The 56,526-nt window shown below is 57.4% G+C and carries 55 protein-coding genes, 2 tRNA genes and 1 rRNA gene (1 of these 58 only partly in view); 36 read left to right on the plus strand and 22 right to left on the minus strand.

Translation table 11 applies throughout. The features are described from left to right. From rrf to MHM86_RS16250, 4 genes are all read left to right on the plus strand, one after another. Positions 1-91 (plus strand): 5S ribosomal RNA (gene rrf, locus MHM86_RS16235); the annotation flags it as partial. Positions 92-158: 67 nt separating this feature from the next. After that, positions 159-235: transfer RNA gene (locus tag MHM86_RS16240), tRNA-Met, on the plus strand. A gap of 402 nt (positions 236-637) precedes the next feature. After that, entirely contained in the window at positions 638-1,066 is a 429-nt protein-coding gene (locus tag MHM86_RS16245; RefSeq protein ID WP_239201422.1) for a universal stress protein, read from the plus strand. A 22-nt stretch (positions 1,067-1,088) separates the two neighbouring features. Continuing rightward, positions 1,089-2,633, plus strand: coding sequence for a sodium:alanine symporter family protein (locus MHM86_RS16250; RefSeq protein WP_239201424.1), 1,545 nt, complete (start codon positions 1,089-1,091; stop codon positions 2,631-2,633). 100 nt (positions 2,634-2,733) lie between these two features. Here MHM86_RS16250 and MHM86_RS16255 read toward each other — a convergent pair whose 3' ends face one another. Continuing rightward, the gene (locus MHM86_RS16255; protein ID WP_239201425.1) at positions 2,734-4,095 is read right to left on the minus strand and encodes a DUF3179 domain-containing (seleno)protein; all 1,362 of its coding nucleotides are present in this window, start codon (positions 4,093-4,095) and stop codon (positions 2,734-2,736) included. A 436-nt stretch (positions 4,096-4,531) separates the two neighbouring features. Between MHM86_RS16255 and MHM86_RS16260 the strand changes: the two genes are divergently transcribed. After that, a complete protein-coding gene (locus MHM86_RS16260; RefSeq protein ID WP_239201426.1) occupies positions 4,532-5,098 on the plus strand; it encodes a hypothetical protein in 567 nt (188 codons plus the stop codon). Between the two features lie 154 nt (positions 5,099-5,252). Beyond that, positions 5,253-5,723, plus strand: a complete 471-nt coding sequence (locus tag MHM86_RS16265) for a hypothetical protein (RefSeq protein ID WP_239201436.1) — start codon at positions 5,253-5,255, stop codon at positions 5,721-5,723. Here MHM86_RS16265 and speB read toward each other — a convergent pair. Both speB and MHM86_RS16275 read right to left on the minus strand, forming a co-directional pair. After that, on the minus strand, positions 5,720-6,667 hold the full coding sequence (gene speB, locus MHM86_RS16270) for an agmatinase (protein WP_239201439.1): 948 nt from the start codon (positions 6,665-6,667) through the stop codon (positions 5,720-5,722). The two genes, MHM86_RS16265 and speB, sit on opposite strands and share 4 nt — an antisense overlap. A 160-nt stretch (positions 6,668-6,827) precedes the next feature. After that, positions 6,828-6,914 (minus strand) — tRNA-Leu (locus MHM86_RS16275). A 148-nt stretch (positions 6,915-7,062) separates the two neighbouring features. Here MHM86_RS16275 and MHM86_RS16280 point away from each other — a divergent pair. After that, positions 7,063-8,040, plus strand: a complete 978-nt coding sequence (locus MHM86_RS16280; protein WP_239201442.1) for a complex I NDUFA9 subunit family protein — start codon at positions 7,063-7,065, stop codon at positions 8,038-8,040. A 72-nt stretch (positions 8,041-8,112) separates the two neighbouring features. On the opposite strand, the gene MHM86_RS16285 is transcribed toward MHM86_RS16280, so the two are convergent. Next, positions 8,113-8,919 (minus strand): undecaprenyl-diphosphate phosphatase, encoded by an 807-nt coding sequence (locus MHM86_RS16285; protein ID WP_239201445.1) that lies wholly within the window; start codon positions 8,917-8,919, stop codon positions 8,113-8,115. A gap of 224 nt (positions 8,920-9,143) precedes the next feature. Here MHM86_RS16285 and MHM86_RS16290 point away from each other — a divergent pair, with 224 nt between their 5' ends. From MHM86_RS16290 to msrA, 10 genes are all read left to right on the plus strand, one after another. Then, positions 9,144-10,583: an NAD(P)-dependent oxidoreductase gene (locus tag MHM86_RS16290; RefSeq protein ID WP_239201448.1), complete on the plus strand. Its 1,440-nt coding sequence runs from the start codon at positions 9,144-9,146 to the stop codon at positions 10,581-10,583. An 85-nt stretch (positions 10,584-10,668) separates the two neighbouring features. Next, positions 10,669-11,439: an alpha/beta hydrolase gene (locus tag MHM86_RS16295; RefSeq protein ID WP_239201451.1), complete on the plus strand. Its 771-nt coding sequence runs from the start codon at positions 10,669-10,671 to the stop codon at positions 11,437-11,439. Continuing rightward, positions 11,436-15,971 (plus strand): glutamate synthase large subunit, encoded by a 4,536-nt coding sequence (gene gltB, locus MHM86_RS16300; RefSeq protein ID WP_239201453.1) that lies wholly within the window; start codon positions 11,436-11,438, stop codon positions 15,969-15,971. Before MHM86_RS16295 ends, gltB begins: the two co-directional genes overlap by 4 nt. A 228-nt stretch (positions 15,972-16,199) precedes the next feature. Next, positions 16,200-16,940 carry a monofunctional biosynthetic peptidoglycan transglycosylase gene (gene mtgA / locus MHM86_RS16305; protein ID WP_239201455.1) on the plus strand — a complete coding sequence of 247 codons (741 nt, stop codon included), beginning with the start codon at positions 16,200-16,202 and terminating at the stop codon, positions 16,938-16,940. Between the two features lie 69 nt (positions 16,941-17,009). Then, on the plus strand, positions 17,010-17,675 hold the full coding sequence (locus MHM86_RS16310) for a glutathione S-transferase family protein (protein WP_239201457.1): 666 nt from the start codon (positions 17,010-17,012) through the stop codon (positions 17,673-17,675). Positions 17,676-17,749: 74 nt separating this feature from the next. Beyond that, on the plus strand, positions 17,750-18,787 hold the full coding sequence (gene queG / locus MHM86_RS16315) for a tRNA epoxyqueuosine(34) reductase QueG (protein ID WP_239201460.1): 1,038 nt from the start codon (positions 17,750-17,752) through the stop codon (positions 18,785-18,787). 63 nt (positions 18,788-18,850) lie between these two features. Next, complete coding sequence (locus tag MHM86_RS16320) at positions 18,851-19,222, plus strand: hypothetical protein (RefSeq protein WP_239201463.1); 372 nt, start codon at positions 18,851-18,853, stop codon at positions 19,220-19,222. Further along, positions 19,219-19,422: a helix-turn-helix transcriptional regulator gene (locus MHM86_RS16325; protein WP_239201465.1), complete on the plus strand. Its 204-nt coding sequence runs from the start codon at positions 19,219-19,221 to the stop codon at positions 19,420-19,422. The genes MHM86_RS16320 and MHM86_RS16325 overlap by 4 nt, the downstream gene beginning before the upstream one ends. Positions 19,423-19,534: 112 nt before the next feature. Continuing rightward, positions 19,535-19,981, plus strand: coding sequence for a peptide-methionine (R)-S-oxide reductase MsrB (gene msrB, locus MHM86_RS16330; RefSeq protein ID WP_239201466.1), 447 nt, complete (start codon positions 19,535-19,537; stop codon positions 19,979-19,981). Continuing rightward, positions 19,978-20,478 (plus strand): peptide-methionine (S)-S-oxide reductase MsrA, encoded by a 501-nt coding sequence (gene msrA, locus MHM86_RS16335; RefSeq protein ID WP_370644208.1) that lies wholly within the window; start codon positions 19,978-19,980, stop codon positions 20,476-20,478. The genes msrB and msrA overlap by 4 nt, the downstream gene beginning before the upstream one ends. 117 nt (positions 20,479-20,595) lie before the next feature. Here the strand turns inward: msrA and MHM86_RS16340 are convergent, their stop codons facing one another. After that, positions 20,596-21,174: an outer membrane protein gene (locus MHM86_RS16340; protein ID WP_239201470.1), complete on the minus strand. Its 579-nt coding sequence runs from the start codon at positions 21,172-21,174 to the stop codon at positions 20,596-20,598. Positions 21,175-21,429: 255 nt separating this feature from the next. Further along, positions 21,430-22,935 (minus strand): malonyl-CoA synthase, encoded by a 1,506-nt coding sequence (locus MHM86_RS16345; RefSeq protein WP_239201474.1) that lies wholly within the window; start codon positions 22,933-22,935, stop codon positions 21,430-21,432. Positions 22,936-23,046: 111 nt separating this feature from the next. Between MHM86_RS16345 and MHM86_RS16350 the strand changes: the two genes are divergently transcribed. Then, positions 23,047-23,970, plus strand: a complete 924-nt coding sequence (locus MHM86_RS16350) for a DMT family transporter (RefSeq protein WP_239201476.1) — start codon at positions 23,047-23,049, stop codon at positions 23,968-23,970. A 217-nt stretch (positions 23,971-24,187) separates the two neighbouring features. Here the strand turns inward: MHM86_RS16350 and MHM86_RS16355 are convergent, their stop codons facing one another. The 4 genes from MHM86_RS16355 to MHM86_RS16370 form a co-directional block, all read right to left on the minus strand. Beyond that, positions 24,188-25,000: an ABC transporter permease gene (locus MHM86_RS16355; RefSeq protein ID WP_239201478.1), complete on the minus strand. Its 813-nt coding sequence runs from the start codon at positions 24,998-25,000 to the stop codon at positions 24,188-24,190. After that, positions 25,000-25,887 (minus strand): ABC transporter permease subunit, encoded by an 888-nt coding sequence (locus MHM86_RS16360; RefSeq protein ID WP_239201599.1) that lies wholly within the window; start codon positions 25,885-25,887, stop codon positions 25,000-25,002. Before MHM86_RS16360 ends, MHM86_RS16355 begins: the two co-directional genes overlap by 1 nt. A gap of 2 nt (positions 25,888-25,889) precedes the next feature. Continuing rightward, positions 25,890-27,017: an ABC transporter ATP-binding protein gene (locus MHM86_RS16365; RefSeq protein WP_239201480.1), complete on the minus strand. Its 1,128-nt coding sequence runs from the start codon at positions 27,015-27,017 to the stop codon at positions 25,890-25,892. A gap of 66 nt (positions 27,018-27,083) precedes the next feature. Next, positions 27,084-28,169, minus strand: a complete 1,086-nt coding sequence (locus MHM86_RS16370) for a polyamine ABC transporter substrate-binding protein (RefSeq protein WP_239201482.1) — start codon at positions 28,167-28,169, stop codon at positions 27,084-27,086. A gap of 148 nt (positions 28,170-28,317) precedes the next feature. Here MHM86_RS16370 and MHM86_RS16375 point away from each other — a divergent pair, with 148 nt between their 5' ends. From MHM86_RS16375 to MHM86_RS16405, 7 genes are all read left to right on the plus strand, one after another. Beyond that, on the plus strand, positions 28,318-28,995 hold the full coding sequence (locus MHM86_RS16375; RefSeq protein ID WP_239201483.1) for a GntR family transcriptional regulator: 678 nt from the start codon (positions 28,318-28,320) through the stop codon (positions 28,993-28,995). Between the two features lie 128 nt (positions 28,996-29,123). Next, positions 29,124-30,521 (plus strand): aspartate aminotransferase family protein, encoded by a 1,398-nt coding sequence (locus tag MHM86_RS16380; RefSeq protein WP_239201484.1) that lies wholly within the window; start codon positions 29,124-29,126, stop codon positions 30,519-30,521. A gap of 121 nt (positions 30,522-30,642) precedes the next feature. Beyond that, positions 30,643-30,912: a hypothetical protein gene (locus MHM86_RS16385; protein ID WP_239201485.1), complete on the plus strand. Its 270-nt coding sequence runs from the start codon at positions 30,643-30,645 to the stop codon at positions 30,910-30,912. A 45-nt stretch (positions 30,913-30,957) separates the two neighbouring features. Beyond that, on the plus strand, positions 30,958-32,058 hold the full coding sequence (locus MHM86_RS16390) for an ABC transporter ATP-binding protein (protein ID WP_239201488.1): 1,101 nt from the start codon (positions 30,958-30,960) through the stop codon (positions 32,056-32,058). 123 nt (positions 32,059-32,181) lie between these two features. Continuing rightward, positions 32,182-33,273, plus strand: a complete 1,092-nt coding sequence (locus MHM86_RS16395; RefSeq protein ID WP_239201491.1) for an extracellular solute-binding protein — start codon at positions 32,182-32,184, stop codon at positions 33,271-33,273. A gap of 80 nt (positions 33,274-33,353) precedes the next feature. Next, positions 33,354-34,625: an ABC transporter permease gene (locus MHM86_RS16400; RefSeq protein ID WP_239201501.1), complete on the plus strand. Its 1,272-nt coding sequence runs from the start codon at positions 33,354-33,356 to the stop codon at positions 34,623-34,625. A 5-nt stretch (positions 34,626-34,630) separates the two neighbouring features. Further along, positions 34,631-35,842 (plus strand): ABC transporter permease, encoded by a 1,212-nt coding sequence (locus MHM86_RS16405; RefSeq protein ID WP_239201503.1) that lies wholly within the window; start codon positions 34,631-34,633, stop codon positions 35,840-35,842. Between the two features lie 144 nt (positions 35,843-35,986). On the opposite strand, the gene MHM86_RS16410 is transcribed toward MHM86_RS16405, so the two are convergent. Then, positions 35,987-36,853 (minus strand): branched-chain amino acid aminotransferase, encoded by an 867-nt coding sequence (locus tag MHM86_RS16410; RefSeq protein WP_239201504.1) that lies wholly within the window; start codon positions 36,851-36,853, stop codon positions 35,987-35,989. Between the two features lie 208 nt (positions 36,854-37,061). Here MHM86_RS16410 and MHM86_RS16415 point away from each other — a divergent pair, with 208 nt between their 5' ends. The 5 genes from MHM86_RS16415 (at position 37,062) to MHM86_RS16435 (ending at position 41,282) form a co-directional block, all read left to right on the plus strand. Further along, the gene (locus tag MHM86_RS16415) at positions 37,062-37,559 is read left to right on the plus strand and encodes a MarR family winged helix-turn-helix transcriptional regulator (protein WP_239201505.1); all 498 of its coding nucleotides are present in this window, start codon (positions 37,062-37,064) and stop codon (positions 37,557-37,559) included. After that, entirely contained in the window at positions 37,556-38,257 is a 702-nt protein-coding gene (locus MHM86_RS16420; protein ID WP_239201511.1) for a response regulator, read from the plus strand. Before MHM86_RS16415 ends, MHM86_RS16420 begins: the two co-directional genes overlap by 4 nt. A 98-nt stretch (positions 38,258-38,355) precedes the next feature. Beyond that, positions 38,356-38,598 carry an exodeoxyribonuclease VII small subunit gene (locus MHM86_RS16425; RefSeq protein ID WP_239201514.1) on the plus strand — a complete coding sequence of 81 codons (243 nt, stop codon included), beginning with the start codon at positions 38,356-38,358 and terminating at the stop codon, positions 38,596-38,598. Positions 38,599-38,601: 3 nt separating this feature from the next. After that, positions 38,602-39,471 carry a polyprenyl synthetase family protein gene (locus MHM86_RS16430; protein ID WP_239201516.1) on the plus strand — a complete coding sequence of 290 codons (870 nt, stop codon included), beginning with the start codon at positions 38,602-38,604 and terminating at the stop codon, positions 39,469-39,471. A 20-nt stretch (positions 39,472-39,491) separates the two neighbouring features. Next, the gene (locus MHM86_RS16435; protein ID WP_239201518.1) at positions 39,492-41,282 is read left to right on the plus strand and encodes a 1-deoxy-D-xylulose-5-phosphate synthase; all 1,791 of its coding nucleotides are present in this window, start codon (positions 39,492-39,494) and stop codon (positions 41,280-41,282) included. Here MHM86_RS16435 and MHM86_RS16440 read toward each other — a convergent pair. Then, positions 41,279-42,139, minus strand: coding sequence for an SDR family oxidoreductase (locus tag MHM86_RS16440; RefSeq protein ID WP_239201520.1), 861 nt, complete (start codon positions 42,137-42,139; stop codon positions 41,279-41,281). The genes MHM86_RS16435 and MHM86_RS16440 overlap by 4 nt on opposite strands. Before the next feature lie 32 nt (positions 42,140-42,171). Then, a complete protein-coding gene (locus tag MHM86_RS16445) occupies positions 42,172-42,603 on the minus strand; it encodes a DUF1810 domain-containing protein (protein WP_239201525.1) in 432 nt (143 codons plus the stop codon). A 168-nt stretch (positions 42,604-42,771) separates the two neighbouring features. On the opposite strand from MHM86_RS16445, the gene MHM86_RS16450 reads away from it, so the two are divergent. From MHM86_RS16450 to MHM86_RS16460, 3 genes are all read left to right on the plus strand, one after another. Continuing rightward, positions 42,772-44,256, plus strand: a complete 1,485-nt coding sequence (locus MHM86_RS16450) for an AMP nucleosidase (RefSeq protein ID WP_239201528.1) — start codon at positions 42,772-42,774, stop codon at positions 44,254-44,256. A 132-nt stretch (positions 44,257-44,388) separates the two neighbouring features. Then, positions 44,389-44,676 (plus strand): HU family DNA-binding protein, encoded by a 288-nt coding sequence (locus MHM86_RS16455; protein ID WP_058243622.1) that lies wholly within the window; start codon positions 44,389-44,391, stop codon positions 44,674-44,676. Between the two features lie 178 nt (positions 44,677-44,854). Continuing rightward, positions 44,855-45,724, plus strand: coding sequence for a DMT family transporter (locus MHM86_RS16460; protein ID WP_239201601.1), 870 nt, complete (start codon positions 44,855-44,857; stop codon positions 45,722-45,724). Here MHM86_RS16460 and MHM86_RS16465 read toward each other — a convergent pair. The 7 genes from MHM86_RS16465 to MHM86_RS16495 all read right to left on the minus strand — a co-directional run bounded on the left by MHM86_RS16465 (position 45,721) and on the right by MHM86_RS16495 (position 51,915). After that, positions 45,721-46,377, minus strand: coding sequence for an HD domain-containing protein (locus MHM86_RS16465; protein ID WP_239201530.1), 657 nt, complete (start codon positions 46,375-46,377; stop codon positions 45,721-45,723). The two genes, MHM86_RS16460 and MHM86_RS16465, sit on opposite strands and share 4 nt — an antisense overlap. Further along, positions 46,377-47,483 carry a chorismate synthase gene (gene aroC / locus MHM86_RS16470; RefSeq protein ID WP_239201534.1) on the minus strand — a complete coding sequence of 369 codons (1,107 nt, stop codon included), beginning with the start codon at positions 47,481-47,483 and terminating at the stop codon, positions 46,377-46,379. The genes MHM86_RS16465 and aroC overlap by 1 nt, the downstream gene beginning before the upstream one ends. A gap of 110 nt (positions 47,484-47,593) precedes the next feature. Then, the gene (locus tag MHM86_RS16475) at positions 47,594-47,779 is read right to left on the minus strand and encodes a Trm112 family protein (protein WP_239201537.1); all 186 of its coding nucleotides are present in this window, start codon (positions 47,777-47,779) and stop codon (positions 47,594-47,596) included. Between the two features lie 8 nt (positions 47,780-47,787). Continuing rightward, positions 47,788-48,447 carry an LON peptidase substrate-binding domain-containing protein gene (locus MHM86_RS16480; protein ID WP_239201539.1) on the minus strand — a complete coding sequence of 220 codons (660 nt, stop codon included), beginning with the start codon at positions 48,445-48,447 and terminating at the stop codon, positions 47,788-47,790. A gap of 27 nt (positions 48,448-48,474) precedes the next feature. Further along, positions 48,475-49,401, minus strand: coding sequence for a co-chaperone YbbN (locus MHM86_RS16485; protein ID WP_239201542.1), 927 nt, complete (start codon positions 49,399-49,401; stop codon positions 48,475-48,477). Between the two features lie 68 nt (positions 49,402-49,469). After that, positions 49,470-51,059 carry a leucine-rich repeat domain-containing protein gene (locus MHM86_RS16490; RefSeq protein ID WP_239201545.1) on the minus strand — a complete coding sequence of 530 codons (1,590 nt, stop codon included), beginning with the start codon at positions 51,057-51,059 and terminating at the stop codon, positions 49,470-49,472. 67 nt (positions 51,060-51,126) lie between these two features. Further along, positions 51,127-51,915, minus strand: a complete 789-nt coding sequence (locus tag MHM86_RS16495) for an exodeoxyribonuclease III (RefSeq protein ID WP_239201548.1) — start codon at positions 51,913-51,915, stop codon at positions 51,127-51,129. 299 nt (positions 51,916-52,214) lie between these two features. Between MHM86_RS16495 and MHM86_RS16500 the strand changes: the two genes are divergently transcribed. Continuing rightward, on the plus strand, positions 52,215-53,321 hold the full coding sequence (locus MHM86_RS16500; RefSeq protein ID WP_239201551.1) for a TauD/TfdA family dioxygenase: 1,107 nt from the start codon (positions 52,215-52,217) through the stop codon (positions 53,319-53,321). A gap of 62 nt (positions 53,322-53,383) precedes the next feature. Here the strand turns inward: MHM86_RS16500 and MHM86_RS16505 are convergent, their stop codons facing one another. Further along, positions 53,384-54,088, minus strand: coding sequence for a sugar transferase (locus MHM86_RS16505; RefSeq protein ID WP_239201553.1), 705 nt, complete (start codon positions 54,086-54,088; stop codon positions 53,384-53,386). 319 nt (positions 54,089-54,407) lie between these two features. Beyond that, positions 54,408-55,094 carry a response regulator transcription factor gene (locus MHM86_RS16510; RefSeq protein ID WP_239201555.1) on the minus strand — a complete coding sequence of 229 codons (687 nt, stop codon included), beginning with the start codon at positions 55,092-55,094 and terminating at the stop codon, positions 54,408-54,410. A 169-nt stretch (positions 55,095-55,263) separates the two neighbouring features. Between MHM86_RS16510 and ribA the strand changes: the two genes are divergently transcribed. Both ribA and MHM86_RS16520 read left to right on the plus strand, forming a co-directional pair. Continuing rightward, positions 55,264-56,355 carry a GTP cyclohydrolase II gene (gene ribA / locus MHM86_RS16515; RefSeq protein WP_239201557.1) on the plus strand — a complete coding sequence of 364 codons (1,092 nt, stop codon included), beginning with the start codon at positions 55,264-55,266 and terminating at the stop codon, positions 56,353-56,355. Beyond that, positions 56,352-56,526: the start of a L,D-transpeptidase family protein gene (locus MHM86_RS16520; RefSeq protein WP_239201559.1), read on the plus strand. It continues 320 nt past the right edge of the window; 175 of the gene's 495 nt are visible here — the first part of the coding sequence; the start codon lies at positions 56,352-56,354; its stop codon lies beyond the right edge, outside the window. The genes ribA and MHM86_RS16520 overlap by 4 nt, the downstream gene beginning before the upstream one ends.

The following is a 56,526-nucleotide window of genomic DNA, read 5'->3' on the forward strand; positions in this document are numbered from 1 at the left end:
ACACCCGATACCATCCCGAACTCGGAAGTTAAGCACCGAAGCGCCAATGGTACTGCGTCTTAAGACGTGGGAGAGTAGGTCACCGCCAAACCTAATAAACAACAACAAAATCTCTAAGCGATAAAAATATAGCGCATTCGTCACCACGGTGACACTGGCGCGGGGTGGAGCAGCCCGGTAGCTCGTCAGGCTCATAACCTGAAGGTCGCAGGTTCAAATCCTGCCCCCGCAACCAAAAATATCACAAAATCAGAAATGATAGGGCTGATCGTACTGCTAGAGGCAGCCAGTCTAGTGTCACGATCTGCCGTCCTGTGCGCCGCATATGGCTGCTTTGAGGTTCCGTGGCACCCCTTATTGAATTGAAATGCTTCATTGCCGTAGGTGTCAGTGTTATACTGACACTGACAAAGTAACGCGTTGTCAGGTTTGGCCCGTGAATTCCTTTGATATTTGCTTCCTTGATAAAAATCTCGGCGCATCAATTAAGCGTCTTGCAGATACAGTTCAGTCAGTGCAAATGGGCGAAATCTGCAGTGTCTTTTATGAACGATCTCAATGGCGCGGACGGTTTTTGGAAAACTAGTCTTATCGGTGTGGAGACGGGGGCATCGCAACCCATTTTGGAGGGAATTGGATGAAAATAATTGTAGCATATGACGGCAGTGAAGCCTCGCAACGCGCACTTGAGTTTGCAGTTAATCAAGCAAAATCATGTGAAGCGGCATTGATCATCGCCTATGTACTGGAGTGGTCGCCATACACATTTCTGACCGCAACCGAACTTGAAGAGCGTCACAAACGCCGTCAGGAAGAGCTGGAACGTGCAGAGACTGCGGTGATCAAACCGGTTCTGGATGATCTTGGTGACATCGGTGTGCCGGTAGAAACCGTCATCCGGTATGGCCACATCGCCGACACCCTGAATGACGTAGCCTCTAGCGCAGGTGCCTCACTGATTGTGGTGGGTCGTAACGGGCAGAGAGGCCTCAGCGGTCGTTTGTTCGGGTCAGTTGCCGGTACGCTGGCGCAATCCGCACCCGTCCCATGCACCATCGTGCCATAAGTCGAGAGAACAGGGATACACCATGAAAACGATGTATAAACGCGCAGCCATTGCGGCCACAGTACTGTCGACGGCGGGTTTGCCAGCTGCGGCGCAAGGTATTGATCAGAAAATCAACGAGGTTTTCGCAGCCTCCACGGGCTGGTTCGTCAGCTTCATCTTCTCGCCCTTTCCTGGCACCAATTTCCCATGGATCGTGGCGTGGCTTGTTCTGGCAGCAACTGTCTTTACGCTCTATTTCCTCTTTATCCAGCTGCGCGGCTTCCGCCACGCGATTTCGCTGGTCAAAGGGGACTATTCTGACCCCAATGATGCAGGTGAGGTCAGCCATTTCCAGGCGCTGGCGACCGCGTTGTCGGGCACAGTAGGACTGGGGAATATCGCTGGTGTGGCCGTTGCGGTCAGCATTGGTGGCCCGGGTGCTACTTTCTGGATGATCCTTGCCGGTCTGATGGGCATGGCATCGAAGTTTACTGAATGTACTCTGGGCGTGAAATATCGCAACGAGTATCCTGATGGTAGCGTGTCAGGTGGTCCGATGTACTACCTGACCAAGGGCTTTGCGGAACGGGGCCTGCCGGGGGGCAAGATCCTGGCGGTTCTGTTCTCTGTCTTCTGTATCCTTGGTGCACTGGGTGGCGGCAACATGTTCCAGGCCAACCAAGCGCATGCGCAGATCACCAACGTTGTGGGTGATTTCCCCGGGGTTATCACCGGCCTTGTCTTTGCCGCGGTTGTGTTTGCGGTGATCGTGGGCGGTCTGAAATCCATCGCACGGGTGACTGAAAAGGTCGTGCCGTTTATGGGGATCATGTATGTGATCACTGCGCTGATCATTCTGGTGATCAACTTCGACAAGATCGGTTGGGCTTTCGGTCAGATTTTTGAAGGTGCGTTTACAGGCCTTGGTGTTGCTGGCGGTATGGTCGGTGCGCTGATTCAGGGCTTTAAGCGGGCGGCGTTCTCTAACGAAGCGGGCGTTGGATCGGCGGCGATCGCTCACTCTGCTGTGCGTACCAAAGAGCCGATCACCGAAGGGTATGTGTCTCTGCTGGAGCCGTTCATCGACACCGTGGTGATCTGCACCATGACCGCGCTAGTGATCATCATCACTGGTCAGCTGGTGATTGACCCTGTGACCGGCAACTATCTGTTGAATGATGCGGGGACTGCGATTCAGACCGTTGGTGGTAACGGCGGTGTGGCGCTGACGTCGGCGGCCTTTGCCTCTGCTGTGCCGTTCTTCCAGTATATTCTGGCGCTGGCAGTGATCCTGTTCGCCTTCTCGACCATGATCTCTTGGTCCTACTACGGGCTGAAGGCTTGGACCTTCCTATTCGGGGAAAGCAACGGCGCGCAGCTGTTTTTCAAGGTGATGTTCTGCGTCTTTGTGGTCATCGGGGCCTCTGCTTCGCTGGGACCGGTTATCGACTTCTCCGATGCGGCGATCTTTGCGATGGCGGTGGTGAATGTCTTTGGTCTTTACTTCCTGATGCCGATCGTGAAGCGAGAACTGACTGGCTATCTGGCCCGTTTGAAATCGGGTGAGATCAAGAAGTTCAATTAATGGACGTCATAGAAAATACAAAGCCGGGGCAAATCACTGCCCCGGCTTTTTTGTGTGATCTTTGAACGGCCAACAGACTTAACGGCCCGCCATGGGTCGCTTACGGTGTCCACAGCTTGGTTTCAGGATAGAACTGCGACCATGCGAACCAGAAGGCCTCGTGGCTGGACACGGCCTTGCCTGCTGTGTCTGTTGCGCGCAGGCCACCTGCGACCCGCGATAGGGTCACGCCTTTATATGCCACCTGCTCACCCTGTTGCAGCGCAGCCATTGCAGTGGCGCGGGGGAAGGCGACGGGGCCTGATTTGGTCAGCACACCGATCACATCCTCCTGCACTGGTAGGCGCGGATCTACGTCGCCGACAGGGAAGATCGGGCCGTTGGCATCGCGGTTGTTGCGGAAGTCAGGATCACGGCCCAAAGCCAGACGTTCGGCCAGTACTGTGGTTTCTGGATAGGCGGCTTTCCAGCTGGCCCAGTCGGAGGTAACCACTGTGGCTTGATCCAGAACCAGACCGCGTTTTGCATGCGGGCCAGTCAGGGCGTTGCCACGGAAGGTGTCGAAGATTGAATAGGTCGTTAGGTCATACATCACCTTGTTCGAGCGGCTCAGCAGGCCAGAGGTCCGCATCACAGGGCGCTTCACACCGGCGGGCAGCTGATCGGTGAAATAGGCCTGCGCTGCACCGCAAAGCGTACAGTAAGGCAGCGCCAGATCACGGCCACCCAGCGTGTCGTTGACCATTTCGCGCACTTCCATGATCTGGCGGGGATAGGCGCGCGCCTCGCCGTTGATCACCACACCAAAAATAACGTCGTTATCGTCAAGCCAGTCCGCCTCCGCCGCAGATGTTACGGGCGGATTGTCAGCGGCGGGAATGCAGTTGCAGGCATCATCAGTGGTATCAAACGGGCGATCGTCGATCAGCACACCACCCCAAGAGACCAGTCGCCAGTCGATGTCGCCTTCGATGAAAATGCGGTCCCAACCGGGGATGATACTGGTGTAGATGCCGCGCTTGATCTCCAGATACCCGGGAGGTTCGGGGATATCCCACGCGATCAGCGGATCGGTGATGTGCCCCCACGGGTTCACAGTAATCTCTGGCAGGTTCAGAAGGTGTACACCGGTTTCTGCCAAGGAGCGGCTCAACTGGCGGTTGGTGACAAAGCGCAGTAGATCAGAGATGACCCATGCCAGACGTGGATCGCCGGATGTGCGGATCACCTCCAGCGCGGCGCTGTGGTCAGGGCCCCACTGTCCTTCGGTGATGCTGTCAACAAAGGCCAGCTGCACGGCAGCCGCCAGTTCGGCCGACAGCGCGCCTTGAGGCACCTCTGGTGCGGCGCCGAACTGTTCGATGACATGTGCTGGCATTGCGGTTTCGGCCCAAACGGCCGAGGCGGTAAAGGGCGTCGCAGTAAGCGCTGCGATCAGGGCGAGGTGGGACAGTGTGCGCATGGGGGGCCTCTTGGCTATCAATGGGGCCAGTCTGTCCGCAGGGGCGAATTGGTGCCAATCACAACGCCTCATCTCTATGTGATAAGAGAGATCAGCGATAGCTCCTGCGTCTAAGTAGGATTGGCCCCTGCGCGGGTGACTTAGAGGGCAGCGGCTGTGTTCACGGTTGCGAGTATGGCCTGCAACTGCGCGGGCAGCCAGCCGTCTCCCATCGCAATCACGCTGTCGAACGCCGCAAGCGATGTTTGGGCTTCGCCCGCACCTATTTAAGGCATTGTAGCGTTGCGTCTTTGGGGCCTGCCTCCTACTAAGGAGGAGCAAGCATATATCCCATCGAGAAAATTTTTCGGATGTCCCCTCTAAAAAGTAGAGCAGTCCCGGCGTTCTTTTGTAGGACGACGGAGACAAAACAGACACCAAACGGAGGGATGCAGACGTGGGATTGTTTCAAGATATCGCTGATCAGACTGCATACAACGTCTCTAACCCGCGTCGCCGCGGGTTCGGTCAGAAGGGTTCTTCGGACCAGAATGGTGTTGCGTCGGAGGGTGATGTGAAACGCGATTCCCTGTCCCGCTCTATTTACCGTCAACGTCAAAGCATCGGTCCTGCGCCCTTGATGGGTAAAAAGGTGCTGTGTGTCAGCGCAAAGCCGAACTGCGACGTGGAACAGATGTCGATTAGTCTGGGCGCTAATGTAATGCCAGTCTCCACGCTGGGCGAGGCAGAGCGTAGGCTGCGCGAAGCGCCACGCGAATGGGATCTGCTATTCATCATGCGTGATGGTTTGATGCCGCTGGATCATTTGGTGACTGATCTGTTGAGCCTGCGCTTTGCCTTTTCGCGGTTGCCGGTTGTGATGTTCTCTACTGCGTTTATGGCTGACGACATGACCAAGGACCGTAGCCCGATTTCAGACGCCTCTATGTGCCTGCCGATGACGCAGGGTCGCCTGAAGATGTGTGTTGAGGCTGCGATCACTAACAGCCGCACCAAAGAGTGACTGCTGTTTCACCGTGACAGGTATGTACCCGAGCTGTTGTTCGTTTTGACTTTTTTCTGGTTCGATACAGACTTGTCAGTGCTTGAGTATTTTACTAGGAAATATACAGCCAAGCGATGCCGCCAGGTTTGATCCCCTAAAACCGGAGCGTGACATGGCAGGACCAGCAGACAATCGGCATTCAAAAAATGCGGCGCGTGATATTCAGGCCTATGGTTTTGACCGTGAGGATCTGGCGTTGCTGTCGACCAGCAGACATATCTTTGATGGGCTAACTCATCCTGATCGTGGTGGGTGGAAACGGGCGCAGGTGGTTTGCGCCCAGCATTATGGTGCTGAAGCGGCCGAGCAGGTGCTGAGTGCCACCGTCGATGTGATCGAGGCGATGCGCTGTCTGCGCACCAGCGCCTTTACCTATGGCCGCGAAGACTGCGCCTGCTGCCGGTATAAACTGACCCAAGAGGAACGGCTGTTGATCGCCGCCTTTCACAACCTGCGCCGTCGCAAGAGGTCACGCAGCTTTGTGCAGGCGTTGTTGTTGGTCGAGGGCACAGATCCCGCCCGCCTGTTGGTCGCACTGGAAATGCTGGATTATTTGTTGTTTGAACTGCGCGGCGCCTGCTAGAGGACGCTGTCCTGCACCCCCGGCAAGACGCACAGCATTTCATAGAGCAGGTTCGCCGCAATCATCGCGGTGTTTCCGGCGGGATCATAGGGCGGTGACACCTCCACCAGATCGCAGCCTACCAGATTTAGGCCGCGGCAGCCCCGCACAATTTCCAGTGCTTGAATCGTGGTGAGGCCGCCCATTTCAACCGTGCCGGTGCCGGGGGCAAATGCGGGATCCAGGCTGTCTATGTCGAAACTCAGATATGCAGGGCGATCACCGATCTGTGCCCGGACCTGTTCCATCAGTGGCGCAGCGGATTTGTGCCACAGCTCTTCGGCCTGCACGACGGTAAACCCCCAATCCCGCGCGGTGTCGAAATCATCTGGCCCGTAACCGGTGCCGCGCAGCCCGATCTGAAAGGTGTTTCGTGCGTCAAGCAGCCCTTCCTCATAGGCGCGACGGAAAGGTGTGCCGTGTGCGATCGCCTCGCCAAACATGTGATCATTGATATCAGCGTGAGCATCAACGTGGATCAATGCCACTGGACCGTGTTTCTTCGCAATGGCCCGCAGCACCGGCAGGGAAAGCGTATGATCGCCTCCCATGGTCAGCGGGACAACCGGATGCTTTAGCAGACCGTCGTAAAACTCGGTGATCCGGCGCACGGCGTCCTTCAGGTCGAAGGTGTTGATCGCAACATCCCCAATATCTGCAACATTTAGTGCGTCAAACGGCGCGGCGCGGGTCCACATATTGTAGGGGCGGATCATCGCGCTTTCGCTGCGAATTTGACGCGGTCCAAACCGGGTGCCGGGGCGGTTGCTGGCACCGATATCCATCGGAATCCCCACAAAGGCCGCATCAAGCCCTGCTGCCGTGTCCTGCGTGGGCAGACGCATGAAGGTTGTCGGCCCGCCAAAGCGCGGCATCTCGTTTCCGCCAAGGGGTTGATTGAACATCTGAAACCTCATCTGCACTGACCATTTCAGTCATTAAGCACGAAGTATCCATATGAAAGATAGGAGTTTTCTAATTCGGTCGGCGATTTCAACGAAAATTTCCACACAAAAAAACCGGCTGTCGGATCCTTGAGCTCAAGGGCGATCAGCCGGTTTATCATGGTGCCCAGAAGAGGACTCGAACCTCCACGTCCATACGGACACTAGCACCTGAAGCTAGCGCGTCTACCAATTCCGCCATCTGGGCACGGGTTGGTGAGGGGCGTTCTAAGGTTACCGTAGGGGGGTGTCAACGCGATTTTTGAAGTTTTTTTTGCCGCAGGCAATCTCCTTGTGAAAAACCCCTGTAAGCGCTAGAAAAATGCAGCAAAATTTTCTTAGCCGGAGTCTGTGATATGTCGAAACTTGTGACCATTTTTGGCGGATCTGGATTTGTTGGCCGCTACATTGCCCGTCGTCTTGCGAAAGAGGGCTGGCGCGTGCGCGTGGCGGTGCGCCGCCCAAATGAGGCAATGCACGTAAAACCTTACGGTACCCCCGGTCAGGTTGAGCCTGTGCTGTGCAACATCCGCGACGAAGCCTCGGTCGCCTCTGTGATGACGGGATCGGATGCGGTTGTGAACTGTGTGGGCATTCTGGCAGAGGCGGGCAAAAACGGCTTTGATTCCGTTCAGGCCGAAGGCGCAGGCCGCGTCGCCCGTATCGCTGCCGAGCAGGATGTAAAAACCTTCGTTCATCTGTCGGCGATTGGCGCAGATGCCACTCGCAGCAGTGCCTATGCGCGCACCAAAGGTGCTGGCGAAGCGGCGGTTCAGGCGGCCTTCCCGTCTGCGGTGATTCTGCGTCCTTCGATCATCTTCGGGGCTGAAGATGACTTCTTTAACCGTTTTGCAGGCATGTTTGGTCCAGTGTTGCCGCTGGTGGGTGGTAACACTGTGTTCCAGCCGGTTTATGTTGATGACGTCGCCCGCGCCGCCGTGCTGGGTGTGGAGGGCAAGGCGCCTGCAGGTATCTATGAACTGGGTGGCCCTGATGCGAAAAGCATGAAAGGCCTGATGAAGGATATGCTGACTGTGATCCGTCGTCGTAAGCTGGTGATCAACCTGCCCTTCTTTGCGGGGTCTTTGATGGGTTGGTCGTTTGATTTGGTCAAAAAGTTGAGCTTTGGGCTGATTAAGGGGCCGATCACTGCCGATCAGGTGAAACTGCTGCGTCAGGACAATGTGGTGTCTGAGGGTGCAAAAGGGTTTGCTGATCTGGATATCACACCCGTGGCGATGGAGGCTGTGCTGCCTGATTACCTGTGGCGCTTTCGTCCGTCGGGTCAGTATCTGGCGATCAAGGAATCTGCGAAGAACCTGCGCCACGGCTAAACCTGCAATCAGCCAGAAACGACAAAGGGCGTGCCGTAGCGCGCCCTTTGTCGTTTCCCCGGTGCTGTTGGATTACTGTGTATACCCGATCCACAGCAGTATCGCGCCAAGGATGACGCGATAGATCACATAGGGTGTAAAACTGACAGAGCGTAAGAGTCGCATCATCAGCACCAGCGCCAACAGAGCGGCGACAAAGGACAGACCTGCCACAATAGCGCCGTCACGCAGGGCCTGCATATCGGCCTGGCCGGCCACTTTGGCACCCATCAAACAACCAGAGGCCACAATGGTCGGGATCGACATCAGCATCGCCAGCTTTGCCGCATCCTGTCGGTCATAACCCAACCAGCGGCCAGCGGTGATGGTGATGCCGGATCGTGACGTGCCAGGGATCAGGGCCAGCATCTGCGCCAGACCCATCCAAAGCGCGTCACGCAGGTTCCAGTCTTCGCTGAGCTTTGTCTCGCCGCCGCGCTGGTCCGCACCATAAAGGACGACGCCAAACCCCAGCATGGTCCAGCCAATGACCGTTATGGACCGCAGTTGTTCATCCAGACCGGTCAGGGCAAGAAAGAGCCCAAAGAGGATCACCGGAATTGTTGCGATCAGCAGCAGGAACGCCATGCGGCTGCCTTCGGTGTCCAGACGCCCCGTCAGCATTCGTGGCGTGCCGGCCAGGCCGATCCTGACGTCGCGCCAGAAATACAGCACCACTGCACCCAGCGTGCCCACATGTGCCGCAACGTCGATGATAGGACCCTGATCCTGCATGCCGGACAGATTCGGCAGTAGAATCAGGTGGCCAGAGGAGGAAATCGGCAAAAACTCGGTAATGCCCTGAATTAAGGCCAAAATTGCTAGATGTAGAATAGACATGTCGGGCTTTCTCGGGCTCTCAATGCCCCTTGTATAACCTATTGAGTTTGCGTCAGAAGAAGAAATATAGGTCCGGATCGGTTATAAGTAGAGTGCCTTTGGCTCAACTTTTCTGCCTTGCGGCATAAAAATCCTAAGTTTAGGTCAGCTCTTCTGACTTTTATTTCCATCAGTGCTGCCTTAAAAGGCATTTTTATACATACTCGTTCAGAAAGGCAGCGCCCGTGGCCAAGCAACCGATGCTGAAGTTTGTATCCGTCGATCGTGACATGCCGGTGAAGCGGCTGGCCGAGGAGCGGAATAAGGACTTCCAAGAAATTTACGCCGAATACGCGGATGAAAAAGCGAAAGAACAGTCGAGCCGCTGCAGTCAATGTGGTGTGCCCTATTGTCAGGCGCATTGCCCGCTACACAATAACATCCCCGACTGGCTGAACATGACTGCCACCGGTCGTCTGGAGGAGGCGTACCAGATCTCTCAGGCTACCAACTCGTTCCCGGAAATCTGTGGCCGTATCTGTCCTCAGGACCGCCTGTGCGAAGGCAACTGCGTGATCGAACAGTCGGGCCACGGTACCGTTACGATCGGGTCTGTTGAAAAATATATTACTGACACTGCGTGGGAAAACGGTTGGGTCAAGCCGATCGTTCCGGTCATGGAACGCGATCAATCTGTTGGAATCATCGGTGCGGGGCCGGGTGGTATGGCTGCTGCAGATATCCTGCGTCGCCAGGGTATTCAGGTCACCATCTATGACCGCTACGACCGCGCTGGCGGCCTGCTGACCTACGGCATCCCTGGTTTCAAGTTGGAAAAAGACGTGGTGATGCGCCGTGTTGAACAGCTTGAGAAATCCGGTGTTGAGTTCGTGCTTAATTGCAACGTGGGCGAAGACATCTCTTTTGATGCGATCCGTGGCAAACATGACGCAGTGATGATCGCCACTGGCGTTTACAAAACCCGCGATCTGTCTGGCCCGGGTTCGACCGCAACCGGCATTGAACGTGCGATCGATTACTTGACCGTGTCGAACAAGCTCAGCTTCGGTGACGACGTGGCCGAATATGAGGACGGCTCTCTGAACGCGGCGGGCAAAAAGGTTGTGGTCATTGGCGGTGGTGACACTGCAATGGACTGCGTGCGTACCGCTGTGCGTCAGGGCGCGACCTCGGTCAAATGTCTTTACCGTCGTGACCGTGCCAATATGCCCGGTTCCCAGCGCGAGGTTCAGAACGCCGAAGAAGAAGGCGTGGAGTTTGTCTGGCTGGCCGCACCGCAAGGGTTCACCGAAACTGACGGCAACGTCAGCGGCGTGATGGTGCAAAAAATGCGCCTGGGCGCACCGGATGCGTCGGGCCGCCAAGCACCTGAGGTGATCGAAGGCGCAGACTACGTCGAAGACGCCGATCTGGTGATCAAGGCGCTGGGCTTTGAGCCTGAAGATCTGCCCAAACTTTGGGGCACGGACGGTCTGGAAGTGACCCGTTGGGGCACCATCAAGGCCGAGTTCAAGACCGGCAAGACCGCTCTGGACGGTGTTTACGCTGTTGGCGACATCGTGCGCGGTGCCTCGCTGGTGGTTTGGGCGATCAAAGACGGTCGCGACAGCGCCGAGGCGATCCTGGACTATCTGAACGACGCTCAAAGCGTCGCGGCAGAGTAACCGAAACTGGATGTTGGTGCGGGACGCCCTTCGGGGCCCTCGGACCAGCACGTCTGAAACCACCCGATAGGAACGGCACAGCTTGATGAATGCTCCGGCTCAGGAACTGGTGATTACACCTTATGTGACGCAGGATGATCTGATCATCCATGCGCATCGTGGCGTGTCAGATCGTCTGGTGCTGTGCTTCACCGGCATCGGCACCGATCCAGCCAAAGTGCCGGGTGTGGAATTCGCTCGCACTGCTACGGCAGATGGGCGTGACAACGTTTTGTTCATCATTGACCCCAACCGCACATGGTTGAACGGGGACGGGTTGATCGAACAGATTGTTGAACACGCACAACGGTTCGCACAGCAGGTTGGCGCCAAAGAGATGGTCACGCTGGGTCATTCGATGGGCGGGTATTCCGCCCTGTTGATGGCCAAGTTCCTGCCGGTGAAATCTGCCGTTGGTCTGGCGCCGCAATATTCGGTTCATCCGGATGTGGCCGCCGATGATCCGCGCTGGATGGATTACCGTGAACAGATCGAAACCCACCACATCCGTGGTCTGGGTGACTATCTGACCGAGGAAACGACCTATCACGTCTTCCACGGCACCCACGGGCGGGAACGGGCGCAGCGCGATCGCTTTCCCAAGTTTCCGACGCTCTATCACATGATCATGCCACAGACGGTGCACAACGTACCGCAGCGCATGAAACGCTTTGGCATCATGGATCAGATCATCCAGCTGAGCTTTGAGAATAAGGTCCGGCAGGTGCGCCTGCTGATGGCCGATAAAATGGGCGCCTTTCGGCGCGATATGAAAAAATACCCGGCGCTTGCGCCCTCATCTGAGGTATCATCATGAAAAACCTTGAAAACTACGCCCCCCAGCAAGAGGCGCTGCGCGCCTATATGCAAGAGAACGGCATGTATCGCGATGAGTTTGAACACTCATCTTGCGGTGTAGGTCTGGTGGTATCGCTGAACGGCAAACCCAGCCGTAAAGTTGTCGAATCCGGCATCACCGCACTGAAGGCGATCTGGCACCGTGGTGCTGTCGACGCTGACGGTAAAACTGGTGACGGCGCGGGTATCCACGTGCAAATTCCTGTGCCTTTCTTTTATGACCAGATTAAACGCACTGGCCATATTCCGCATGAAAATCGCTTGGTCGCAGTGGGTCAGGTGTTCCTACCGCGTACCGATTTCGGGGCGCAGGAAAAATGCCGGACCATCGTCGAAACCGAAGTGCTGCGCATGGGGCATTACATCTACGGCTGGCGCCACGTGCCAGTGGATGTGTCCTGCCTTGGTGAAAAGGCAAACGCCACCCGCCCTGAGATCGAGCAGATCCTGATTTCCAACGCCAAGGACATCACCGAAGAAGAGTTTGAGCGCGAGCTGTACGTGATCCGCCGCCGGATCGAAAAGGCAGCAACCGCTGCAGGCATCAACGGAATGTACCTGTGTTCGCTGTCCTGCCGGTCGATCATCTACAAGGGCATGATGCTGGCCGAACAGGTCGCGGATTTCTATCCTGATCTGCAGGATGACCGCTTCGAGAGTGCCTTTGCGATCTATCATCAGCGTTATTCCACCAACACTTTCCCTGAATGGTGGTTGGCCCAGCCGTTCCGTATGTTGGCCCACAACGGTGAAATCAACACGCTGAAAGGCAACGTCAACTGGATGAAGAGCCATGAGATCCGCATGGCCTCTGGCGCCTTTGGTGATTTGGCCGAAGACATCAAACCGATCATCCCCGCAGGCTCGTCCGACTCAGCCGCACTGGATTCGGTGTTTGAGGTTCTGGTGCGCGCGGGCCGCAACGCACCGATGGCGAAAACCATGTTGGTGCCTGAATCGTGGTCGAAACAGGCCAAGGAACTGCCGCAGGCGTGGCGTGACATGTATTCCTACTGCAACTCAGTCATGGAGCCATGGGACGGTCCCGCCGCATTGGCGATGACCGATGGTCGCTGGGTGTGCGCAGGTCTTGACCGCAATGGTTTGCGCCCGATGCGTTATGTCGTGACCGGTGACGATTTGCTGATTGCAGGGTCCGAGGCGGGCATGGTTCCGACCGACGAATCCAGCGTTAAAGAGAAAGGCGCACTGGGTCCGGGCCAACTGCTGGCTGTGGATATGGAAGAGGGCAAACTCTACCACGACACCGAAATGAAGGACAAACTGGCCGCTGCACAGCCGTTCGGTGAATGGGTCGGCAAGATTACGGACCTTGAGGCTGCGCTCTCTGGTCTGACCGAAAAGCCGATGTTCGCTGGTGCAGAACTGCGCAAGCGTCAGATCGCAGCCGGTTACAGCATCGAAGAGCTGGAACAGATCCTTGCGCCGATGGCCGAAGATGGCAAAGAGGCGCTGGCCTCGATGGGCGACGATACCCCATCGGCGGTTCTGTCGAACAAGTATCGCCCACTGAGCCATTTCTTCCGTCAGAACTTCTCTCAGGTGACCAACCCGCCGATCGATAGTTTGCGCGAATATCGCGTGATGTCGCTGAAAACGCGGTTTGGCAACCTGAAGAACGTGCTGGATGAAAGCAGTGCCCAAACCGAAATTTTGGTTTTGGACAGCCCGTTTGTCGGCAACGCCCAATGGGATGAGCTGTTGCGCCAGTTCAAGGCCGAACTGGTTGAGATTGATTGCACCTTCCCTGCCGGCGCCGGCGACAGCGCCCTGCGTGTTGAGTTGGAGCGTATCCGTGGCGAGGCAGAGGATGCCGTGCGCTCAGGCGCAGGTCACATCGTGCTGACCGATCAGCATCAGGGGGAGAAGCGCGTGGCTATGCCGATGATTCTGGCCACCAGCGCCGTGCACAGTCACCTGACCCGCAAGGGCCTGCGCACCTTCTGTTCGCTGAACGTGCGTTCCGCCGAATGCGTGGATCCGCATTACTTTGCCGTGCTGATCGGCTGTGGCGCGACCGTTGTGAATGCCTATCTAGCCGAAGATTCGCTGGCCGATCGTATCGAACGCGATCTCTTGGACTGTTCCCTGACCGAAGCGGTTGCGCGTTACCGTGATGCCATTGATCAGGGCCTGCTGAAGATCATGGCCAAGATGGGTATTTCGGTCATCTCGTCCTATCGTGGTGGTCTGAACTTCGAGGCGGTGGGTCTGTCCCGCGCCATGTGTGCCGAGTTTTTCCCCGGTATGATCAGCCGTATCTCCGGCATTGGCGTGTCGGGCATCCAGAAGAAGGTAGAAGAGGTCCACAGCATGGGTTGGGGCGGTGGCCGTGACGTGTTGCCGATCGGTGGGTTCTACAAGGCACGTAAATCGGGTGAGACCCACGCCTGGGAAGCGCAGTCGATGCACATCCTGCAAACCGCTTGTAACCGCGCGTCCTTCGAGATGTGGAAACAGTATTCGGCCAAGATGCAGTCGATGCCACCGATCCACTTGCGTGACCTTCTGGCGTTCAAACCGCTGGGCAAGGCGATCGGTATCGAAGAGGTGGAAAGCATCACTGCGATCCGCAAACGCTTCGTCACGCCAGGTATGTCGCTGGGCGCACTAAGCCCCGAGGCCCACAAAACCCTGAACGTTGCGATGAACCGCATCGGTGCCAAGTCGGATTCGGGCGAAGGCGGGGAAGACCCCGCACACTTCGTTCCTGAACCCAACGGTGATAACCCGTCGGCCAAGATCAAACAGGTGGCCTCGGGCCGTTTCGGTGTGACCGCCGAATACCTGAACCAGTGTGAAGAACTGGAGATTAAGGTGGCCCAAGGTGCGAAACCGGGTGAGGGCGGCCAGCTGCCGGGCATGAAAGTGACCGACCTGATCGCGCGCCTGCGTCACTCGACCAAAGGTGTGACCCTGATTTCGCCGCCGCCGCACCACGACATCTACTCGATCGAGGATCTGGCGCAGTTGATCTATGACCTGAAACAGATCAACCCGCGCTGTAAGGTGACGGTGAAACTGGTGGCTGCCTCTGGTGTTGGTACGATTGCCGCCGGTGTTGCCAAGGCAGAGGCCGACGTGATCCTGATTTCGGGTCACAACGGTGGGACTGGCGCATCGCCTGCAACCTCGATCAAACACGCGGGGCTGCCGTGGGAAATGGGTCTGACGGAGGCGCATCAGGTTCTGGCGATGAACAATCTGCGCGATCGCGTGACCCTGCGGACCGATGGCGGTCTGCGCACTGGTCGTGACATCGTGATCGCCGCCATGATGGGGGCCGAGGAATACGGCATCGGCACTGCCGCGCTGATCGCGATGGGCTGTATCATGGTGCGTCAGTGTCAGAGCAACACCTGTCCTGTAGGCGTCTGTACGCAGGATGAAGAGCTGCGTGGCAAGTTCACTGGCAACGCCGACAAGGTGGTGAACTTGATCACTTTCTACGCGCAGGAAGTTCGCGAAATCCTTGCCTCTATCGGTGCGCGTAGCATTGAAGAGGTGATTGGTCGCGCCGATCTGCTCAGTCAGGTGAGCCGTGGCTCGGCGCATCTGGATGACCTTGACCTGAACCCGCTGTTGATCACCGTCGATGGCGCACACGAGATTGTCTATAACCGTGACAAGGACCGCAATGCGGTGCCTGACACGCTGGACGCTGAGATTGTGCGTGATGCACGCCGCTTCCTTGAAGATGGCGAAAAGATGCAGCTGTCTTATGCGGTGCAGAACACGCACCGGACCGTGGGCACCCGCACCTCCAGCCACATCGTCAAGAACTTCGGGATGCGTAACGCGCTGCAAGAGGATCACCTGACGGTCAAACTGACCGGTTCCGCCGGTCAGGCGCTGGGCGCCTTTGCCGCGCCGGGTCTGAAACTGGAAGTGTCGGGCGACGCCAACGACTATGTGGGTAAGGGTCTGTCGGGCGGCACCATTGTGGTGCGTCCCCCGATGGCCAGTCCGCTGGTCGCCGCAGACAACACCATCATCGGTAACACCGTTCTTTATGGTGCGACCGACGGCCATTTGTTCGCGGCTGGCCGCGCGGGTGAACGTTTCGCTGTCCGCAACTCGGGTGCGAAAGTGGTGATTGAGGGCTGTGGGTCCAACGGTTGTGAATATATGACCGGCGGCGTGGCGGTTATCCTCGGCTCTATCGGCGCCAACTTCGGTGCGGGTATGACCGGCGGTATGGCCTACCTCTATGACCCAGAGGGCAAGGTTGACGAACTGATGAACATGGAGACGCTGGTGACCTGCCCCGTCACCGTGGCCCATTGGGAAGCGCAGCTGAAAGGTCTGATCGAACGCCATCTGGCAGAGACCGGCAGCCAGAAGGCCGCCCGCATCCTGCAACACTGGGACACTGAGGTGAAAAACTTCACACAAGTGTGCCCGAAAGAGATGCTGGTGCACATCCCGCATCCCTTGAGTGTGGAAAAGCAGGCTGTGCCGGCTGAGTGATCATCCAGAGTGACGACATGACCATCTAAAACAGGAAAGCCGGGGCCAAGTGCACCGGCTTTCGCTTCTGGAACGGGAAAGCACCTTTCAATGCTCCGCAAATACTCATGGTGCGCGCTTGCTAGTTAACGGACAGTAAGGGATTGCCGGCTGGCCCAAGGCGCTGCAACGCAGTAAACTGCCCCTAAGCCCCTCCGTAGAGAAGGGCTGGTTTGAGGATTGTGTGGTATGGCAAAAGGCAAGAAGCAGGATGTGCAGGAGTTGGGCCTTTGGGGGCGCTTCAAGCGCATTGTTTATTTCAAGGTCCTGCGGCTCTTGGGGCGTGGGGTACGGATTGCGATGTATCTGGCTGCCCTGATGATTTTGTGGGTCGCCAGTTACAGCCTGATTAACCCGCCGACCACGATCTATATTCAGCAGGAAAAGGCGCGACTGGGATCGCTCAAGCAGACTTGGGTGCCATTGGATCAGATTGCGCCGGTGATGCAGAGGTCCGTGGTGGCAGCAGAGGATGCGAATTTCTGTGCTCACTGGGGGTTTGACATGGAGGCAATCCGCGCGGCTATCGCGGCTGGTGGGCGGCGCGGGGGATCGACGCTAACGCAGCAGGTGGTGAAAAACGCCCACCTCTGGCACGGCCGAACCTATGTCCGAAAAACGATGGAGGCGACGTTAACGCCCTTTGTCGAATTGTTCTGGTCCAAGCGGCGTATTCTTGAGGTTTATTTGAATATCGCTGAATTTGACGAGGGCGTTTTTGGCGTCGGTGCCGCCGCCCAGCATTATTTTGGCGTCGGCGCGGCAGAGCTGTCGCCGGTGCAGGCGGCGCGGTTGGCGGCGATTTTGCCGTCGCCGAAATCGCGCTCCGCCATTCGACCGGCGGAGTTTACGCGTCGGCAGGCGGCACGAATCTTGGATGGGGCAGAAACAATCCGCCGTGATGGCCGTGCGGCCTGTTTCGAGGATTGAAAACCGCCCGCCAAAAAGGCATTGAAGGGGCATTCCCCGCCCCGCAGGTAGTTCGTAAGGTGTGATCCCATGGCCAAGCTGTATCATTTTCCCTTGTCCCCTTTTTGCCGCAAGCTGCGCCTTGTGCTGGCTGAAAAGCGGATCGAGGTTGAGTTGAGCGAAGAGCGTTATTGGGAACAGGATCCCGATTTCATGCGCCGCAATCCTGCCGGTAAGGTACCAGTGCTGAAACTGGACGGCATGATGATGTCTGAAAGCACTGCCATTATCGAATATCTGGAGGAAGCCTATCCCGATCCCGCCCTCCTGCCGCGGAGCAAGCAGGCCCGGTTCGAAGCGCGGCGCATTGCGGCGTGGTTTGATGATAAATTTCATCACGAAGTCACCTCCAAGCTGCTCTATGAGCGGGTGCATAAGAAGGTGATGGGCCAAGGCTATCCTGACAGTAAGAACATCAAGGCAGGCGCTCAGCGGATCAAATACCATCTGGATTACATGGCGTGGCTGCTCGATCAGCGTCGCTGGCTGGCGGGCGATCAGATGAGCATCGCCGATTTCGCCGCTGCAGCGCATCTGTCATCGCTGGACTATATCAGCGACGTGGACTGGAACCGCCATGAGGTGGTGAAAGACTGGTATGCCAAGATTAAATCGCGGCCCGCTTTCCGCTCGATCCTAGCCGATCAGGTGCCCGGCTTTCCGCCGCCGCTGCATTATGCGGATCTGGATTTTTGATCTAGGCTAGCGATGGAGGCTTGGCCCCCTTGGCTATCGGCCAATTCCCCCAGAGTATTTCAGGGAACATTGAAATGGCTGACGGGCTGAAACAGAGACTGGTTGCGCAGGCGATTGCCGAAGGGTTCGACCTAGCGCGCATCTGTCGGCCTTGGGATGTGCCACAGGTGTCTGAACGTCTGAAGGCATTTCTGGAGGCAGGCTATCACGGCCAGATGGGATGGATGGAAGAGCGCACCCATTGGCGTAGCAATCCAGCCGCTCTTTGGCCCGAGGCGCAATCCGTTATCATGCTGGGGGAAAGCTACACGCCGCAGCATGATCCGGCAGAGGTGTTGCAGCATTCCGAATTGGGCGCGATTTCTGTTTATGCGCAGAATAAAGACTACCATGATCTGGTCAAGAAACGGCTAAAACGACTGGCGCGCTGGTTGATCGCCGAAGTGGGGGATGAGGCGCAGGTGAAGGTGTTCGTGGACACCGCGCCGGTGCCGGAAAAGCCGCTGGGGCAGGCGGCGGGACTGGGGTGGCAGGGCAAACATACCAATCTGGTCAGCCGCGATCTGGGGAGTTGGTTCTTTATTGGTTCAATCTTTACCACGGTCAAATTAGACACTGATCCAGCAGAAAGAGACCATTGTGGGTCCTGTAATGCCTGTCAGGTGGCCTGTCCGACGGATGCTTTCCCTGCACCCTATCAGTTAGATGCGCGGCGCTGCATTTCCTATCTGACGATTGAACACCACGGGCCGGTGGATGAGGATTTGCGCGCGCTGATGGGCAATCGGATCTATGGCTGCGATGATTGCCTGAACGCCTGCCCGTGGAACAAATTTGCCGTCGAAGCGCGCGAGCTGCGCTATCTGGCGCGGGATGAGTTGAAGGCACCAAGGTTGGCAGAGCTGGCGGCGCTGGATGACGCAGGCTTCCGGGCCTTTTTCAGCGGCTCCCCGATTAAGCGGATCGGGCGTAACCGGTTTGTGCGCAATGTCCTCTACGCGATCGGAAACTCCGGCGATGCGGCTTTGTTGCCAGTGGCGCGGGGGCTGACCGATGATGAGGATGACACCGTGCGCGATGCGGCGCGTTGGGCGGCGAAAAGAATTTTGTAAAGCATACTTTACATTTTGAGCAGCTTCCTTGAATGTAAAGTCGACTTTACAAATGAGGGCATTATGAAACGCTATATTCTAGAACTGTCCGTCGCCTTAATTGTCTATGGTCTGTCGTTTGTGTTGGCAGCCTATGTGCATGGATATACCGATCTGGGGCCGCATTATCCTATCCTTCTGGCGCTGTTGCCGACACCCGCGACGGTGCTGGTGGCGTGGGTGGTTTGGCGCAATCTGCGTCTGATGGATGAGATGCAACTCCGGCAGCAGCTAGAGGCGCTGGGGATAGGCTTTGCCCTGACCGCGCTGGTGACATTCAACTACGGTTTTCTAGAGGCGGTTGGCCTGCCGCGGCAAAGCGCGTTTTGGGTCTGGCCACTGATGGCGTGTTGCTGGATGCTGTCGCAGATCATTGTAAAGTTGCGCTACAGATGAGCCTGACAAATGATGTGCGCACCCTGCGCAAGGCAGCGGGTTGGACGCAGGCAGAGCTGGCTGAGCGCTGTGATGTATCACGCCAGACAATCATTGCGATTGAACGTGGCAAATATGAACCCAGCCTGTCATTGGCGTTTGTGCTTGCACGGATCTTTGACAAACCGATTGAGCATATATTCACTGAAGCGGAGGAATAGAGTGTCGGCTGCATAGTTCGACACGCACAATCGCGACAGCGGGTTGAAACAGACCTTCCCCCGCGCGGGGAACTGCCTATCTTATCAACAGATAAGAACAGGAGGGCGCTAAATGTCCAAATATGTCAAAGACCCCGCCGTCATTGCCACCCTGACCGAAGAACAGCGATGGGTGACACAGGAGAGCGGCACCGAACGCGCGGGCACTGGTGCCCTGTTGGGTAATAAAGAACCCGGGATCTACGTTGATATTGTGTCGGGAGAGCCGCTTTTTGCCTCTTCGGACAAATATGAATCGGGTTGTGGCTGGCCTAGCTTTACCAAGCCAATTGAACCTGCACATATCGCAGAATTGACGGATCGCAGTTATGGCATGGTTCGTACGGAGGTGCGGTCCGCCCATGGGGACAGCCATTTGGGCCATGTTTTTCCCGACGGCCCGCCGGATCGTGGGGGCTTGCGCTATTGCATCAACTCGGCCTCCTTGCGGTTTGTGCATCGCGATGACATGCAGGCGGAAGGATACGGTGACTACCTCAACCAAGTGGAGGATATCTGATGAACGAACGTGCAGTACTGGCTGGCGGCTGTTTCTGGGGCATGCAGGATTTGATCCGCAGGCTGCCCGGCGTTACGGGCACCCGTGTGGGCTACACCGGCGGTGATGTTGAAAACGCCACCTACAAGAACCACGGCACCCATGCCGAAGGGATCGAGATTCTGTTTGATCCAACCCAGACCAGCTATCGCAAGCTGTTGGAGTTTTTCTTCCAGATCCATGATCCGACCACGGTGAACCGTCAGGGCAATGATCTGGGGATGAGCTATCGGTCTGCCATCTACTATGTGGATGAGGATCAGAAAGCTGTGGCGCTGGACACGATTGCGGATGTGGATGCCTCTCAACTTTGGCCTGGTAAGGTGGTCACAGAGGTGGAGCCGGTCGGCGCCTTCTGGGATGCCGAGGAGGAGCATCAGGACTATCTGGAAAAGCATCCCAATGGCTACACATGCCACTTCCCTCGCGCAGACTGGGTTCTGCCGAAACGAGCGTAATTCGTCCCGAAACAGGCTCAACCCGCTGGATTAGAGACTGTGGTTGAAATAGTGGCAAACACAAAAACGGGCGCTCTACCGGGCGCCCGTTTCCGTATTCCACTTCATAACTTAGGATCAGAAGCGGAAGTTAACTTTGGCTGCGATGGTGGTCGCCTCAACATCGACGCCGCTGCCATTAAAGTCATCAACTTCGTGGTACAGAATTTCACCGCCAACCGACACTTGGTCGGTGACTCTATGCTCATAGCCTGCGCCGATGAAATAGCCGGTGTCGTCGCCCAGCGTGTCCACATCAATGCGTACCGCACCGGCGGTCCCATAGAGCAGGCCATCGCCCAGATCATACCCTGCACGGACCTTCAGGCGTGCTGCGGATTCCACATCGTTGCCACCCAGGTCAATGTCCAGACGATCATAATCAATTCCGCCACCAATAACCCAGTCGCCCAGATCGTAGTCGTAGCCAGCGGACAAGCCGTAGAAGCCGCCGTCTGCGTCAAGGGCGCCTGCCTCGATATCAGCATAGCCAAGATTCAAACCGACGTAGCCGCCAGTCCAGGGTGCTGCAACGGGTGCGAGAGAAACGGGTTCCGGCGTCGGGTCCACCGGTGCCGGATCAGCAGACCCAGCAAAGGCAGGTGCTGCGGTCAGAGTGGCGACAACACCCGTCAGAATGAGTTTGTTTAAGGTCATCCTCGTATCCTTTCAATCCAAACACTTCACGGATGCGACCCAATCGACGCGCCCCGCAGCGTTTCGTGATGACACTGAGATAGGGAAAAAACTGGTAAAGGAAACCAAGGCACAGATGAGCGGCAGATCCCTGCCTGATCTGCCCCAAGGAATGCGCCATTAAACGCCTGTTCACGGATTTTCTTCGCAATGTGAAGATGACACCCCTTTAATTCAGGCGTCCCCGTTACAGTGAGTGTAGCTGAAATGCCCGTTTCAGGCAAATAAGGTGGCGTTGGTTTCGCGCAGGGCCTTCTTCTGCACTTTGCCCATTGTGTTGCGCGGTAAGGCGTCGATTAGTAGAATTTCTTTGGGCTGTTTGAACTTCGCCAGATTGTGGGCGCAGGCCGCGGCCACCTCTTCGGCCGTTAAATCAGGGCGGCTGGGCACAACGATGGCCACCACGGCCTCGCCGAAATCGGGGTGGGGTACGCCAATCACCGCGCTTTCCTGTACACCGGGCAGATCGTCGATCAGGCTCTCAACCTCTTTGGGATAGACGTTGAAGCCGCCGGTGATGATCAGATCCTTGGCGCGGCCCACGATGGTCACGTAACCGTCACTGTCCTGTTGAGCGAGATCGCCGGTGATGAACCAGCCATCGGGGCGTAGCTCCTCGGCGGTTTTTTCAGGCATCTGCCAGTAGCCTTGGAAGACGTTGTCGCCACGCACCTCGATAATGCCGATATCGCCCTGCGGCACCTCTGCACCGTCTTTCATAATCCGCAACTCCACCCCTGGCAGTGGGAAACCAACGGTACCCGCGCGGCGTTCGCCCTCATATGGGTTTGAGGTGCTCATGTTGGTTTCGGTCATGCCATAGCGTTCAAGGATGCGGTGGCTGGTACGTGCCTGCCATTGCTCATGGGTGTCCACCAGCAAGGGGGCAGAGCCTGAGATGAACAGGCGCATATTGGCGGCATGTTTGGGTGTCAGGCGGTCGTGTTGCAAAAGACGGGTGTAGAATGTCGGCACGCCCATCAGCGCGGTGGCCTGTGGCATGGCGTTAAGGATTTCATCGGCATCAAAGCCAGACAAGAACACGGTGGAGGCACCAGACAGCAACGCCACATTGGTGGCCACAAACAGTCCGTGGGTGTGAAAGATTGGCAGTGCGTGGATCAGTACGTCATCCGCCGTGAACCGCCACAGATCAACTAGCATTTCAGAGTTGCTAGCAAGGTTTCTGTGGCTGAGCATCGCGCCCTTTGACCGGCCGGTGGTGCCCGATGTGTAAAGGATCGCTGCCAGATCATCGCCGCCACGTGGCACAGGGATGAAGGCAGTGTCTGCTTCTGGCAAATCCGCTGTCAGGCTGCCCTGACCGGCGCTGTCGAGCGTCAGAACAGTGGCGTCTTTGGCCAAGGGGGTCAGTTCATCCATACGAGAGGGATCGCAGACCAAGAGGCGCGGCGTGGCGTCGGTGAGGAAATAGTCGACCTCCGCCGCCGTATAGGCGGTGTTGAGCGGTAAGAAGATCCCACCTGCCATAACAGTTCCAAGATATAGCTGAACTGCTTCCAGCGTTTTGGCGACCTGAACCGCCACGCGGTCCCCAGGCTCTAGACCCAGTGCGATCAGCCGCTGTGCCAACGCCTGTGCGCCGGAAAACAGTTGCGCATAGGTGATATCTGGCTGATCAGGTCGGGTGGCAAAGACCTTCGCTGGGGTGGTTGCCGCGCCATGGGACAGACGGTGGATCAGGTAATTGGTATCATACATGGCGCAGTCTCGATCATTTATATGGCCGTAGTATCACGGCCACCTATGTTTCGCATGGTTTTTCCCCAAAGCAAGGCTGTAGCATGGCTATAGCTCGCGAAAGGACACGCTATGAATCCGGTCAAGGGGATTGCCCTCAAACTCTGCTCTGTGGTGATGTTCATCACTATGGCCTCGCTGATCAAAGCCACTTCACAGCATGTCCCGCCGGGGGAGGCTGTGTTCTTTCGCTCTTTCTTCGCTTTGCCGGTGATCTTTGTCTGGCTGGGGTTGCGCGGCGATCTGCGTACAGGGTTGAAGGTGAAGTCACCGATTGCGCATTTCTGGCGCGGGTTAATCGGGACTGCAGCGATGGGGCTGGGCTTTGCCGGTCTGGGGCTGCTGCCTTTGCCTGAAGTGACGGCGATCGGCTATGCGGCACCGTTGTTGACGGTTGTGTTCGCTGCGATGTTTCTGGGCGAAGAGGTGCGGGCGTTCCGAATGTTTGCGGTGGGCCTCGGCCTCTTGGGTGTTCTCATTGTGATTGAGCCGCGTTTGACCCTGTTTCAGGGTGAAACCATGCAGACGATGCAGGCGCTGGGCGTGGCGTTTACGCTGATGGGAGCGACGTTTGCAGCACTTGCTCAGATCCACATCCGCAACATGGTGCAGACTGAGCAGACATCGGCAATCGTCTTCTATTTTTCGCTGACGGCGACGGGGTTGTCGCTGCTGACGCTGCCCTTTGGGTGGGTGCTGCCCACGGGTGAGGAGGCGGCGTTGCTTATTATTGCCGGTGTGCTGGGCGGTATGGCGCAGATTTTCCTGACCTCGTCCTATCGATTCGCGGGGGCGTCAGTGGTGGCGCCGTTTGATTACGCATCGATGATTTTTGCACTGGGGATCGGCTATTTCATATTTGATGAGGTGCCGACGATGCAGATGCTGGGCGGCGCGACGCTGGTGGTGTTTGCGGGGGTGTTGATCATCCTGCGCGAACACGCGCTGGGCCTGCGCCGGTCCAAGGCACGGTCGGGTATGACCCCGCAGGGGTGAGGCTCTTTCACCGGGTCACGCAGTGAGCCGGTTCGTGCCCGATCCCGCCCCCAAGGGCGGGCACGAATTCTGGCCGATCTCAATTTGTGGAAGGTGTCGTGGTATATGGCGCTGGCACTTGTTTCAGGGCCGCCCTCGGGATCGGGCACGAACCTACCCGAAGCGTTACGACGCTAAGTCGCTCGGGCTGTCGCCCGAGCGTTTGTTTTGGGTCAGCTTACCCTGCCGCCGCCTGCTCATCTGCTTTCTGACGCAGCGCTGCGCGTTTGGTGCTGATGGAGGCGATGATCACCCCAATTGTCACCACACCGATCATCAGCGTTGATAATGCGTTGATCTGCGGGTTTACACCCAGTCGCACTGCGGACCAGATCTTCATCGGCAGGGTGGTGGCATCGGGGCCAGTGGTGAAGTTGGCGATCACCAGATCATCCAGCGACAGCGTAAACGCCAGTAGCCAGCCTGAGATGACAGCAGGCGCAATAATCGGCAGTGTCACAAGGCGGAAGCTTTCAAACGGGGTGCACCCCAGATCCAGAGCCGCCTCTTCCAGCGATTTGTCAAAACTGACAAGGCGCGAGGACACAACAACCGACACGTAGCACATAGCAAAGGTCGCATGAGCCAGAATGATCGTATGCGCGCCCATCTGGGTAAAGATCGGCTTGAACAGCAGGAACAGCGACAGGCCGGTGATCACTTCTGGCATCACCAGCGGCGCAAAGATCATGCCGGAAAACAGCGTCCGCCCCATGAATCGCCCGCCGCGCACCATCACATAGGCCGCCATCGTGCCAAGGATCGTCGCCAGCGTAGAGGAGGCAACGGCAACCTTGATGGTCACCCATGCCGCATCCAGCATCTGATCATTGCGCATCAGCTCACCGTACCATTTGGTCGAAAAGCCCGCCCAGACCGTCACCAGTTTCGAGGCGTTGAAGCTGTAGATCACCAGAATGATCATCGGCAGGTAGAGGAAGGCAAACCCCAGCGTCAGCGAGGTGGCGTTGAACCAAGTAAACCGCTTCATTATTCGGCCTCCCGCTGTTTTTGCTCGTTCCGCTGGAACAGGATGATCGGAATGATCAGGATCAGCAGCAGCACAACAGCCACCGCCGCCGCCACCGGCCAGTCACGATTAGAGAAGAACTCTTCCCACAGAACCTTGCCGATCATCAGCGTGGATGATCCGCCCAAAAGCGAGGGGATCACAAATTCACCGATCGCGGGGATAAAGACGAGGAAGCTGCCCGCGATGATGCCGCCCTTGGACAGTGGGATGGTCACCAGCCAGAAGGCTTTGAACCGTGAACAGCCCAGATCCTCAGCCGCTTCCAGCAGGCTGGCATCCAGCTTTTCCAGCGCCGAATAGATCGGCAGGATCATGAACGGCAGGTAAGTGTAAACGATGCCGATATAGACCGCGGTGTTGGTGTTGAGGATGATCAGCGGATCACTGATCAGGCCCAGCCCCATCAGCAGCTGGTTTAGCAGGCCCTCTTGGCTAAGGATGCCCATCCACGCATAAACACGGATCAGGAAGCTGGTCCAGAACGGCAGGATGATCAGCATCATCAGTGTCGCCCGCCATTCCTGCGGCGCCTGCGCCATGCCATAGGCGATGGGATAGCCGACCAGCAGCGCTAGCAGGGTCGAAATAGTGGCGATCTTCAGGCTGGAGACATAGGCCTTCCAGTAAAGGTCATCCTCTGTCAGCCAGACAAAGTTTTCCATGTCGAGCGCAGCAAAGAAGCCTTTCAACCCCTCCCAGCCCGCAGAAATATCAATCTGCGGCGTATAGGGTGGGATCGATAGCGCGGTGTCGCTGAGGGCGATTTTCAGCACGATCACAAAGGGGATCAGGAACAGCGCCAGCAGCCACAGATACGGGACGGAGATAAGGAAAAGACGCCGCATCATCAGCGCTCCAACACCGAGGCAGCGGTCAGCGTCCAGCTGAGCCAGACCTCATCTTCCCAAGAGAAGTTCCGGCGTGACAGGCGGCGGGTGTTGGTGGCCTGTGCCTTGACCATTACGCCACCGGGCAGTTCGACGTGATAGGTCGAGATGTTGCCGAGGTAGCCGATATCTATGATCTTGCCCTTCACCGCGTTGACCGCGCCTTCGGGCTTTTCTTCGGCGATGGAGATCTTTTCGGGGCGCAGGGCGACAAAGGCCTTCTGCCCTTCATTGAGCACGGCGGTGGTTTTGGCGTGGATCGGTTCCTGCCCTTCGGCCCATTTGATGTCATAGCCATCGTCGCTGGTTTTATGCGCTGCGCCTTCGATGATGTTCACATCGCCAATGAAGTCAGCGACGTAGACCGAATTCGGCTCTTCGTAAATCTTCGGCGGGGTAGAGACCTGAATGATTTTGCCGTGGTCCATCACCGCGACACGGCTGGCGACGGTCATCGCCTCTTCCTGGTCGTGGGTCACGATCACAAAGGTGGTGCCGGTCTTTTCCTGAATGTCCATCAATTCAAACTGCGTCTCTTCGCGCAGTTTCTTGTCCAGCGCGCCCAGAGGCTCATCCAGCAACAGCAGTTTCGGGGCACGAGCCAGAGACCGTGCTAGCGCCACACGCTGACGCTGACCGCCAGACACCTGATGCGGTTTGCGTCTGGAAAACTGCGTCATACGGGTCAGGCGCAGCATGTCCTCAACCCGTTCTTCGATCTGCGCTTTGGGCATTTTCATCCGGCGCAGACCAAAGGCGATGTTGTCCCAGATCGACAGGTGCGGGAACAGCGCGTAGGACTGGAACATCATGTTCACCGCCCGTTCATTTGGCGGCACCGCGGCCATGTCCTGACCGGCGATCAAAATCTGGCCTTCGGTCGGGGTTTCAAACCCTGCCAGCATCCGCATCATAGTGGTCTTGCCACAGCCCGATGGGCCCAAAAGAGCGAAGAACTCGCGCGCGTAGATATCCTGTGTCAGGTTATCAATTGCGGTGAAGCTGCCATAGCGTTTGGTCACGCCTTTGAATTGGATCAGCGGTTTTTCGGTGGGATCTTCCCACGGCGCAAATACATCTAGAGTCATACCCGTCCCAGTCGTCCTGTCAGAGGTCGGCCCGCCCTGCGTGGGGCGGACCGTTATAAATGCGGCTTAGGTGCCGGATTTCACTTTGGTCCACAGACGGGTCACAACCCGCTGAACCTTCGCCGGATAAGGCGTGGTGATGTAGAAGTTCGCCATTGTTTCTTCATCCGGGTAGATCGCCGGATCGCCGATCACATCTTCAACAAGGTGTTCCTGCGAGGCGATGTTGCCGTTGGCGTAGTAAACGTAGTTCGACGCAGCAGCCATGTTTTTGGCGTCCAGAATGAAGTTCAGGAACTTGTGCGCACCTTCGGGGTTCGGGGCGTCGACCGGAATGGCCATCTGATCAAACCACATCAGCGACCCTTCGGCGAAGGCATTGTAGGCAATTTCCACACCATTGTCGGCCTCTGCGGCGCGGTCGCGGGCCTGCAGAATGTCACCGGACCAGCCAACAGCCACACAGATGTCACCGTTTGCCAGCGCGTTGATGTATTCCGAGCTGTGGAATTTCTGGATGTGCGGGCGCACGGCGGTCAGGATTGGCTCTGCCTTGGCAATCACGTCCTTGTCGTGGCTGTCGGGGTTTTCACCCAGATATTTCAGCGTCATCGGGATGATTTCCGACGGAGCGTCGAGGAAATGCACGCCACAGGCGGCTAGTTTTTCCATGTTGTCGGGGTTTAGGACCAGCTCCATGCTGTTCAGCGGCGCGTCTTCTCCCAGGATCTCTTTGACCTTGCTGACGTTCACACCCAGACCGGTGCTGCCCCACATGTAGTTGATCGAGTAGGCGTTTTCCGGGTCATAGCCGGCAGTCACGTCCTTGATCAGATCCCAGAGGTTGCCATGGTTGGACAGTTGGTCCGTGTCCAGCTTCTGGAACGCGCCTGCAGTAATCTGGCGCTGCAGGAAAGTGCCGGTGGGCACCACCACGTCATAGCCTGACCCGCCGGCCAGCATTTTGGTTTCCAACAGCTCGTTGCTGTCGAATACGTCATAGATCAGTTTCAGGCCGGTTTCGGCTTCAAACTGCGTCAGCAGATCTTCGTCGATATAATCCGACCAGTTGTAAACCCGTACTTCATCGGCAGTGGCGGCACCCGCCAGCAAAGCGATCGCTGCGGTGGCCGTCAGGATTTGAGTCTTCATGAGGTATACTCCCTATTGAACACGGGTCTTTCTGCCCGGTATCGGAATTTGATCAATTTTTGCCGCGTCTGGCAATATGGTAATGTTTCCACGGTACCGTTAAACTCGCAAGCGAGCCAAAAGACCTGTCAGGGAGAAACACGGTATTATGGACGGCGACGCCCAGAAAGTGACCGCAGCTGAAGGCAGCGAAAAACGCCTGCCCGCGCATGAGATTGTCTATCGCACCTTGCGCGAACAGATCTTGTTTGGGGAAATCGCTCCAGGCGAACCTGTGACCATTCAGGGGCTGACCGCACGGCTGGATGCGGGCATGACACCTGTGCGGGAGGCGATCCGCCGTCTGACCGCCGAGGGGGCGCTGAAATTCCAGGGCAACCGTCGGGTCATTGTTCCCCATTTGACTGCCGACAATATCGAAGAAATTATCATTGCACGTCAATGTGTTGAGGGTGAATTGGCCGCGCGTGCCACGGACCGTATGTCCGGGGAGGCACTGGCTGCTCTGACGGTGCTGGATGCACAGTTGGATGAAGGGATCGCGCAGGGCGATCTGCAGGCCTACTTGGAATACAACTACCGCTTTCATCGGATGATCTACGATCTGGCCGAAGCGCCGATTTTGGCCGATCTGGCAGAGGGGTTGTGGCTGCGGTTTGGTCCGTCGCTTCGGGTTGTCTGCGGACGGGTCGGAACCCAGAACCTGCCGGACAAGCACAAGGATCTTCTGGCAGCCATGGCGGCGGGGGATAGCGCGGCTGCGGCGGATGCTTGCCTAGAGGATATGATGCAAGGAATGGAGCAGGTTCGCGAGATGCTTGCCTAAATTTTAGGCATAACTGATTCGATTGACATTCAATAATTTGATCATATCCTGATTTCGAGGCCGCCCGCCCCAACGTTTTTATGTGTCGAATCGCTGGGCGGCATGATTTCAGTCCGATGAGGTGTCAAATGACCGTAATCACGAATCACATGCCGACGGCAGAACTGCAGGCGCTGGATGCGGCGCACCATATGCACCCCTTTAGCACTCAGGGTGATCTGGCCAAACAGGGCGCACGGGTCATCACCCGTGCCGATGGCGTCTGGATTCAAGACAGCGAAGGCAATAAGATTATCGACGGTATGGCCGGTCTGTGGTGTGTAAATGTCGGCTATGGCCGTGACCGCCTGGCAGATGTGGCCGCGCGTCAGATGAAAGAGCTGCCCTATTATAACACCTTTTTCATGACGACCCACGTGCCGGCAATCGCGCTGAGCCAGAAACTGGCCGAACTGGCGCCGGGCGATCTGAACCATGTGTTCTACGCGGGTTCTGGTTCTGAGGCGAATGATACCAACATTCGCATGGTACGCACCTATTGGGCGCAAAAGGGCAAGCCGTCGAAAAAGGTGATCATCAGCCGCAAGAACGCTTACCACGGCTCCTCTGTCGGGTCGGCCAGTCTGGGTGGGATGACCGGAATGCACGCGCAGGGTGGCCTGCCGATTGCGGACATTCACCACATTGATCAGCCCAACTACTGGGCCGAAGGTGGTGAACAGTCGCGTGAGGAATTTGGCCTGGAGCGCGCCCGTCAGCTGGAACAGGCGATCAACGACATTGGCGAAGACAACGTCGCCGCCTTCATCGCCGAACCGGTGCAGGGCGCCGGTGGTGTGATCGTGCCGCCAGAAACCTACTGGCCTGAAATTCAACGTATTTGCGATAAATATGAGATCCTCTTGATCGCGGACGAAGTGATCTGTGGCTTTGGCCGAACCGGCAATTGGTTTGGCTCTGAAACCGTGGGTTGGCGCCCTGACATCATGACCATCGCCAAAGGCCTCAGCTCCGGCTATGCACCGATTGGTGGGTCGATCGTAAGTGATGAGGTGGCCGAGGTGATCGGTGGCTGTGAGTTTAACCACGGCTACACCTACTCCAGTCATCCCGTGGCCGCGGCCGTGGCGCTGGAAAACCTCAACATCATGCAGGAAGAGAACATCGTCGACCACGTCCAGAACGAGGTTGGCCCTTACCTGAAAGAGAAGTGGGAAGCATTGATTGACCATCCGATGGTGGGTGAGGCGAACATTGTAGGCATGATGGGTTCCATCGCACTGACCCCGCATAAAGAAAGCCGTGCGGCCTTTGCGGCGGACGCGGGCACCGTGGGCTTCATGTGTCGCGAACGCTGCTTTGCCAATAATCTGGTGATGCGTCATGTGGGCGACCGGATGATCATCTCGCCGCCGCTGGTTATGACCAAGGGTGAGGTGGATATTCTGATGGAGCGTGCGGTGAAGTCGCTGGACGAAGGTATGGCTGCCGCGAAAGATGCGGGCCTCTGGGCGCCTGCCAGCTAACGCGACAGTTCATTGCTTACTGTATCAGCCCCGCCTGTTTCGTTCGGCGGGGCTTTTTTGTGATGATTCGCCGAGATCTACAGGGAGTCAGGCCGAATTTTCCTGCGCGGATGCCTAAATTTTGATCAAATATCCGCAATTTTTTATTTTCTTTTTTCTCAGCGCAATAGCCTTCACCAAACGGTTTCTGATGTCAGGTTTGATGGTCGGAAAACGACATAATAAGCAACGCTTGCAGGGCTGCGCCCGACATGGCGATATTCGTAACCGGCGAACTTTCCCAGATGATTTCACGCCGTTTTACTTCACAAAAGCGACTCGGGGTGTCGCTTTTTTGCGCAAAAGTGCCGCGATTCGGTTGCAACGCGGCGTCACTCGCGTTTTAGTCTGATGGAACGAGCGAGAAAATCGCCGACCATAAAAGCGGGGAGTTGCTTTGCCTGACGGATCCACTAGCGATGCTTTTGTCGCGTTTGAACGCGTGCAAAAAAGTTACGACGGTGAAAACCTGGTCGTAAAAGACCTGAACCTTTCTTTGCCCAAGGGCGAATTTCTGACGATGCTTGGCCCGTCGGGTTCCGGAAAAACCACATGCCTGATGATGCTGGCCGGTTTCGAAACTGCCACCCACGGCGAAATCCTTCTTGATGGGCGTCCGATCAATAACATCCCTCCGCACAAGCGTGGTATCGGGATGGTGTTCCAGAACTACGCTCTGTTCCCTCACATGACGGTCGCTGAAAACCTCTCCTTCCCTCTGGAAGTGCGCAAAATGGGCAAGTCCGAGCGTGAAGAGAAGGTAAAGCGTGCCTTGGATATGGTGCAGATGGGGGCCTTTGGTGGTCGCCGTCCTGCACAGCTTTCTGGTGGCCAGCAGCAGCGGATCGCACTGGCGCGTGCGCTGGTGTTTGAACCTGAGCTGGTGCTGATGGATGAGCCGTTGGGCGCGTTGGACAAACAGTTGCGCGAACACATGCAGTTTGAAATCACCCGTCTGGCCCACGAACTGGGCATCACCACGGTGTACGTGACCCACGACCAGACCGAAGCGTTGACCATGTCGGACCGCGTTGCCGTGTTTGACGATGGCCGCATTCAGCAGCTGGATCCGCCAGACACCCTGTATGAAGAGCCGCAGAACAGCTTCGTTGCGCAGTTCATCGGTGAAAACAACACGCTGGAAGGTGTGGTGCAGGAAATCAACGGTGACAAATGCCTGGTCCGTCTGGACGATGGCGAAGTGATCGACGCCAAGCCGATCAACGTCAGCCAAGTGGGCGAACGCACCCGTGTGTCGATCCGTCCTGAACGGGTCGAGTTTAACAAAGAGCGCCTGCAGGAGGGCGCCCACACCCTGAAGGCCGAAGTGCTGGAATTCATCTATATGGGTGACATTTTCCGCACCCGTCTGCGGGTGGCGGGTAACGACGAGTTTGTCGTTAAAACCCGGAATGCGCCTGACCAGGTCCGCCTGAAACCCGGCGAGCAAATCGAAATCGGTTGGCTGCCAGAAGATTGCCGCGCGCTGGACGCGTGACAATAGGGACAGTCTGCCCCTTCGCCAAAGCGCGGGGGCAGAACGCACAAGGCCTGCGCCGTAACCCGTGAACGTGGGCCCACAACAATAAAACTAACGGGATCAACTCTGGGAGAATAAAGTATGAAACTCACCAAGATCTTTATGGCGTCGACCGCTCTGGCCTTTGCTGCTGGCGCTGTTGCTGCAGAAGAAATGACCATCGTGTCCTGGGGCGGCGCCTACTCCAAGTCGCAGCTGAAAGCCTACCACGAGCCCTATTCGGCCAAAACCGGCGTGACCATCATCAACGATGACAGCTCCGCCGAAGCGGTTTCGAAACTGCGCGCCATGAACGAAGCAGGCAACGTGACCTGGGATGTTGTTGACGTTGTGGCCTCTGACGCGATCCGTCTGTGTGACGAAGGTCTGGCAGAAGAGATCGATTTCAACAGCCAGCTGGCACCGGCGCCCGATGGCACCAACGCCGAAGATGACTTTGGCGCGCTGCTGGTCTCCGACTGCTTCATCCCGCAGATCGTGTATTCGACCACTTTCGGTTACCGCACCGATCTGGTTGGTGACACCCCGCCGACTGAAATCTGCGACGTGTTCGATCTGGAAGCCTACCCGGGCAAGCGTTCGCTGGAAAAGCGTCCGATCGGCAACATGGAATGGGCGCTGCTGTGTGACGGTGTGGCCAAAGACGAAATCTACGAGGTTCTGGAAACCTCCGAAGGTCAGGACCGCGCGCTGGCCAAGCTGGACACCATCAAGGACAGCGTAATCTGGTGGTCCGCTGGTGCCGACACCCCGCAGCTGCTGGCTGACGGTGAAGTCATCATGGGTTCGACCTTCAACGGTCGTCTCTTCTCGGTTATCGAAGAGCAGAACCAGCCGGTTGCCATGCTGTGGGACGCGCAGATGTTCGATCTGGACGGTTGGATCATTCCTGCCGGTCTGAGCGAAGAGCGTAAAGCCCGTGCGCTGGACTACCTGTACTTTGCCACCGACACTCAGCGTCTGGCAGATCAGGCCAAGTTCATCTCTTACGGTCCGGCCCGCGCGTCGTCCGCACCGCTGGTCAGCACCCACGCTGAACTGGGCATCGAAATGGCACCTCACATGCCGACCGATCCGGAAAACGCCAAGAACACCTTCCTCTACAACTACGAGTTCTGGGCTGACTACCGTGACGACATCGACGCCAAATTCCAGGCGTGGCTGGCAAAATAAGTCGCTGATTTTTCAGCAAGCTTAAGAGGATGGGCAGCAATGTACGGCCCATCCACACCAACACTTCCGACGGGGATACTATGAGCGATACCACCGATTCCGGCCCAATGTTGGCCGCCGACGGCACACCGCTAAAACGCAGCCTCAGCAGGGCGTTACGCCGCCAGAAGATGCGGGCCCTGATGCTGGTTGCCCCGCTGCTGATCTTCGTCCTGATTTCCTTCATTTTCCCGATTGGTTCGATGCTGTTCCGGTCGGTCGAGAATGATATTGTTGCCGACACCTTGCCGCTGACGGTGGTGGAGTTGCAGAACTGGGATGCCGACAGTGGCGAATTGCCGGATGAGGCGCTTTATGCCGCCTTTGCTGCCGATATGGTGGCGGCGATTGAGGCCAAGAACCACACTAAACTGGGCACCCGCCTGAACTATGAACAGACCGGCCTGTCGTCGCTGTTCCGTAAATCTGGCCGCAAGATGAAGCGTCTGGATCCGGCTGCAGACGCGCCGTTCAAGGACAAGATCATTGATATCGACAAGAAATGGGGCGACGTCGAAACGTGGCGCGCGATAAAAACCCATTCAGTGCGGATCACCAACGGTTACTTCCTGAACGCGGTTGATATGCGCCGCACGCCCGAAGGTGCGCAGGCGCAGCCTGAGGATAAACAGATCCTGATCACGCTGTTTCAGCGTACCCTGCTGATGTCGCTGATGATTACAGGATCCTGTATCATCCTTGCCTATCCGGTGGCGTGGATTCTGGCCAACCTGCCAGCCCGCACCGCGAACGTTCTGATGATCCTTGTGCTGCTGCCGTTCTGGACATCACTGCTGGTGCGGACTTCCGCGTGGAAGGTGATGTTGCAGCAACAGGGTGTGATCAACGAGGTTCTGGTTTGGCTGGGCATGGTTGCGGATCATTCCCGACTGGCGCTGATCAACAACCAGACAGGTACGATCATTGCGATGACCCATATCCTGCTGCCCTTCATGATCCTGCCGATGTATTCGGTGATGCAAACGATCAAACCGCACTACGTACGTGCGGCGAAATCCATGGGCGCAACCGATTGGACGGCCTTCTGGCGGGTGTACTTCCCGCAGTCGGTGCCGGGTATCGGCGCGGGCTCTATCCTCGTCTTCATTCTGGCGATTGGTTACTACATCACGCCTGAAATTGTGGGCGGCACCAAGGGTGTCTTTATCTCGAACCGGATTGCGTATCACATTTCCAGCTCGCTTAACTGGGGTCTGGCCGCTGCGCTGGGGACCATCCTGCTGGCTGTGGTTCTGATCCTTTACTGGGCCTACGATAAAATCGTCGGCATCGACAACGTGAAGCTGGGGTAACGAACATGGCTGCACTTACACCCATTTCCCGCAAACCCATGTCTCTGGTGCTGCCCACTGTGGCAGCGGCAGGGGGTGCCCTTGGCCTTTTTGTTGGCACTGCCAACGGATCCGGCCTGATGGGCGTCTTGGTCGGTGCATGTCTGGTGCTGGCGATGGCGCTGACCTTTATCAAGGTTCTGAATAACGAAGGTCTATCCAAATGGATTGCCATCGTCGTCATGGCCGCGCTTGGTTTCATCTTCGGCGGCACACCAGGGGTCATTCTGGGCGCTATCTTCGGCTGGTTGTTCCACTGGTTCATCTACTGGCTGTATGAGGGACGGTATCGCGCCCGTCTGCTGCCTTACCTGACACCGCGTCAGGTGCTGTGGCATTACGCCTTCCGGGTGCTGTGCGGGTCGATCTTTGTCTTCCTGATCACGCCGATCCTTGTTGTGATGCCACTGTCCTTTAACGCGCAGGACTTCTTTACCTTTACGCCTGAAATGCTGCGTCTGGATCCCGAAGGCTACTCGCTGAAGCATTACCGCGATTTCTTCACCAACAATGAATGGCAGCGTTCGTTCAAGAACTCGCTCATCATTGCGCCGATCGCGACAGTGATTTCGGTCAGCCTTGGCACTTTGGCGGCCATCGGCCTCAGCCAGAACCACGTGCCGTTCAAACGGGCGATCATGGCGATCCTGATTTCGCCGATGATTGTGCCGCTGATCATCTCGGCCACTGGCATGTTCTTCTTCTACAGCCAGATCGGCAACTGGATGGAAGGCACGCTGGGCCTGAACAAGACATTTGTGGGTTATGTGAAGGTGGTGCTGGCGCACGCTGTGCTGGGCATTCCGTTTGTGATTATCACTGTGACTGCAACGCTGGTGGGTTTTGACAACTCGTTGACCCGTGCGGCGGCGAATATGGGTGCGAACCCTGTGACCACCTTCTTCAAGGTGCAGATGCCGCTGATTCTGCCCGGTGTGATTTCCGGCGGTCTTTTTGCCTTCATTACCTCATTTGATGAGGTGGTTGTGGTGCTGTTCGTCGGCTCCGCCAGCCAGAAAACGCTGCCATGGCAGATGTTCACTGGACTGCGTGAACAGATCTCGCCGACCATTCTGGCAGTGGCGACGATCCTTGTTGTGATCTCGATTGCGCTGCTGACCACGGTTGAACTGTTGCGCCGACGTTCCGAACGTCTGCGCGGGATGAGCCCGGGATAACTGTCGCAGTGATACGGGTGGCTGCCTGCGGGCAGTCATTCCTCCGGCAGGAGTATTGCTGGATCATTGAAATGGCTTTGACAAAAGAAGAGGGCGGCCCCGATCAGGAGGCCGCCCTTTGTCTGTCACTTGCTTTAAGAGCGCTTAGGCGCGCACCAGTGCCTCATAGGCTTCGGAAATTTCACGGGTCAGGGTGCCGACCTCAAAGGTGTAGTCGCCGATCTGGCCCACGGGGGTAACTTCGGCGGCGGTGCCGGTCAGCCAGCATTGTTCAAAACCTTCCAGCTCTTCGGGCATGATGTGGCGTTCGTGTACGGTGATGCCGCGGTCGTTGAGCATGCCGATTACGGTGCGCCGGGTGATGCCGTCCAGGAAAGCGTCGGGTTTCGGGGTGTGCACCTCCCCGTCTTTGACGAAGAAGATGTTGGCTCCGGTCGCTTCGGCCACATAGCCGCGGTAGTCATACATCATCGCGTCTGAACAGCCTTTGTCCTCGGCCGCGTGCTTGGACATGGTGCAGATCATGTAGAGGCCGGCGGCCTTTGCTTCATGCGGGATGGTGGCGGGATCGGGGCGGCGCCATTTAGCGATGTCCAGTTTCGCGCCTTTCATTTTGGCGTCGCCGTAATAGTTGCCCCATTCCCAGGCGGCTACAGCCAGTTGAACCGGGTTCTTGCGCGAGGCAACGCCCATGTCCTCTCCGGCGCCGCGCCATGCGATGACGCGCACGTAAGCATCGGTCCAACCGTTGGCTTCCAGCACCGCGTATTTGGCGGCCTCAATCTCTTCTATCGAGTAGGGGAGTTCCATATCCAGCAACTCTGCCGAGCGCACCAGACGTTCGGAGTGCTCGACAGATTTGAAGATCTTGCCGTTGTAGCAACGCTCACCCTCAAACACAGAGGAGGCATAATGCAGCGCGTGGGTCAGAAGGTGGACGTTCGCGTCACGCCATTCCACCAGTTTACCGTTCATCCAGATCTTGCCGTCGCGATCATCATATCCGGCCATTGCCGTGCCTCCTGACTGGCTGAGTGTTTAGAAAATTGCGCTTGATGGGGCCGCAGAGGTCACATTCTTGCGTCAAAGCTGCGATTCGGTAACATTCACACCTTGGAAAGTCAACAAGACTGACTTAAGCTGCTGATAACAAGTTAGAACTATACGTTACCGTATCGTATTATTACGGTACTTATTTGAGGCCCAACCGGGGAAAAGTATGAACGACGTTGGCACGGGTGAAAACCTCCTCTTCCTGACGGATGAGCAGTTGAGGCAGGGGATTGAAGCGATGTTTTTTGCCTATCGCGGTTTTACCGCTGATCCCGATCGCATTCTGGCGGGGATGGCTTACGGGCGGGCCCACCACCGCGCGATCCACTTTATTAATCGTGCACCGGGCACCACGGTGAACAACCTTCTGATTCTTCTGGGTGTGACCAAGCAGTCGCTGAACCGCGTGCTCCGCACGCTGATCGAAGACGGGTTGGTTGAAAGCCGCGTTGGCGTCACCGACAAGCGGGAGCGCAACCTTTACCTGACAGAGGCGGGCGAGGCGCTGGAGCGCCAGCTGTCTGATGCCCAGCGGGCACGGATGCGTGCAGCCTACCGTGCGGCCGGACCGCAGGCGGTGACGGGTTTTCGTCAGGTGCTGGAGGCGATGATGGATCCTGAAATGCGACGTAAACATCACGCTCTGCGGGAGGCTGGCCAATGATTGATGTCGATGCACACCTTTTGATTGTCGATGACGATGAACGCATCCGTACCCTGTTGCAGAAGTTTTTGATGCGTAATGGCTTCCTCGTGTCAGCAGCGCGGGATGCCTCCCATGCGCGACGCCTGTTGTCGGGGCTGGATTTTGACATGATCGTCATGGATGTGATGATGCCGGGCGAAGATGGCGTGGCCCTGACGCGGGAGTTGCGCGAAACCATGGCGACGCCGATTTTGCTGCTGACGGCCAAGGGCGAAGCAACTGATCGCATCGCCGGTCTGGAGGCGGGCGCAGATGATTATCTGGCGAAACCGTTTGAACCCAAAGAGCTGTTGTTGCGCATCAACGCGATCCTGCGCCGGATGCCAGAGCCGGAGGCACAGGATGAGGTGCCGCGTGTGCTGAATTTGGGCGCTGTACGTTATGACATTGATCGGGGCGAGTTGTGGCAGGGCGATGAAATGGTCCGCCTGACCGCCACCGAAAGTCAGCTGATGAAAATCTTCTCCGCTCTGCCGGGGGAACCGATCAGTCGTGCCAAACTGGTGGAGGATCTGGGGCGCGACCGCGGACAGGCGCAGGAACGCGCTGTAGACGTGCAGATCACCCGTTTGCGGCGCAAGCTGGAAAACGATCCCAAGCAGCCGCGTTATCTGCAAACCGTGCGCGGCGCGGGCTATATGCTGGCGCCAGATTGATCAGGCTATTGGTTTGATTGGGCGCGGTGCGATCTCGACTCTGCGCTGTAGATATGGTCTGACAGCAGCGAATGATCAGATGCGAGGGAGACAGCCCGATGAGTGAAACACCGGTTGCAGAAATGAGCTTTGAACAGGCGATGCAAGAGCTGGAAAGCGTTGTCACCCGTCTGGAGCGCGGCGACGTTGCGCTGGAAGAATCTATTAGCCTTTATCAGCGTGGTGCAGAGCTGAAGAAGCGTTGCGAAGACAAGCTGAAAGAGGCTGAGGAAAAGGTTGCCGCTATCACGCTGGATGGTAACGGCCAACCCAACGGCCTGAAGCCGATCGAAGGTCTCTAAGACGTGTTTGACACCCGTTTGAAAGACGCCGCATCACATGTGCAGGCGCATCTGGACCACGTTTTGTGCGAACTGGATGATCTGCCGGTGGTGCAGGCGATGCGCTACGCTAGTGCAGGCGGTAAGCGGTTGCGCGCCTTTCTGGTGTTAGAAAGTGCGCGTTTGCACAACATTTCGCCGGATCAGGCGATCTGGGCCGCGGCGGCGGTTGAGGCGTTGCATGCCTATTCGTTGGTGCATGACGATCTGCCCTGCATGGATGATGACGACATGCGCCGTGGTCTGCCCACAGTGCATGTGAAATGGGATCAGGCCACTGCCGTTCTGGCCGGCGATGCGCTGCAGACGCTGGCGTTTGAATTGCTGGCGCGCTCTGAGGTGTCTCCTGATCCTGTTGTGCGGGCTGAACTGGTGCTAACGCTGGCACGGGCATCGGGAGCGGCAGGGATGGTCAAGGGGCAGGCGCTGGATATTGCCGCCGAAACCGCAGATCAGCCGCTGACGTTGGAACAGATTACTGAATTGCAGGCGGGTAAAACCGGTGCGCTGATTGAATGGTCTGCCATTGCAGGTGCGATTTTGGCCGGGGCGGATCCAGCTGCGCTGTCCATCTATGCGCAAAAGCTTGGTCTGGCGTTCCAGATCTGGGATGATGTGCTGGACGTCGAAGGCGATGCGGATACCGTGGGCAAGGCCGTGGGCAAAGATGCCGATGCGGGCAAAGCGACCTTTGTGTCCCTGCTTGGGCTAGAGGCTGCGAAGCAACGGGCCACCGATCTGGTGACAGAGGCCGAAGCTGCGCTAGAGTCTTACGGGCCAGAGGCAGAAGCGCTGCGCCAGGTCGCGCGCTTTGTCGTCTCGCGTCACAGCTGAAAATCCGCCGGAGCGGCCTCATGTCAGACAGACCGGAAACGCCATTTTTGGATCAGGTGCAGGTGCCTGCGGATCTGCGTGGTCGCAGTGACAAGGATCTGCGCCAGATCGCAGATGAGCTACGTTTGGAAACCATTTCCGCGGTGTCGGAAACTGGCGGCCATTTGGGCGCGGGCCTTGGGGTGGTGGAGCTGACCGTGGCGCTGCATGCGGTTTTTGACACGCCTAAGGATCGCCTGATCTGGGACGTTAGCCATCAATGCTACCCACATAAGATCCTCACGGGGCGTCGCGACCGCATCCGCACTCTACGTCAGCAGGGTGGGTTATCAGGATTCACCAAACGGGCAGAGTCTGATTTTGATCCCTTTGGTGCTGGGCACAGCTCTACCTCAATCTCGGCCGGTCTTGGTTTTGCCACTGCCCGTGATCTGGGAGTAGAGGATGTAGGCGATGTGATTGCAGTGATCGGTGATGGTGCGATGTCTGCGGGTATGGCGTTTGAGGCACTCAACAACGCAGGCGCTTTGGGCAAACGCCTGTTTGTGATCCTCAACGACAACGATATGTCCATCGCCCCACCTGTGGGCGCATTGGCGCAGCATCTGAAGGATCTGGCGCAGGATAGCGCTGAGGGTAGCGGGTTGTTTGAGGGCTTTGGCCTTGAATATGTCGGGCCGGTAGACGGGCACGATCTGCCCAAGCTGTTGTCGGTCTTGCGCCAGCAGCGGGCAGAGGCGGCAGGCCCCGTGTTGATCCATGTCCATACGCATAAGGGTAAGGGTTATCCTCCGGCAGAGGCTGCCAGCGACAAAGGGCATGCCACGGCGAAATTCCATGTGCCCACCGGATCGCAGCAGAAATCGCAGGCCCGTGCGCCCAGTTATACCAGCGTCTTTGCCGATGCATTGTTGCGTGTTGCAGCACAGGATCCGCGCATCACCGCGGTGACCGCTGCAATGCCTGATGGCACCGGTTTGGCGCAGTTCGCGGCTGCCTATCCGGATCGCTGTTTTGATGTTGGCATTGCCGAACAGCATGCGGTCACTTTCGCGGCTGGTCAGGCAGCGGCGGGGTTGCGGCCGTTCTGCGCGCTTTATTCGACCTTCTTGCAGCGTGGCTATGATCAGTTGGTGCATGACGTGGCGGTGCAGGGGCTGCCTGTACGTTTCGTCATTGATCGCGCCGGTCTGGTGGGCGCCGATGGGGCGACTCATGCGGGCAGTTTCGACATTTCATTCGTCACCAATCTGCCGGGCATGGTGGTGATGGCGGCCGCCGATGAGGCGGAGCTGATGCATATGGTTGCCACCGCCGCCCTGCATGACGCTGGCCCCATCGCTGTCCGCTATCCACGCGGAGAAGGTACAGGCATTGCGCTACCGGCTGAGACAGAGGTGCTGGAGATCGGCAAAGGTCGCGTGATCCAATCAGGTGCCCGTGTGGCGATCCTGTCTTTCGGAACCCGACTCGCCGAGGTGTTACAGGCGACCAAAGCATTGGTGCGAGAGGGCATCACACCCACCGTGGCCGATGCTCGCTTTGCCAAGCCTCTGGATGAGGAACTGATCCGTGATCTGGCCACCAACCATGAGGCGCTGATTACCATTGAGGAAGGCGCTGTTGGCGGTTTCGGCAGCCATGTCACACAGTTCCTGACAGATGCAGGCCTGTTGGATCACGGGCTGAAGTTTCGTGCCATGACTTTGCCCGATCAGTTCATTGATCAGGCCAGCCCGCAGGCGATGTATGAAATAGCCGGTCTGGACGCTGCCGCGATTGTCGCCAAGGTGCGCAGCCTGCTGTGCTAGTGTCCTGTGGTTTCTGCGGCCAATAGTGCGGCTAGTCCGCTGCGATAATCGGGGTATTTCAGCGTCACACCCAGCTCATTCTTGATCCGGTCGTTCCGCACGCGCTTTGACTCGGCATAGAAACTGCGCGCCATTGGCGTCATTTCGGCGGTTTCATAATCCACTGCTTCTGGCACCGGCAGATTTAACAGCTCTGCTGCATGGGCAATCACATCCTCTGGCGGGGCGGGATCATTGTCACACATGTTGTAGATCGCCCCCGGATTGGGGTGGTTGATTGATGCCAGCAGGATCTGCGCAATATCTTCCACATGGATGCGGCTGAACACCTGACCTGGCTTGATGATGCGCCGCGCCGTGCCATTGCGCACCTTGGCAAAGGGGCCGCGTCCGGGGCCATAAATGCCCGCAAGGCGGAAGATATGCAGCGGCAGATCAGGGATCGCCTGCCAAGCCGCCTCCGCCTCTACCCGCAATTGTCCGCGTTTGGTCGAGGGACTGAGCGGTGTTGTTTCATCCACCCAACCGCCTTGATGATCTCCATAAACCCCTGTGGTCGAGAGGTAGCCGACCCAACGATACTGTTCCGTATGGTTCTGGATCTGTGCGGCGTAGCGGTTCAGAATTGGATCGCCTTCGGCATTGGGGCCGGCGGAGATCAGGAGGTGGCTGGCGGCTGCGATATGATCGTTCAGGGCCTCATCCCACAGCACCGGTTCAACACCCGCAGCGCGCAAGGTGTCGCATTTTTCCGCCTTGCGCGTGGTACCGATCACCCGCCATCCCAGTGGCACCAGTAGATCAGCCAGCGCCGCCGCAGAATAGCCGTGGCCGAAAGAAAGCAGGGTCTTGGTCATAGGGGCCTCTCAGGTAGGATGGGGCAGGTGGTTTAGGTCTGCGGCGTTTTTCGCAATAGCGCCTCTGTCACCTCGCATCTCATGCCGTCATAAAACATCTCTACGACCTGTGCAAAGACCGGTGGTGCATCGGCGATATGGGAAAACAGCGTCGCGCAGCTGCGCAGCTTCAGCGCATCCACAGGGCCAAGGATCATGTCCGCAGGCTGGTCGAGGTGTTGCAGCATCAGTTCCATCATATGTAGCAATCTTGGCCCCAGTACGGGATGGTCAAGGTAGGCTTTGGCCTCTGCCAGCGACTCGATCCCGTAGTGCAGCGCGGTGTCAGATCGTCCTAGCCCTACCAATTGCGGATAGATGTACCACGCCCAATGGCTGGTCTTGCGGCCTTCGCTGATTTCACGCTCGGCGGAGGCATAGCTGCGCTCCTGCGCGGCAATGAAGCGGGAGAGGTCATAGTCCATGGTCAAATAGGCCCGCAGGTCAGAGAAATCGCGACCAAGATGACAATTTTTGCTGTTCTGCGAAAGGCCGCCATACCAAAGAGATTTAACGTGAGGTCTAGTTTCTGGCTGCCTCTGCTTGCGGCCATCTGTTGGCCATGCCAACGTCGGGGAAAAAGGGAACACATAATGCCCCAAGATATTCCAGATCACCTGATCGAAACCCCTGTTCTGCCCGAGGCAGAGCGTTTTTCTGACCCCGCAGCCGCCGTTGCGCGTCTGGAGGCGCTGTATCACGGATCAACCGCCTTCTTGATCGAGAAGTTCCGCGATGTGATGGCCGTTTGTGACGCGGATCGTCGTTACCGTGCCTATTATCCAGAGGTGCGGATCACCACCACCACGCATGCCAAGGTGGACAGTCGGTTAAGTTTCGGCCATCTGGCGCAACCCGGCACCTTTGCGGCGACGATCACGCGACCGGATTTGTTCCGCAACTATCTGCGCCAGCAGATCGCGCTCTTGATCAAGAACCACGGGGTCGATGTTCAGGTTGGCCTGTCTGATACTCCGATCCCGGTGCATTTTGCCGTCGCGGGGCAGGACGATATGACGGTGCCACAGGAAGGCGCGGGCAGCTTTGTTCTGCGCGATGTGTTTGATGTGCCAGACCTGGCGACGACCAACGATGACATTGTGAACGGCACCTATCAGGTGCCCGATTGTGGCACACTGCCGCTGGGCCCGTTCAGCGCGCAGCGGGTAGATTATTCGCTGGCCCGCCTCAGTCATTATACCGCCACGGATCCAGAGCATTTCCAAAATCACGTGTTGTTCACCAACTATCAGTTCTACGTTGCGGAATTTGAGGGCTATGCGCGCCAGATGCTGGCCGATCCTGATAGCGGCTACACCTCGTTCGTCGCGACCGGCAACGTCGAAATTACCGCTGCGGATCAGCCGTTGCCAGCAACTGAGAAGATGCCGCAGATGCCCACCTATCACCTGAAGCGGGCAGATGGATCAGGCATCACGTTGGTCAATATCGGGGTCGGCCCGTCAAACGCCAAAACCGCCACCGATCATATCGCCGTTCTGCGCCCCCATGCCTGGATCATGGTGGGCCACTGCGCAGGCCTACGGTCCAGTCAGAGCCTTGGGGATTTCGTGCTGGCTCACGCCTACCTGCGCGAGGACAAGGTGTTGGATGACGATCTGCCCGTCTGGGTGCCGATCCCTGCGCTGGCGGAAATCCAGATCGCGATGGAGGATGCGGTGGCCGCAGAAACCCAGTTGCGTGGCTATGACCTGAAACGGGTGATGCGCACCGGCACGGTGGCCAGTCTGGACAACCGCAACTGGGAACTGCGCGATCAGTCCGGGCCTGTGCAACGGCTCAGCCAATCGCGTGCCATTGCACTCGATATGGAGAGCGCGACCATCGCCGCAAACGGGTTTAGATTCCGAGTGCCCTACGGCACCTTGCTGTGCGTCAGCGATAAACCGCTACATGGCGAGTTGAAACTGCCTGGAATGGCCTCCGACTTCTATAAAACACAGGTTTCGCGTCATTTGCTTATTGGCATTCGGGCAATGGAAAGGCTAAGGGAGATGCCGTTGGAACGTATTCACAGCCGGAAACTGCGCAGTTTCGATGAGACTGCGTTCCTCTAGTGCCCATTAACCAGTGTTTTTTACTTGTTTCGGTGTGCTTGCAGATCACAATCCGTTGTGTTTATACGCCAGATACCGTTAACTATGCGCGATGAGGCCCAAGTGATCGGGCGAATTAAGGAGACCTAAAAAATGGCAAAACCGATGACCAAAACTCAGCTGGTCGCAGCTCTGGCCGAGGAAATGGGCGCGGAAAAGAAAACCGCAAGCGCCGCACTGGACGCAGTTGTGTCGATCATTACTAAAGAAGTATCGGGTGGCGGCGCCGTGACCCTGCCCGGCATCGGCAAAATTTACTGCCGCGAACGCCCCGAGCGTATGGTGCGCAACCCTGCCACCGGTGAGCAGATCAAGAAAGAAGCGGACAAGGTTGTGAAAATGACCATCGCGAAAGCGCTGAAAGACAGCGTGAACGCCTAAGTTCGCATCCGTCATCGAACGGATCGGAATACGGAAAGGGTCGCCTATGGGCGGCCCTTTTTGTTTGATCCCACCGCCACGTCTGGGTCTGGCTGATCGTGTTTCTCCGGCTTGTCTGCGGCGCCATGCACGTGTTAGCCGGAATGAAGGGAGTGATGATATGAAAGCAAGTCAGGGCATGAATGCAGGTGCAATCGGGTTGGGGTTGGCCTTCGCTTTTATGTGGTCTTCCGCTTTCACCTCAGCGCGGGTGATTGTGGAGTATGCACCGCCCCTTGCCTCCCTATCGCTGCGGTTTTTGGTGTCCGGCCTTTTGGGCGTGATGATCGCACGGATGCTGGGGCAGTCGTTTCGCCTGACATCTGCGCAATGGCGAGCGACGGTGATTTTCGGCATCTGTCAGAACGCGCTTTATCTGGGTCTGAATTTTGTGGCCATGCAATGGGTGGAGGCTTCGCTTGCTTCGATCATCGCGTCGACCATGCCGCTGATGGTGGCGATAGCCGGGTTTGTGGTGTTTCGTGACCGGCTGTCGCCGCTGGCTCTGGCGGGGCTGGCTCTGGGCATCATTGGCGTGGTGCTGATTATGGGGGCGCGTATTGGCGCCGGTGTGGACCTGTTGGGTGTCGCGCTATGCTTCATTGCGGCGGCGGCGCTGACTGTGGCGACACTGGCGGTGCGTGGGGCGTCATCTGGTGGCAACGTGATGATGATTGTCGGTTTACAGATGTTGATTGGATCTGTGGTTTTGGCGGTGCCTTCGGCGCTGTTTGAACCGCTGGAGGTGACGTGGAGCTGGCAGTTGCTTGTGGCCTTTGCCTATACCACGCTGGTGCCGGGGTTGGCGGCCACTTGGGTGTGGTTCACGCTGGTTAACCGCATCGGCGCGGTCAAGGCGGCGACCTTCCATTTCCTAAACCCGTTCTTTGGTGTCGCTATCGCTGCGGTGCTGTTGGGGGAACGCCTGGGCGTGACCGATGTAGTGGGCGTGGTGGTGATCGCGGCGGGCATTCTGGCGGTGCAGCTGTCGAAGCAGAAACCAGTTTAGCGGCTGAACCAATGTTCTGGCGCGGAATGCCCCATTTCTGCCGCTAGATCGCGCAGGTAGCGTTCTAGAACAGCGATCCGTTCTGCGGCAATCTGTTGACCGGTTTGGGTCAGCATCCCATCGCCCAAACGCAAGAGTTTCACCGCGAAATGATCGAGCGTCTGGGTGCCATCATCCAGTGGCCGCGTGCGGGCAAAGGGATCATCGGCGGCATAAAGTGGGCGGCCTAAACTGCCCGACACGGCAAAGCATCGCGCCAGCCCGATCGCGCCGATTGCGTCCAGCCGATCCGCATCACGCAGGATCTGCGCTTCTTCACTTTCAGGCTCTATTCCAGCGGAAAAGCTATGGGCGCAGATTGCATGCTGTGTCCTCGCGACCTCTGCCGCGCTGTAGCCTAGCGCGACCAAATGTGGCGCTGCTGCCTCTGCGGCAAGGCTAGAGGCGGCGGCGCGGTTCGGCGCATCTTTGGGTAGGTTCACCAGATCATGCAGGTAGGCACCGGCCAATAGGATCCGCAGATCGCCACCTTCAGCCGCGGCGATACGTTCACAGGTGGTCCAGACCCGATCCAGATGGGCCAGATCATGGGCGCTGTCCTGTGCCATCTCTGCCGCCGCGATGGCGCGCAGGGATTGGCGCAGCGCCTCCATCAGCCAATCTGGCCGCGGTTTTCGCCGATCTGGCCGCGGTGCAGCAGCAGATGGTCTAGGATTACACAGGCCATCATTGCCTCTGCTACCGGCACCGCGCGGATGCCCACACAGGGGTCATGGCGACCTTTGGTCACCACCTCAATCGGGGTGCCGTCCTTGCGAATTGACTGGCGTGGGGTCAGGATGGACGATGTCGGTTTCACCGCAAAGCGGACCACAACGTCCTGTCCGGTGGAAATTCCACCCAGAATGCCACCTGCATGGTTGGACGAATAGCGCGGCTGGCCATCGTTGCCCATATAGATCTCATCCGCGTTTTCGGTACCTTTTAGGCGGGCGGCGGCCATGCCTTCGCCGATCTCAACACCTTTCACGGCGTTGATCGACATCATCGCTGCAGCCAGATCGGTGTCCAGTTTGTTGTAGATCGGGGCGCCGATACCAGCAGGCATGCCACGCGCGACCACTTCGATCACTGCGCCGACGCTGTCGTGATCCTTACGCAGTTGCTGCAGATAATCTTCCCATTTCTGGGCGTCATCTGCACCTTGGGGGATCCAGAAATCGTTCTGATCAATCGCGTCCCAATCGAACTGGTCGCGGTCAATCTCAAGATCGCCCATCTGGGTCATGTAGCCCTTGATCTCCAGCCCGGGAACGATCGCTTTGATTGCCTCGCGGGCCAGACCGCCCGCTGCCACACGCGCTGCCGTTTCACGGGCAGACGAGCGTCCGCCGCCGCGATAGTCGCGGTTGCCATATTTCTGGTGATAGGTGATGTCCGCATGACCGGGGCGGAACGTCTGGGCGATGTCGCCATAATCCTTCGAGCGTTGATCGGTGTTCTCGATCATCAGTTGCACCGGCGTGCCGGTGGTTTTGCCCTCAAATACGCCAGACAGGATTTTCACCGCATCGGGCTCATTCCGCTGGGTGGTGTTTTTGTTCTGACCGGGACGGCGTTTGTCTAGCCAAACCTGTAGCATTTCGGGGGTCACGGGCACCTCTGGCGGGCAGCCGTCCACAGTGGCACCCAGCGCTGGCCCGTGGCTTTCGCCCCAGGTGGTGACACGGAAAAGATGACCGAAAGAATTCATGCTCATGTGGGCGTCCCCTTTGTTCCCATCCCCTTTAGCCCGATTGCGAGGATGGGGGAAGGGATCAATCCCGCTTTCGGCCGGTCATATGCAGCCTGTCATATGCGGCCTGTCATTCAGTCGAGCGTGCGCGCCTCGTCCACTAGCATGATCGGAATGCCATTGCGGATCGGGAAGGCCAGATTGGCGGGTTTGGAGATCAGCTCTTGCGTCTCAACATCGTAATCCAGCCGGCCGTGGGTTACGGGGCAGATCAACGCCTCTAGCATGCGGCGGTCAAAGCTGTTGGTGTCGTCACTCATTATAGGCCTCATTGAAGGATTTCTTCGTCCTGGCCACCGCGTAGCGCAAATTCGATCAGGGTGACAAGAGTTTCACGCCGTGTTGACAGGCTGGGCGCCTCAAGGAGGGCCTGTTTGTCCTCTGGCGCGAAATCTAGAATCATCGCCAGCGAGTTGATCAGCAATTCATCATCCGCCTGATCCAGGCTGCCCCAATCGGTATCCAGACCCATCTGTACCAGATAGCGTTCCAGGAGGGTGAGGAAGTCAGGTCGGTTGAAGCGGCTGTCGTGCTCTTCTGGCCCCTGATCCTTGGCGAAGCTGTCCCAGCATACCTGCGCTTGACGGTAAGGGGTGTCGCAGCGCAACTCTTCGCGCACGCGGAACCGGGACACGCCCGACAGGGTAATCATATACCGCCCATCCTCTGTCTCGGAAAACTGGGTGATGCGTCCTGCACAGCCAATTTGGTGCAGGCGGGGCGGTGTCATGCCGGTGTTGTCTGCAGGACGCTGCTGACAGGGTTGCACCATGCCGATCAGCCGCGTCGGACTGGCAAGGCATGCCTCTAGCATCGCGACATAGCGCGGCTCAAAGATATGCAGCGGAAGTCGAGCCCGAGGCAACAACAGTGCCCCGGGCAAGGGAAACACAGGTAACGTGTTTGGAAGAGTGGTCTTGGGTGTCATGCGCGTCTAGATAGGCCGCAAAACGACTCAGGCAAATATGAGCGAGCTCAACTTGCGGCGGCCGTTCAAAACCACCGGATCGTTGCCGGGCAGCGCGTCGAAAATGGTAAACAGCTGCTGTTTCGCGGCACCGTCGTTCCATTCACGATCGCGTTTGAACAGGTCCAGAAGGTGGTCTACAGCCTCTTCTATCTGACCGGCGGCGTGCAAGGCTTGCGCCAGATCGAAACGGGCCTGATGGTTGTTCTCATCTGCTGTCAGCGCGGCCTTCAATTCATCCAGCGGGCCAGAGTTTGCCGCCTGACGGGCCAATTCCAGCTGTGCAAAAGCCGCCTCAATCGGGGCCGCTGTCGAAATCTCGACGGGCACACCGTTCAGCACGGCCTCTGCCTGATCCAGCTCACCTGCTGTGATCTGGCACCGCGCCATGCCTGCGTAGGCGCTCGCGTTAGCCGGATCTTCGTCGATCACAGCGGCAAAGATCTGCGCGGCATCTTCAAACGCACCATCAGCCAGCATTTCCTCTGCCGCAGCCAGTGCGTCGTCCAGCCCGCCAGAAGCATCTCCGCCACCTGCTTCGATCGCTTTGGTGATGAAGGCATCCAGCTGCGATTGCGGCACGGCACCTTGGAACATGTCGATCGGGCGTCTTTTGACAAAGGCGACAACTGTAGGCACCGACTGCAGCGGCAGGCCCTGCTGTGCCAATGCGGCGGCCAATTGCTGGTTCTGATCTACGTCGATCTTGGCCAGTTTCACCGCACCTTTGGCTTTGGTAACCGTGGCCTCCAGCATCGGGATCAGGGTTTTGCAGGGACCACACCACGTTGCCCAGAAATCAACGATCACCGGCACCTCGTTCGAGGCCTCAATCACGTCGGCCATAAAGTTGGCTTCGGTCACGTCATAGATCAGATCGCCCGCAGGGGCTGTGTTTTGTCCAAGTTCCAGCATGGTGCTATCCCGGCTAAATTCGTGTTGTACTTTATATGGACGTATAACTCTTGTGTCTCAAGGGGCGATCAGATCGTGCCCTGAGTATCCTGATCGTCAGGTTGGCTGCAGAGGTAGTCCAACACCGGAGCAATCCAGCCCAGGCGTTCAGGAAAGCGGACGGCCAGGCGGCGCAGCGGTTGTTCATTTCGCTGCAACAGAACCAGCGTCCAGCCGCCCGCCCAGAATTTCAATTTGGCCCATTCGCCATCTGCAACCTCATCCATGCCCGCCACGCTGTCGCGGATGATCTGGCCTTTTTTGATCCTATTGATGGCATCTTCACCCAGTGTGCGCAGTGTTTCACGCGTCGAAGCGACGAGAGCAGTCGCGCTTTCTTCATCCCCTTCGGGGCCGATGGCAATGTTCAGTTCATTTGCAAACTCTTCGGCCACGTCCCGGTTGGTTTCCGCGCTCTTTGATAGGCTGACGCTTAGATCGGTGAAGGCCGCTTTTTCTTCAGCGACCCGTTCCATCGCGGCAGGGGAGGTAGAGGCTTCGGCCTGATAGGTGCCCCAATCTGGGAAGCGGTCCACGTAGAGGGCAATCTGCGCCGCGAGCCCCTGCAAATCGGTATCCGCGCCGGTGGGCAGGCAGTGTAGGAAATCGTCATTTTGGGACAGGCTGACCACGCGGCTGCCAAAGACGCCGATGGAAACCTGATTGTTTGGATCGAACGTATCCCCCAGCGCGTTTTGAAAGGCTTTTAATATGCCAGGCAGCGGCGCGTAGTTGTCGATGCTGAAACTGGTGGCAAAGCTATCTGTATAAGTCCGTAGCGCCTGCCAACCCCTTTCAGCCCGTTGCATCGCGTCAGGAAGGGGTAGATCCACACCGCCTGCCCGCACCATGTGACCTTCAACAATCTCTGTCTCAAGCGGAGCCGGACGACGTGAAGGAATTGGGGGCGTCGAGCTGCTGGTGCCCCGAGGATCATGCCACCCAAGGTAATGGAACAACGTTTCGGCGCGTTTTGTCGCGTCTGGGATGGCGGCGATTTCAGCAATTCGGGAATCATTTCGCGCGGCAGCACAATTCTCAAAGGTCAGTCCAGGTCCACTGGGATTCTCGGCCAATTGCAGTAAGGTCAGAAGTGGGCGCAGATCCAAAACATCGGAGCCTGAGATATCAAGGCGAACAAGATTACGAAGTAGGTCTATTATGCCTAAGTCCCTAACGAGTGTGTTTTGCAGGCGCAGCGTTTTTAGGTGCGTAAGACCGAACAATGCGAAGATGTTCGTGACAGATGTATTGTCGAGATCTATGCCTTCCAAAAGACCACACTGCGAAAGGCTATCGATGTTTTGCAGGGCGGCGTTGTTATTGAGCCAAATTTTTTTAAGACCGGCAGGGAATTCAGCTGAACTAACGTCTTCGATGTAGCCCGTGCTGGCATCAAGCTGTTCAAGATTTTGCAATTTTCCCAGCCTAGGTAGTCTAAACACTGAGGTCTGGCTGATATCCAACCGTTTAAGCGACACAGCTTTAGCGATTGAATGAGGAAGCTCTGTTAGAGTTTCAAAGGTCTCACGCGGGAAAGTCAGTTCTTCCCAGCCTTCTGAATGGGCCATCTCGATTAGGTCGACAGCCCGTTCATAAGCAGCTTTTGTTTCGATCATTCCACGCCCCCTCGCCGGTGATATGCTAGCAAGAGGTGGGCTTTTCAACAATCAAAAGTTGCGCGGATCACACGTCAAAGGTCGCAAAGACCGGCGCGTGATCGGATGGCTTTTCCCAGCCCCGTGCGTCGCGCAACACGCGGCTGCTGTGGGCGGCTGGGGCAATGTCGGGGGTGGCCCAGACGTGATCCAAGCGGCGGCCTTTGTCTGCGGCGTCCCAGTCGCGGGCACGGTAGGACCACCAACTGTAGAGCAGGCCTTCGGGAATATCCTGACGGGTCACATCGACCCAATCGCCTGCCTGCATCACTTGCGTCAGGTGATCAACCTCAACCGGTGTGTGGCTAACGATTTTCAGCAGCTTCTTGTGATCCCAAACGTCATCTTCTCGTGGGGCGATGTTCAGATCGCCGACCAGAATGGATTTTTCCGGCTTATTGGCGACAAAGAAATCACGCATCTCTGTCAGATAGTCCAGTTTCTGGCCGAACTTCTCATTGATCTCGCGATCTGGTTTGTCGCCGCCTGCGGGAACATAGAAATTGTGGATCGTCACCCCGTTTTCCAGCCGTCCAGCAATGTGGCGTGCGTGATCTAGGTCGGCGAAATCCTCACTGCCAGCTTCCTCTATGGGGAGCTTTGACAGGATGGCGACGCCGTTGTAGCCCTTCTGCCCGCGCGCAATCATGTGGCTGTAACCCAGCTCACGAAATGCCTCCATCGGGATTTTGTCCACCGGACTTTTGCATTCTTGCAGACAGAGGACATCAGGCCCTTCCTCTGCCATCAGTTTGCAGACAATCGGTTCACGCAGGCGGACCGAGTTGATGTTCCAGGTGGCAAGGGTGAAGGACATGGGCGGCTCCAATTCATGGTTCGCGGATAGGGGTAGCACTGCAATAGCGTCATGAACAGGGGGCGACGTGAACAGCGGGCGGTTGCTGAGTTTTTCCTTGCCAGCCGGACAGGTTTTGCATCAGCCTAAGGGGACTAATCCGTGAAAGGGATCAGCGTGGCTGTTGTGATCGGGCGCCGTCCGGGGCACCCCTACAAGAAAGTTCATGATTGGTGGCCGCCGCCCAAGGCGCGTGCCGCCTGAGGGCGGTGTTCGTCTCTACCTTTCCAACAGTTTTCCCACATGGATGGAGTTTTCCCATGACGCAGGTACAGCTATGCGCCGACACCGGTGCCGTTACCCTGACCTTTGATGATGGTGCGATTGGCACCTATCCCTTCCTCTGGCTGCGCGACAACGATCCGGCCGGATTTCATCCCGACACCCACGAACGGGTTGCGGATCTGACGGAGATTTCGCTGGATATTGCCGTTGTCGAAGCGGGTGTGAATGGCGATGCGCTGGCGCTGCGGTTTGAGGATGATGTGACAACGCGCTATCCGCTTGACTGGCTGGCTGCGCATCGTCCCGGCCATGCGCTGGCCGATCCAGCCCGTACCGGCATTCAGTGCTGGCGCGCGGATATGGTCGCCGATGCGGTGCCACGGCTGACCGCAGCGGATATTTTATCGTCTGACGATGCCTTGCGCGATTGGCTGGTGGCCACCCAGTGTAGTGGGTTGTCGCTGGTTGAAGGGCTGCCGGACGATCCAGATGCGGGCATTGAAGTGGCGCAGCGGATCGGGTTCCTGCGCGAAACCAACTTTGGCGTCACGTTTGAGGTGAAATCAAAGCCTAATCCTAACAACCTTGCCTATACGCCCATCGCCTTGCCGTTGCACACGGACCTGACCAATCAGGAACTGCCGCCCGGGTTTCAGTTCCTGCATTGCCTGGCGAATGAGGCCTCAGGCGGCGGGTCGCTGTTCAGTGATGGGTTTGCTGTGGCAGAGGATCTGCGGGCCGAAGATCCAGCGGCGTTTGATCTCCTCTCCACTATTTCTGTCCCATTTCGGTTCCACGATGGCGACACGGATATCCGGTCGCGCAAGAAGGTGATCACACTGGACGAAGACGGGAGCCTGAAGGAGATCTGCTTCAACGCGCATATTGCGGGAATTCTGGACATCGCGCCAGAAAAGATGCCCGCTTATTACCGCGCGTACCGCCGGTTTATGCAAATGAGCCGTGATCCAGCCTATCTGGTGATGTTCAAGCTGCAGGCTGGTGAAATGGCGGTGTTTGACAACCGCCGTGTCCTGCATGGGCGTGAGGCGTTTGACCCCAATACCGGCCGCCGCCATTTGCGTGGCTGTTATGTGGATCGCGGTGAGTTTGAAAGCCGTTTGCGGGTGCTGTCACGCTAAATGCGTGACAGCGATGCCTGTATAATTTGCCTGTATAACGTGCCAGCCTTCGTATAACGGTCTTATTTTCCTGTGCGTCGCAAGACCGCCAGCCCGGTTTTCAGGATGATCCTTAGGTCGGTTAGAGGGCCGCAGGCGGTCAGGTAGGAGACGTCCAGATCTACTCGTTCGTCGTAGGAAATGTCGTTGCGCCCTGAAACCTGCCACAATCCGGTGATGCCGGGTTTCTGGGCCAGGTAACAGGGTGCGTAGGTACCGTATTTGGGCAGTTCGTCCATCACGATCGGGCGCGGCCCGACAAAACTCATCTCGCCTTTCAGGACATTCCAGATCTGTGGTAACTCATCCAGACTGCTTTTGCGTAGGAACTGCCCCAACTTGTTGATGCGCGGATCATCGGTCAGTTTATGATCGCGGGCCCATTCATCAGCGGCGGCGGGGTTCTTGGCCAGATGGGCCTGCAACTGCGCCTCTGCATCGGGGACCATGGTGCGGATTTTCCAGCATTTGAACGCAATACCACTTTTCCCCACCCGCCGGTGGCCAAAGAACCCCGGCCCACCGTCCAGACGCACCATAAGCCACAGGAGGACAATGATCGGAATCAGGGTCGGCAGCATCAGAACCGCCAGGCACAGGTCCAGCGTTCGTTTGCCATAGCGGCGGTAAAGATCATCCAGTTTGACGGTCGTCGTGGCAGCGGCGATCGCGTGGGCAGGGGCACCGGCCAGCGGCACCTCTGTCTGGGCAGCATTTGCAATGCGCATTTCGAGTCCCCTTCGTAATATGCATTTTTCAGGCAAGGTTGTGACCCTCGCGGCTGTCCACTCCGCAAGAATCCATATTTCAACTTTGAGTCAAATTGCGCCGACACCTCTTAACAAAGGGTTAATAGGCATCGTGCTTACAGGGGCACTAAGCTATTTTTGCTGCAAGTGCATAAAAAAGAACCCGGGCAGAGCCCGGGCTAGTCCAACAGGGAGGTGCGCAGCGAAAGCCGGCTGCGCGGCGGCAACCAGATCAATGGCAATCTTGGAGGGAGGTAGGTGCCATTGATACTGGGTATTCAAGAACGCCGATAAACACTTAGGCTACTAATTTATAGCCGCCGGATTCGGTGATGAGAAGACGCGCATTCGTAGGGTCTGGCTCAATTTTTTGGCGCAAACGATAGATATGAGTCTCCAAAGTATGGGTTGTGACGCCGGCGTTGTAGCCCCAGACCTCATGCAGCAGCACATCGCGCGGCACCACACCATCTGCAGAACGGTAGAGGTATTTGAGGATGTTGGTCTCTTTCTCGGTCAGGCGAATCTTGCGATCGTCTTCGGTGACCAAGAGCTTCATTGACGGGCGGAAGGAATATGGGCCTAGTTGGAAAACCGCGTCTTCGCTCTGCTCGTGCTGACGTAGCTGGGCGCGGATGCGGGCCAGCAACACGGGGAAGCGGAACGGTTTGGTGACGTAATCATTGGCGCCTGCGTCCAGACCCAGAATGGTGTCTGCATCCGAATCATGTCCGGTCAGCATCAGGATCGGGCTTTTCACGCCCTGCTTGCGCATCAGTTTGCACAGCTCGCGCCCGTCGGTGTCGGGCAGGCCAACGTCCAGAATGATGAGATCGTAGAGGCCTTCTTTGACCTTGGCCATGGCTTCAACACCATTGCCCCCTTCAAAGACGTCGAAGTCTTCGGTCATGATCAGCTGTTCGCTGAGGGCTTCGCGCAGGTCCTCATCGTCATCAATTAACAGGATTTTCTTTAACTGTGCCATGAGGTCCTCCGTTCGTCCTCCGTTGTCTTGCTATTAGACATGCGATGGTCTGCGCCTCAGAACAAGATTTGCTGCATCTGTCTCACGCGGACGTGTTTTCGTCGCCGTGATTGTTTCAATCTGTTGCAAAAACGGCTAAATCAAGCCTCCAAGATAGGGAAGATCGGCCATGTCATTTGCCCCGAATGTAACAGAAATCATCGCCCGCGCCCGCGCAGACCTGCGAATGGGCGTGCCTGTTGTCCTGATGTCTGGGGGCAAAGGCGCCATTATGATGGCTGCGGAAACGCTTGATCCGCAACGATTGGCCGATTTGCGCGTCCTTGGCGGGCAACCGATTCTGGCGATTACGGCGCGACGTGCCGAAACTCTGAAGGCGCGTGCCTATGACGGCGATCTGGCCCGTGTGAGGATTCCCGATGATGCGACCTGCGCTTGGGTGCAGTCGATTGCCGATCCTGCTGATGATCTGTCAAACCCGATGAAAGGTCCGCTGCAAACCAGCCGCGAGGGTGCGGCGGATCTGAACCGTGTTGCGATTGCGCTGGCTAAATCCGCGCGTCTGCTGCCTGCGGCGGTGCTGCTTGATCAGGCCAACCCGGCGGGTTTTGCAGCTGCGAACCTGTTGACCGCGGTGCCTGCGGATCTGGCGGGTCCCATTCTGCTGGCGTCGCCGCAGCCGCATCCCGTTGTGGCCGCCCGCCTGCCGGTGGAGGCAAGCGAGGCCGGACGTTTACACATCTACCGCCCCGAAGATGGCGGTGAAGAGCATTACGCCTTTGAGGTCGGCGCGCCCGCACGGGATGAACCGGTTCTGGCGCGCCTGCATTCGGCCTGCTTCACTGGCGACGTGCTTGGCAGTCTGAAATGTGACTGCGGCCCGCAGCTGCGTGGCGCGCTGGCGCAGATGGGTGAGACTGGGGCCGGTGTCCTCCTCTATCTCAACCAAGAGGGGCGCGGCATTGGTCTGGCCAACAAGATGCGGGCTTATTCCTTGCAGGATCAGGGGTTCGACACGGTAGAGGCCAATCACCGTCTGGGCTTTGAAGATGATGAGCGCGATTTCAAACTGGGCGCAAAGATGCTGCGGTCGATGGGCTTTTCCAAGGTGCGGCTGTTGACCAATAACCCGCGCAAGATCGCGATGATGGAAAAGAACGGGATTGAGGTCGTGGATCGTGTGCCGCTGAAGGTAGGCGAAAACCGGTTCAACACCGATTATCTGGCTACCAAGGCGCAAAAGTCGGGGCATATGCTGTGACGTCGCAGGATCTGGTGCTGACCCCGCGCGGGGTGCGGTTTCTAGGGCGCTATTACCCCTGTTCTATCGGTAAGGGCGGTCTGTGCGTCAATAAACGCGAGGGCGACGGCGCAACACCTGTAGGTACGCACCGGATTGTGGGCATGCTGTATCGCGCGGATCGGGTTGCTG

Origin of the sequence: Thalassobius sp. Cn5-15, from assembly GCF_022347685.1 — a bacterium.
Taxonomy (GTDB): domain Bacteria; phylum Pseudomonadota; class Alphaproteobacteria; order Rhodobacterales; family Rhodobacteraceae; genus Thalassobius.

Excerpts from the sequence above, each read along its gene's own strand:
- MHM86_RS16510 (WP_239201555.1), bottom strand. The coding sequence starts at position 55,094 with ATGGCACAGTTAAAGAAAATCCTGTTAATTGATGACGATGAGGACCTG.
- MHM86_RS16435 (WP_239201518.1), top strand. The coding sequence starts at position 39,492 with ATGTCAGACAGACCGGAAACGCCATTTTTGGATCAGGTGCAGGTGCCT.
- MHM86_RS16475 (WP_239201537.1), bottom strand. The coding sequence starts at position 47,779 with ATGAGTGACGACACCAACAGCTTTGACCGCCGCATGCTAGAGGCGTTG.
- MHM86_RS16340 (WP_239201470.1), bottom strand. The coding sequence starts at position 21,174 with ATGACCTTAAACAAACTCATTCTGACGGGTGTTGTCGCCACTCTGACC.
- MHM86_RS16485 (WP_239201542.1), bottom strand. The coding sequence starts at position 49,401 with ATGCTGGAACTTGGACAAAACACAGCCCCTGCGGGCGATCTGATCTAT.
- MHM86_RS16415 (WP_239201505.1), top strand. The coding sequence starts at position 37,062 with ATGAACGACGTTGGCACGGGTGAAAACCTCCTCTTCCTGACGGATGAG.
- speB (WP_239201439.1), bottom strand. The coding sequence starts at position 6,667 with ATGTTCAATCAACCCCTTGGCGGAAACGAGATGCCGCGCTTTGGCGGG.
- MHM86_RS16465 (WP_239201530.1), bottom strand. The coding sequence starts at position 46,377 with ATGGAGGCGCTGCGCCAATCCCTGCGCGCCATCGCGGCGGCAGAGATG.
- MHM86_RS16365 (WP_239201480.1), bottom strand. The coding sequence starts at position 27,017 with ATGACTCTAGATGTATTTGCGCCGTGGGAAGATCCCACCGAAAAACCG.
- MHM86_RS16325 (WP_239201465.1), top strand. The coding sequence starts at position 19,219 with ATGAGCCTGACAAATGATGTGCGCACCCTGCGCAAGGCAGCGGGTTGG.
- ribA (WP_239201557.1), top strand. The coding sequence starts at position 55,264 with ATGTCATTTGCCCCGAATGTAACAGAAATCATCGCCCGCGCCCGCGCA.
- MHM86_RS16450 (WP_239201528.1), top strand. The coding sequence starts at position 42,772 with ATGCCCCAAGATATTCCAGATCACCTGATCGAAACCCCTGTTCTGCCC.
- MHM86_RS16380 (WP_239201484.1), top strand. The coding sequence starts at position 29,124 with ATGACCGTAATCACGAATCACATGCCGACGGCAGAACTGCAGGCGCTG.
- MHM86_RS16370 (WP_239201482.1), bottom strand. The coding sequence starts at position 28,169 with ATGAAGACTCAAATCCTGACGGCCACCGCAGCGATCGCTTTGCTGGCG.
- MHM86_RS16295 (WP_239201451.1), top strand. The coding sequence starts at position 10,669 with ATGAATGCTCCGGCTCAGGAACTGGTGATTACACCTTATGTGACGCAG.
- MHM86_RS16395 (WP_239201491.1), top strand. The coding sequence starts at position 32,182 with ATGAAACTCACCAAGATCTTTATGGCGTCGACCGCTCTGGCCTTTGCT.
- MHM86_RS16350 (WP_239201476.1), top strand. The coding sequence starts at position 23,047 with ATGAATCCGGTCAAGGGGATTGCCCTCAAACTCTGCTCTGTGGTGATG.
- MHM86_RS16285 (WP_239201445.1), bottom strand. The coding sequence starts at position 8,919 with ATGTCTATTCTACATCTAGCAATTTTGGCCTTAATTCAGGGCATTACC.
- aroC (WP_239201534.1), bottom strand. The coding sequence starts at position 47,483 with ATGAGCATGAATTCTTTCGGTCATCTTTTCCGTGTCACCACCTGGGGC.
- MHM86_RS16250 (WP_239201424.1), top strand. The coding sequence starts at position 1,089 with ATGAAAACGATGTATAAACGCGCAGCCATTGCGGCCACAGTACTGTCG.
- MHM86_RS16360 (WP_239201599.1), bottom strand. The coding sequence starts at position 25,887 with ATGCGGCGTCTTTTCCTTATCTCCGTCCCGTATCTGTGGCTGCTGGCG.
- MHM86_RS16410 (WP_239201504.1), bottom strand. The coding sequence starts at position 36,853 with ATGGCCGGATATGATGATCGCGACGGCAAGATCTGGATGAACGGTAAA.
- MHM86_RS16420 (WP_239201511.1), top strand. The coding sequence starts at position 37,556 with ATGATTGATGTCGATGCACACCTTTTGATTGTCGATGACGATGAACGC.
- MHM86_RS16490 (WP_239201545.1), bottom strand. The coding sequence starts at position 51,059 with ATGATCGAAACAAAAGCTGCTTATGAACGGGCTGTCGACCTAATCGAG.
- queG (WP_239201460.1), top strand. The coding sequence starts at position 17,750 with ATGGCTGACGGGCTGAAACAGAGACTGGTTGCGCAGGCGATTGCCGAA.
- MHM86_RS16455 (WP_058243622.1), top strand. The coding sequence starts at position 44,389 with ATGGCAAAACCGATGACCAAAACTCAGCTGGTCGCAGCTCTGGCCGAG.
- MHM86_RS16320 (WP_239201463.1), top strand. The coding sequence starts at position 18,851 with ATGAAACGCTATATTCTAGAACTGTCCGTCGCCTTAATTGTCTATGGT.
- msrB (WP_239201466.1), top strand. The coding sequence starts at position 19,535 with ATGTCCAAATATGTCAAAGACCCCGCCGTCATTGCCACCCTGACCGAA.
- MHM86_RS16460 (WP_239201601.1), top strand. The coding sequence starts at position 44,855 with ATGAATGCAGGTGCAATCGGGTTGGGGTTGGCCTTCGCTTTTATGTGG.
- MHM86_RS16345 (WP_239201474.1), bottom strand. The coding sequence starts at position 22,935 with ATGTATGATACCAATTACCTGATCCACCGTCTGTCCCATGGCGCGGCA.
- MHM86_RS16480 (WP_239201539.1), bottom strand. The coding sequence starts at position 48,447 with ATGACACCCAAGACCACTCTTCCAAACACGTTACCTGTGTTTCCCTTG.
- MHM86_RS16500 (WP_239201551.1), top strand. The coding sequence starts at position 52,215 with ATGACGCAGGTACAGCTATGCGCCGACACCGGTGCCGTTACCCTGACC.
- MHM86_RS16280 (WP_239201442.1), top strand. The coding sequence starts at position 7,063 with ATGTCGAAACTTGTGACCATTTTTGGCGGATCTGGATTTGTTGGCCGC.
- MHM86_RS16375 (WP_239201483.1), top strand. The coding sequence starts at position 28,318 with ATGGACGGCGACGCCCAGAAAGTGACCGCAGCTGAAGGCAGCGAAAAA.
- MHM86_RS16445 (WP_239201525.1), bottom strand. The coding sequence starts at position 42,603 with ATGGACTATGACCTCTCCCGCTTCATTGCCGCGCAGGAGCGCAGCTAT.
- MHM86_RS16400 (WP_239201501.1), top strand. The coding sequence starts at position 33,354 with ATGAGCGATACCACCGATTCCGGCCCAATGTTGGCCGCCGACGGCACA.
- MHM86_RS16265 (WP_239201436.1), top strand. The coding sequence starts at position 5,253 with ATGGCAGGACCAGCAGACAATCGGCATTCAAAAAATGCGGCGCGTGAT.
- MHM86_RS16425 (WP_239201514.1), top strand. The coding sequence starts at position 38,356 with ATGAGTGAAACACCGGTTGCAGAAATGAGCTTTGAACAGGCGATGCAA.
- MHM86_RS16245 (WP_239201422.1), top strand. The coding sequence starts at position 638 with ATGAAAATAATTGTAGCATATGACGGCAGTGAAGCCTCGCAACGCGCA.
- MHM86_RS16495 (WP_239201548.1), bottom strand. The coding sequence starts at position 51,915 with ATGTCCTTCACCCTTGCCACCTGGAACATCAACTCGGTCCGCCTGCGT.
- gltB (WP_239201453.1), top strand. The coding sequence starts at position 11,436 with ATGAAAAACCTTGAAAACTACGCCCCCCAGCAAGAGGCGCTGCGCGCC.
- MHM86_RS16310 (WP_239201457.1), top strand. The coding sequence starts at position 17,010 with ATGGCCAAGCTGTATCATTTTCCCTTGTCCCCTTTTTGCCGCAAGCTG.
- MHM86_RS16505 (WP_239201553.1), bottom strand. The coding sequence starts at position 54,088 with ATGCGCATTGCAAATGCTGCCCAGACAGAGGTGCCGCTGGCCGGTGCC.
- MHM86_RS16255 (WP_239201425.1), bottom strand. The coding sequence starts at position 4,095 with ATGCGCACACTGTCCCACCTCGCCCTGATCGCAGCGCTTACTGCGACG.
- MHM86_RS16405 (WP_239201503.1), top strand. The coding sequence starts at position 34,631 with ATGGCTGCACTTACACCCATTTCCCGCAAACCCATGTCTCTGGTGCTG.
- mtgA (WP_239201455.1), top strand. The coding sequence starts at position 16,200 with ATGGCAAAAGGCAAGAAGCAGGATGTGCAGGAGTTGGGCCTTTGGGGG.
- MHM86_RS16355 (WP_239201478.1), bottom strand. The coding sequence starts at position 25,000 with ATGAAGCGGTTTACTTGGTTCAACGCCACCTCGCTGACGCTGGGGTTT.
- MHM86_RS16440 (WP_239201520.1), bottom strand. The coding sequence starts at position 42,139 with ATGACCAAGACCCTGCTTTCTTTCGGCCACGGCTATTCTGCGGCGGCG.